Genomic DNA, 51,970 nt, shown 5'->3' on the forward strand with positions numbered 1-51,970 from the left:
GCCGAGCGTCTGGTCACCAAGGCGAAGAAGGGCGACCTTCACAACCGCCGTCAGGTGCTCCAGGTGATCACGGACAAGAGCATCGTCCACACGCTCTTCACCGAGATCGGCCCGCGGTACGAGAACCGTCCCGGTGGCTACACCCGCATCACCAAGATCGGTAACCGCCGTGGCGACAACGCGCCCATGGCCGTCATCGAGCTGGTCGAGGCGCTGACCGTGGCGCAGGAGGCGACCGGCGAGGCCGAGGCCGCGACGAAGCGCGCCGCCAAGGACGCCGAGGGCGCCGAGGCCACCGAGGCCAAGGCCGACCTGACCAAGGACGAGGCCGCCGAGGCCCCGGCCGAGGAGTCGAAGGACGCGTAAGCGTTTGGCCGGGGACTGTGCGGGGGCGGCTGCGGCACCGTAGTGGCTCGTCGCGCAGTTCCCCGCGCCCCTTCGAGGCGCCGGCGGGTCCGTTCCTTTCGAGGAGCGGGCCCGCTTTCGTGTTGCTGAGAGGATCTTTGTGTGAGTGACGAAGTACAGCCCGGGTTCGTGCGGGTGCGGCTGGACCTTTCCTACGACGGGACCGAGTTCTCGGGCTGGGCCAAGCAGGCCGGCGGGCGGCGGACCGTGCAGGGGGAGATCGAGGACGCGCTGCGCACGGTCACGCGGTCCGGGCAGACGTACGAGCTGACCGTGGCCGGGCGGACCGACGCCGGTGTGCACGCCCGGGGCCAGGTCGCTCACGTCGATCTGCCGCGGGAGGTATGGGCCGAGCACCACACGAAGCTGCTCAAGCGGCTCGCCGGACGGCTGCCGAGGGACGTACGGGTGTGGGCGCTCAGGGAGGCGCCCGGCGGTTTCAACGCCCGGTTCTCCGCGATCTGGCGGCGGTACGCCTACCGCGTCACCGACAACCCCGGCGGGGTGGACCCGCTGCTGCGCGGGCACGTGCTGTGGCACGACTGGCCGCTCGACGTCGACGCCATGAACGAGGCCGCCCGGCGGCTGCTCGGGGAGCACGACTTCGCCGCGTACTGCAAGCGGCGGGAGGGCGCGACGACGATCCGCACGCTTCAGGAGCTGAGCCTGGTGCGGGGCGGGGACGGGATCATCACCGCGACGGTCCGGGCGGACGCCTTCTGCCACAACATGGTGCGCTCGCTGATCGGCGCGCTGCTGTTCGTCGGCGACGGCCACCGCCCGCCGGACTGGCCCGGCACGGTCCTCGCGGCCGGCGTACGGGATTCGGCGGTGCATGTCGTACGCCCGCACGGGCTGACGCTGGAGGAGGTCGGCTACCCGGCGGACGACCTGCTCGCGGCCCGCAGCAAGGAGGCCCGCAACAAGCGGTCCCTGCCGGCGGCCGGCTGCTGCTGAACCGGGCGGCTGCCGCCGGACTGAGCCGGGCGGGCCCGCTCAGTCCTGCGCCCAGTCGGTGAGCAGGCCGGCCACGGCGGTCGCGGCCTCGTCGGCGTCGCGGCCGTCGCCCCGGGCGTCGGGGGCGAGTTCCAGGTGGACGAAGGTCGCGTGCTGCCGCTGGGCCGCCCGGCCCTGGACGTTGGTCGTTCCTTCCAGCGGGCAGCGCGCCGACCAGCCCCGGCAGACCCGCAGCCCGGCCGCCTCCATGCGGTCGGCCAGGGCGGACACCTCGCCGGGAGCGCTCTCCGCCGCACCGGTCGACAGGACGGCGTCGTAGCGGTCCGTGGTGGACTCGGCGAAGCCGTGCAGCTGGACGCCGGGCACGCCGCGCTTCTGCAGCGTCAGGACGATGGTGTGGAAGGCGCTGTCCTCGCGGTGGGCGACATCGGCGGCGTCCCCCCGCCCTGCCCGGCGGTGGGCTCCGGCCAGGACCAGGGCCCCGCCGGGGGTGTCCTCCAGCAGGCGTACGCCGAGCGCCTCGGTCTCCCGGTCGGCCACGGGGTGCGGCACCTGCGCGTTCCAGCGGAGCCGGGAATCCGCGTTCACGTACAGCCGGCCCCATCGTGCGCTCTCGCCCGGGCCGGTCGCCGCGACCTCGTCGTAGCGCCGGCCGGACTCGGTGTCGGTGAGCCGGGTGACGCCGAGTCCGATCGGGGCGAGCAGCCGTTCGGCCTCGCGCGCGTCGCCGTCCAGCAGGCGTCCGACGCCGCGGGCCAGTTGTGTGCGCTGTTCCTCGTCGGGGGGCGCGTAGGGGCCCTCGGGGGTCAGTTCCTCCGTGTACGACAGGACTCGGCTGCGCAGATCGACCAGTTCCCGGGCCGTCGGGTCGGAGTCCCTCGCCGACGGCTCGGAGGCCGACTGACAGCCCGTCAGTGCCAGGATTACACCGATCAGACCCAGAACGTACACGAAGTGTGACTGTCTTGTGATGGTAATGCGGGAGTTGCCTGTGTCGTGCATGTGAACATAACTCGGTGACATTCCGTAAGTCTCTCCGTATGGGTCGTACCGTGACGATCCTGGCGGCCGTGTCCCTCACCGCCGCGTGCGGCTCCGAGGTCGCGGAGCCGCAGGCGAAGCCGGGTGGACGCTCGTTCACCGTGGCCGCCGCTGGTGACATCCTCATCCATCCCGAGCTGGTCGAGCAGGCGGCCAAGGACGCCGAGAGGACCGGCAAGGGCGAGGCGGGACTGGACTTCGGGCCGCTGCTCGCCGGGGTGAAGCCCGTGATCAGCAAGGCCGACCTGGCGATCTGCCACATGGAGACCCCCGTCGGAAAGCCCGAGGGTCCCTTCGAGGGGTACCCGGAATTCCTCGTGCCCCCGCAGATCCTGACGGCGGTCAAGGATGTGGGATACGACACCTGCTCCACGGCCTCCAACCACACCTACGACCACGGCATGAAGGGCGTGCGCAACACGCTCGAGGCCATGGACGAGGTGGGCCTCGGGCACACCGGCTCGGCGCGGACGCCCGAGGAAGCGAAGAAGATCAACATCCGTGACGTCAACGGCGTCAAGGTCGCGCATCTCTCCTACTCGTGGGAGTCCTTCCTCAACCCGACGCCGGAGAACCGGAGCTGGGCCTTCAACCGCAGCAGCACCGAGGAGATCAAGGCGGCCGAGAGCCGGGCCCGTCAACAAGGGGCCGACGTGGTGATCCTCTCGGTCCACTGGGGGCTGGAGCACTACAACGAGCCGAGCGTGCCGCAGCTGGAGATGGCCCAGCGGATCACCGAGGAGACCGGCGTCGACCTGGTGATCGGACACCACGCCCACGTGGTCCAGCCGATCCAGAAGGTCAACGGCACCTGGATCGCCTACAGCCTCGGCAACCAGGTGGCCCGGCACTCCTCCCCGACCGGGCTGACCGAGGAGGGGGCGATCGGCTGGTTCGAGTTCCGGGAGGCGGCCGAGGGCTGGGACGTCACCGCGCGCTACCGCACCACCCTGGTGGACATCCCGCCGGAGACCGAGGCCGGTGAGGAACTGCCCGACGGCGCCGTCGAGGACCACCGGCTGGTGGATGTGCAGGACCGGCTCGACCACCCGGACGGCCTCTCCGACGAGCGGCTCGCCCGCTACCGGCTGGCCGCCGACCGCACCCGCGGCTTCCTCTACAACCGCGGCGCTCCCGGTGGTGACGGCCTTGAACCCCTGACCCTGGGGGAGTGACCAGCAACACAGTCTGTTGGCCGTCAAGGGCACAACCTTGACGGCATTTATCTGTCTATTCAGTGACAGCGCCGCGCGACCGCGGCAGCGGTGCGTCCAGCGGGTGCTGGACACCGCGCAGCGACCAAGGAAGAAGACCGGTGACATCGAGTCGTGCCGCGTACTCCGGGCGGAAGGGGCGGCGACGCAGCCGCAGGCGTGCGGACATGCCGCTCCTGGGCGGCATCCGTCCCCCGATCGCAGTGCTGTGCCTGCTGATCGTCGCGCTGGCCGGTCTGACCGCGAAGGTGCTGGGCCCCGGCGGTGACGTCGTGGTGCCCAAGGCGGTGCTCTCCTCGCAGCAGCACTTCGCCGAGGACGGCGCCATCGCGCTGCGCGCCTCCATCGACGAGCGGGTCACGGACCTGCGGCGCACCGCCGCCGCGCTGCACGCGGGCGAGCCGGAGGAGCCGGAGCGCGTCCTGTCCGACCTGGGCACGACCTACCAGAAGTGGACCGGCACCACGGTGGTCGACCTGGAGAGCGGAAAGGTGCTCGCAGCCCGAGGCGAATCGATTCCTCTGGCCTGGCTTGACCGCGACGTGCTCACCGGCGAGCACGCCCTCACCCCGCGCATGGTGCGCCTGGAGACGGGTGACGTCCGGCTGATGACGATGGCCGTCCTCGACTGGAAGGACAGGCCGCAGCAACTGCTGATCGCCTCCAACAGCCTGTCCGTGCCGGCCATCAACCTGGGCCCCTTCCGCAGCATGGCGGTCGTGGCCCGGGACGGAGAGGTCCTCGCCACCGAGGGTTTCCAGCAGTCCGAGGCCCTCAACTCCGACCAGGAACGCAAAGAGCTGACGTTCCTGCAGAAGCAGATGTCCCGCCTCTCCGACCAGGCCGCCACCCGGACCGAAGAGCACCCGGTCAGCGCCCGGGAGCCCGGCTCCCGGGGGTACCCCGGCGTCAGCGGGACCCTGCTGGGTGACGACTACAGCGGCCGGGTCACCACCGCCGGATACGCCTCGCTCGCCTCCTCCGACCCGGAGGAGAAGGACAGCGTCGCCGCGGGCCTCGGGCTCACCGTGGTGGCCATGCTCCCCGTGGTCCAGCAGCAGGGCGCCGCGGAGACCGGCCGGGAACTGTACGGGCTGGTCGCGGCGGGGGCGCTGGTCGCGCTCGGCCTGCTGGCCGCGGCCGTGCTGTGGGCGGCCGTGCAGCGACCGCTGCTGCGGCTGTTCCTGGAGTCCCGCCGGCTCGCCCGGGGCGACCTGACCCGGCCCGTCGCGGTACCCCGCTGGGGCGAGGCCGCCCGGATCGGCGCCGCCCTGGAACGCCTGCGGGCCCAGCTCGACGGCTCCGGTGAGGGACCCGGCGCCGCCGGCGGCAGGGCCCGCGTCGGTGTCCGCGTACCGCTCGCGGTGACCGCCGTCCTGCTGCTGCTGTGGTGCGTGCCCGTCGGCCTGCTGCTGAACCGCACCGACGGCTCGGTCAGCGTGCCCGCCACCATGGTCAACGACCAGCGCGACCGCACCGACCTGGTCGCCGACCGCGTCCGCCGGGCCCTGAACGAGGCCCAGGCCGACCTCGTCTCCACCTCCCGTCTGATCGACGCCGACGACCCCGGCACCACCGGCGAGCTGCTGACGGACGCCCTGCGCGAGCACACCCGCTACCAGGCGCTGTACGTCGTGGACGACACCGGCGAGGTCGTCGCCCGGGCCGGGGGAGACCCGCACGACTGGAGCGACGCCAAGGACCTGCCCCTGATCCGCGTGTCCGGCAAGGGCGAGCGGAAGCCCGTGATCCAGGCCGGCGCGCCGGTGCCCGGACACCAGGGCACCACCCTCGTCGGCGAGGTACGCGTGGAGTTCCTGAACTCGCTGCTGAAGCGGCCCGGCCTCGGCGAGGTCCGGGTCGTGAACGCCGACGCCGACACCCTCGCCGCCGGCGACGGCTTCCTCGCCTTCGAGGACCTGCCGAACGACGCCCTGCCCGACCTGGTGCGCGCGGGCAATGTGCCGGTGGGCGCCGGGCCGGTCGAGAACGGCCTGCTCATCCGCGACGGCGGCAGCGTCACCGTCGCCGCCGCGGCCCCCTTCTCCGGCGGTGGCGTCGCCTCCGACCTCGGCTGGACCGTCGTCAGCTGGCAGAACGCCAAGGACTTCCAGATCGCCGCCTACGAGCGCGAGGACCGCAGCGTGCTCGCCGGCCTGCTCGGCCTCGCCGCGATCGTCGTCTGCCTCGGCTGGGTGTACCTGGTCGTCGCACGGCCGCTGCGGGCGCTGGCCGCCGGCGCCGAGAAGCTCGCCGACGGAGACCTCAAGACCGTGCACTTCCCCCGCTACCAGGACGAGGTCGGGGCCGTGGTCCGCAGCCTCGAACTGATCCGCCAGCAGTTGCAGGCCCGCCGCCAGAACCAGGCACGCCGGTCCACCGAGCCCCGGCTCGGCGCCGGAGAAAGGTGACCCGCCGTGCTCTACCTGTACTTCGTCCTGCTGGCCGGCAGCCTGTTCCTGCTCGTCGCGGGCATCGTGGAGCAGCGCAGGCACTACGCAGCGCTGCACTCCATCCCGTCCCGCGTGCTCGTCAACGGCATCCGCGGCAAGTCCTCCATCACCCGGCTCTGCGCCGGTGCCCTGCGCGGCGGTGATCTGGTCACCGTGGCCAAGACGACCGGCACGGCCGCACGCTTCATCCACCCCGACGCCACCGAGGAGCCGGTCTACCGCAAGTTCGGCATCGCCAACGTCGTCGAGCAGATCGGCATCGTCCGCCGGGCGGCCACCTACCGTCCCGACGCCCTCGTCATCGAGTGCATGGCGGTCATGCCGGCCCTCCAGGAGGTCAACCAGAGCAAGCTGATCCGCTCCACGATCGGCGTGCTGTGCAACGTCCGCGAGGACCACCTCGCCGAGATGGGCCCCACCCTGGACGACGTGGCCCGCTCGCTGTGCCGGTCGATGCCCGAGGACGGCATCTGCGTCACCGCGGAGAAGGAGCGCTTCCACATCCTCCAGGAGGAGGCGGACGCCCGGAACTGCCGGCTGGTCTACGCCGACCCCGAGATGGTCACCGACGAGGAGCTGCGCGGCTTCAGCTGGTTCACCTTCAAGGAGAACGTGGCGATCGCCCTGGTCGTCGCCGAGCTGCTCGGAGTGGAGCGGAAGGTCGCCCTTCAGGGCATGTACGACGCCCCGCCGGACCCGGGCGTGCTCTCCGTGGAGCGCTACGCCACCCCCGAGGGCAAGCGGCTCGCCTTCGCCAACGTGTTCGCGGCCAACGACCCCGAGTCGACGCTGATGAACATCAACCAGCTGCTCGACCTCGGCGCCATCCGCCGGCCGCTCAACGTCGTGATCAACTGCCGTCCGGACCGCGTGGAGCGCAACGGGCAGATGGGCGAGATCATCCCCGACCTGGAGCCGGACAACGTCTTCGTCATCGGGCACCCGTCCAAGAGCGCCATCGACGCCATTCCCGCCGAGTGGCGCGACCGGGCGGTCGACCTGGGCGGTGAGCGGCGGTCCGCCGACGAGTTCATGCCCACCCTGCTCGATCGCATGTCCGACGGCTCCTCCCTCGTCGCCATCGGCAACATCCACGGCCAGGGCGAGGAACTCCTGGAGTACCTGGCCGAACTCCCGGCGGACGACAGCGACACCGGTGAGGACGCGCCGAGCCCGGCCGACGCGGCCCCGGCGCAGGCCCAGGCGCCGCGCCTGGACCCGTTCGCGTCCTACCCGACGGCGTACGAGGAGCGCTACCAGGCGTCGCAGACCCAGGAGATCCCGGTACTCCGCATCCCCGCCCAGTCGACCGGACCGTACGGACAGCACCGGCAGCAGGAGCAGCACCAGCACGGGCAGCAGCCGTACGGACAGCACGAGCAGGGCCCGTCGTACGGCCCTGCCCACGAGCCCTATCCGTACTACGACGACCCGTTCTTCGCAGACCCCCACGACGTGTCCCACGACGTGCCCCACGACGGAACCCGGTATCCGACCGCAGAGGGCGGCGGACCGACCCCGCGCCGCTGACCCCCCCCGCGGGCCGCCCGCCTCGCCCACCCCGTTCACCCGCCCGGAGACCCCGTTGACCACCGCCGCACTGACCCCCGAGATGGCCGCCCTGGGCATCGCCATAGGCCTGTTCTTCTCGCTGCTGTGCTACCTCACCACCAATCTGTCCCCCGGTGGAATGATCACGCCGGGCTGGATCGCGCTGACCCTCATCGAGGACCTTCAGCGCGCGGCCATGATGGTGGGCGTCACCGCGCTGACCTACGCGGGCACCAAGATCATGCAGCGGCTGGTGATCCTCTACGGCAAGCGGCTGTTCGCCGCGGTGGTGCTGCTGGGCGTGCTGCTCCAGGCCACGGTGATGATCGTGCTCTCGATCGAGTTCCCGCTGCTGTACGGCAACCAGACCCTCGGGTTCATCGTGCCCGGCCTGGTCGCCTACCAGATGGTGCGCCAGCCCAAGGGCGCCACCCTGCTGGCCACGGGCACCGTCTCCCTCATGGCCTACATCGTCGTCGCCGCCGGCCTGCTGCTCGGCGTCATGCCCACCGTCTGAACCGCTTCAGACCACTTGAGACCACTCAGACCCACCGTCTGGGAACCGCTCAGACCCACCGTCTGGGAACCGCTCAGACCACTGAGAACCGAATGACAACCGAGGAGTAAACGGTGGCAGGGAAAGCGAAGAAGAAGTCGCGACCGGTCGTCTCGGGCCTCGTGGTGCTGGCGCTCGTCGCGACCTCCGGCTACCTCACCCTGGAACTGCGCAAGCAGGAGGAGCCCGGGATCGCGGAGGTCAGGAACGTCGGCGTCCTGGACGGGGCCAAGGGCTCCGGCGGCGGCACCGCCGAGGACCGGGGCGAGGAGCGCTGGACCCGGCTGGAGAACCCCGCGCGCTCCGTGCTGCGCGACGGTGACGGCCGGATCCAGGCCGTCTTCACCGACGGGGCGCGCAGCGCCACGCTGACCGGGCCGGCGCGCACCTTCGAGGAGCCGACCTCGACCTCCTCCAAGGTCTCCACCACGGACTGGGTCCGGCTCATGCCCGAATCCTGGAAGAAGGGCGCCGAGAAGGAGAAGTGGTTCAAGGAGTGGTACGCCGAGTACAAGGGCAGCAAGGAGGACGACCTGTTCGCCTTCGCCTTCCAGTACGTGGCGGGCGCCCCGCAGAAGAAGGACGAGCAGGGCACCGTCTACGCCGGTGACGCGAACTTCGGTCCGCTGAACACCTCCGGCGCCGAGGGCGGCGACCTGCGTCTGGAGCAGTCCGACTTCTACGACTACCTCGGCGTCCCGTACCCGTTCCGGGACGGTGCGGTCGGCACCCCGGAGGCGATGCGCGCCAAGGCGCTGGACTGCTCCGGCTTCATCCGCATGGTGCTCGGCTACCGCGCCCGCTACCCGCTGATGTCCGCGGACAGCGGCTCCGGCGACGGTCTCCCGCGCACCGCCAACGGCATGGCCCGCTCCGACGAGGGCGTCGACGTGCTCCCGCTGGCCGGGGTGTCGCCGGAGGACCGGCCGTCCGCCATCGACCAGCTCCAGCCCGGCGACCTCGTCTTCTTCAAGCTCGACACCCGCACCAAGGAGCGGCTCGACCACGTGGGCATGGTGCTCGGCTACGACACCGAGGGCCACCTGATCTTCGTCTCCAGCCGGGAAGAGGTCAACGGGCCGACCATCGGCGACATCGGCGGCGTCTCCCGCCTGGACGGCAACGGCTACTACGCCAAGACGCTGCGCAGCGCCAAGCGCCTGTGACCGGCTGATCCCGCCCCGGCGGCGGCGCTACTCGTTCGCCGCCGCCGAGGCCTGGGCCTCGCCCCTGCGGCGGATCTGACGGAACGTGAACTCCTGGAGGTCGTCGCCGGTGGAGAAGACGGCCGTGTCCTTGGGCGTCACGTCCTCGCCATTCGTGAAGCCAGCGAGGGTGAAGTAGGCGTAGCGCCCGTAGGAGTTGGTGGTCGAGCGGCAGACCGCGCCGACGCAGAAGTCCTTGACGCCGCCGCCCGAGAGCGACTTGACGATGCTCTTCGTGTCGGCCTGCTGCTTGGCCCCGATCGCCTGGGCCTCGGTGCCGAAGACGGCCACGCCGACCGTCACCGCCACGCCGTCCTTGGTGTACGTGACGCGGATCAGGCGGGTGCAGTCGTTGTCCGTGAGCACCTTGGGGAGCGTGGCCTTCGCGGCCGAGGCGCAGTTCTCGGTGTCGGCCGTCGGGCCCTTCTTGTACACCGTCTCGCCCATGGTCAGCTGGGTGCCCGGGAAGAGGATGTCGGGGCTCAGCGGCGCCTTGTCCTTCCGCGCGCTGGCGATGAAGTCCTTCGGGTCCAGCGGGGGCGGGGCGCTCGTCGGGGCGAAGGACGGGACCGTGCCCGTGGCGCTCGGTAGGTCGGCGGCCCCGGGCAGCTGGGAGGAGGTGCCCGGAGAGGTCTGGTCACCGCCACCGTTCGCGGAGACGACGGCGACCGCGACGGCCGCGCCTATCGCGACGGTGGCGAGTGCGCCACCGCCGATGAACAGCAGCCTGCGCCGCTTGGCGCGTGCCTCGGACGCGTCGGCGAGCGCGGCCCAGTCGGGCGACTGGTCGGCGCCGCCGCTGTTCCAGGGCTGCTGGTTATTCGGTTTCCAGGGATCCCACTGCTGCTGAGGTCCCCCCTGCCCAAAGCTCATGGGGCCCACTTTAGACGGGGCAAGGGGTGTGCTGGTCCGCCTCAACGCTGCTCCCAGGCCCTAGCGTTGCCCCCATGGCGACGGGCAAAAGCGACATCTCCGGGTGGTTGGTGCGACCTGCGAGCGGGCACCTGTGGACCGGACTCGCGGCGCTGCTGGGGGCGCTGACGATCCATACGGTGCTGGTGACCTCGGACGGAGGCATGGACAACGCGATCGTCGTCGACGCCGCGCGGACCTGGCTGGCCGGCCGTTCGCCGTATGACGATCCGCACTTCCTCTATTTCCCGAGCGCGGTCGTGGCCGCCGTGCCGCAGGCGCTGCTGCCGCGCCCCGTGGTCGACGTCCTGGTGCCGTCGGCGGTGACCGTCGCTCTCGCGCTCGGCTGGGCCTGTGCCCTGCGCCTGTACCGCGTACCGCTGCGCAGCAGGCTCGCCGCCCTCGGGCTGCTGGGCCTGGCGGCCGGTTTCGCGCCGTTCGGGCAGCTGGTGCGGCTGGGCAACTGGACGGTGACGGCCGCGCTGGCGCTGCCGCTGTGCCTGCTGCTGGCGAGCCGGGGCCGGTGGGTGGCGGCGGGCGCGGTCATCGGCGTGGCCGTGGCGCTGAAGCCGCTGCTCGCGCCGATGGCGCTGCTCTTCCTCTTCGCGCGCCGGTGGCGGGCGCTGGCCGTCCTGGTGCTGGTGCCCTCGGTCGCCTCCGTCTCGGCGGCGCTGCTGCTGCCCGACCCGACGGGCTTCCTCACCCGCACCCTGCCCTTCCTGCTGCGCGGCGACGACACGTTCGTACGGCTCTACGAGGCCTCGCCGGCGGCGGTGCTGCCCCGGCTCGGCGTGCCCGAGGCCCCGGCCGCCCTGCTCGGCCTGCTCGTGGCGGCCGTCGGCGTGGTGTGCGCGTACCGGCGCTGGCGCGGGCCCGGCCCGGTGCCGCTGCGGCTGGCGGAGACGTCCGCGGGGCTGATGCTCTCGGCGTTCCTGGTCTCGCGGCCCTCCTACAACCACTACCTCCTGGTCGTCCTGCCGCTGCTGCTCGCCGGTCTGCCGTACGCCGGCGCGGTGGCCCGGCGGCCCTGGTTCTGGCTCGCCCTGGTGCCGCAGCTGCCGGGGGTGACGTGGCCGTGGCTGGAGTCGGAGCGGCGCCGGTCCTTCCGGGACGCGTTCACGCTGTGTGTGCTGGCGGTGACGGTCGCGCGCCACTGCGTGCGGGGGACGCGGGGGGTCGACGAGCCGGACGCGTCGCCCGGGAGGGAGCGTTCCGCCGTAGAATCGGCGTAGCCCACCGACGGCGGTCTCGTTTTGACCCGTCCGGCCGAGCGTGGGTATCCTGCATGTTCGTTGTGTGTAGTGGCTTACTCATTCTCACGTGAGGGGCCCTTACACCGGTCCACCGGGCCGATGACCAGCGACCAGCACGCGGTTTGCGTCACCGCTGTGCGGTCAGGGCTGTCGTGATCGTCTTCGGTGACCTTGTCAGGACCATTCACTGAAGAAGCGAAGGCTACGAACCGTGCGTACGTACAGCCCCAAGCCCGGCGATGTGACGCGCCAGTGGCACGTCATCGACGCCCAGGACATCGTCCTGGGCCGTCTGGCCTCCACTGCGGCCTCCATCCTGCGCGGCAAGCACAAGCCGATCTACGCGCCCCACGTCGACACCGGTGACTTCGTCATCATCATCAACGCGGACAAGGTGCACCTCTCCGGCAACAAGCGGACTCAGAAGATGGCGTACCGCCACTCGGGCTACCCGGGTGGTCTGCGCTCCGTCCGTTACGACGAGCTGCTGGCGAAGAACCCCGAGAAGGCCATCGAGAAGGCCGTCAAGGGCATGCTCCCCAAGAACACCCTGGGCCGTCAGATGCTCACGAAGCTGAAGGTCTACTCGGGCGACCAGCACCCGCACGCTGCCCAGCAGCCGGTGCCGTTCGAGATCACCCAGGTCGCGCAGTAAGTCCGGCCACCCCTAAGACTGAACAGAATCTGAGGAGAATCGTGGCCGAGACCACTGCCGAGCAGCCGCTCGAAGAGCTTGACATCGACAGCTACACCACCGAGTCCGAGGTCCCCGTCGAGGGTGAGTACACCTCGGAGTCCATGGCCTCCCGCTTCGGCGAGCCCCAGCCGGCCGCCGGCCTGGGCCGTCGCAAGAACGCCATCGCCCGCGTCCGGATCGTCCCGGGCTCCGGCAAGTGGAAGATCAACGGTCGCACCCTCGAGGACTACTTCCCGAACAAGGTGCACCAGCAGGAAGTCAACGAGCCCTTCAAGGTGCTCGAGCTCGAGGGCCGTTACGACGTCATCGCCCGCATCGCGGGTGGCGGTGTCTCCGGTCAGGCCGGTGCGCTCCGTCTCGGTGTCGCCCGCGCGCTGAACGAGGCCGACGTCGACAACAACCGCGGCCCGCTGAAGAAGGCCGGCTTCCTCAAGCGCGACGACCGTGCGGTCGAGCGCAAGAAGGCCGGTCTGAAGAAGGCCCGCAAGGCCCCGCAGTACAGCAAGCGCTAATCACGGGACGCTCGCGCGTACTCCGAACGCCCCGGCGGCACGCCACAGTGCTGCCGGGGCGTTCGTTTATTCAGGGCTGTGGGCGTATAACGGCACAAGGCGCTCAAAGGCTAATGTGATCGGATGGTCGGGCATTGGGTGCCCGGAGATGCGGAGCCGCACACGCATCGCGACCGTCGCACACGGCACACACTCCGTCAGCGGCGCAACCGTAAGCCGCCCGGGCGGGTCCAACGCCTCGGTACGACCGTGGCAGGGCCTCGGTACGGCTTCCATACTGACGCTTCCTCAGGAGGACAAGTGGGACGACTCTTCGGCACGGACGGCGTGCGCGGTGTCGCCAACGCGGACCTGACGGCGGAGATGGCGCTCGGCCTGTCCGTCGCCGCCGCGCACGTACTGGCCGAGGCGGGCACGTTCGAAGGCCACCGGCCCACCGCCGTGGTCGGACGTGACCCGCGTGCGTCCGGGGAGTTCCTGGAGGCCGCCGTGGTGGCGGGCCTCGCGAGCGCGGGCGTGGACGTCCTGCGGGTCGGCGTGCTGCCGACGCCCGCGGTGGCGCATCTGACCGGGGCGCTCGGCGCCGACCTCGGTGTGATGCTCTCCGCGAGCCACAACGCCATGCCGGACAACGGCATCAAGTTCTTCGCCCGCGGCGGCCACAAGCTCGCCGACGAGCTGGAGGACCGGATCGAGTCCGTGTACGAGGAGCACCGCACCGGCGCCCCCTGGGACCGCCCGACCGGCGCCGGTGTCGGCCGCGTGCGCGACTACGACGAGGGCGTGGACACGTACGTCGCCCACCTCCTCGGCGCCCTCCCGAACCGGTTGGACGGTCTGCGGATCGTCCTCGACGAGGCGCACGGCGCCGCCGCCAAGGTCTCGCCGGAGGCGTTCACCCGCGCCGGCGCCGAGGTCGTCACCCTCGGTGCCGACCCGGACGGGCTCAACATCAACGACGGCTGCGGCTCGACCCACCTGGACCTGCTGAAGGCCGCGGTCGTCGAGCACGGGGCCGACCTGGGCATCGCGCACGACGGCGACGCGGACCGCTGCCTGGCCGTGGACCACACCGGTGCGGAGGTCGACGGCGACCAGATCCTCGCCGTGCTCGCGCTGGCGATGCGGGAGCGTTCCGCACTGCGCTCCGACACCGTCGTCGCGACCGTGATGTCCAACCTCGGCTTCAAGCTCGCCATGGAGCGCGAGGGCATCCGGCTCGTGCAGACCGCGGTCGGCGACCGGTACGTCCTGGAGGAGATGAAGGAGAAGGACTACGCCCTCGGCGGCGAGCAGTCCGGCCACGTCATCGTCCTCGACCACGCGACGACCGGCGACGGCACGCTCACCGGGCTGCTGCTCGCGGCGCGGGTCGCCCAGACCGGGCGTCCGCTGCGGGAGCTGGCGTCGGTGATGGAGCGCCTCCCGCAGGTCCTCATCAACGTCCCCGACGTGGACAGGTCCCGCGTGAAGACCTCCGGGGAACTCGCGGCGGCCGTCACCGAGGCCGAGCGCGAACTGGGCGAGACCGGCCGCGTCCTCCTCCGCCCCTCCGGCACCGAACCGCTGGTCCGCGTCATGGTCGAGGCCGCCGACATCGACCAGGCCCGCTCGGTGGCGGGCCGGCTGGCGGACGCGGTGAAGTCGGCGCTGGGGTAGTACCGGCGCGCTCCCGAAACGGCGGACGGCGGGGACACCATCAGGTGCCCCCGCCGTCCGCCGTGTCGGATCAGTGCCGGTGGTTGAGGTTGTCCTCCACCAGGTACTCCGGATAGCCGAACCGCTGCCCGAGAGCGACGAAAACGTCGTGGCTCGACGTGTCGATCTCCACGAAGTACGCCTTCAGGGCACGCAGGAACAGCCGGTAGCCCAGGTCGGCACAGGCCTCGGTGACGACCTGCCGCAGTGCGGGGACGAGGCCGCGCACAGGGAGCCCGTAGCCGGGGTCCGAGGCCGCACGGTCCAGGTCCCCCGCGACCGGGCGGATCACCCCGAGGACGGCCTGCCGCGCCCCCTCGTCCAGCACCGGCTGGGCCGGCGGAGGCGTGAAGGCGGGATCCTCCTCACGGACCCGGATGAGCCAGGCGTCCTCCAGCGCTCGCAGCCAGGCGCGGGCGCCGAAGCCGTACGCCTCCGGGTCGGAGGTGCCGTGCGTGGCGCCGAGCCACACCGTGCGGATGGTTCCGTCCGGCAGCGGCGACTCGACCAGAGTGCGGATGTCCTGCCCCAGTCGTACGGCTCTGGACCGGTCGAAGTTCTCCACCGCGGATGCGGGGAGCGTGAGCCACCACGCCGACGGCCCGCCGTCGGGCAGGAAGCGCTCGGCGTCCTCCGGGGAGAGCTCGTCGGGGACGTTCCACTTGGAGGTCACCCAGCTGAGTCCGATGTCCTCCACGAAGGCGTCTTCCAGGTACTCGCTCAGGGCGCCCGGTCCTTTCCCGGTTCCGTCGGTCATGGGTCAGCCTTCCAGGTAGGCGGTGTAGACCACGTACTTGGACGGTTTGTGCTGCTTGCCCACGTACTTCAGGCTGATCGACACCGTGTTGCCGGCGGCGGACTTGGCCGCGTCGTCGCCGCTCCTCACCCACTTGAAGCCCAAGGATCCCTCATCACCGAGCGTCCAGGTGAACGTGAGCAGATCCTTCCGCGGGTCGAAACCGATTCCCTTCCCGATGTGCTGGGCCTGCTTGTTCCTCCAGGTCTCCAGTTTGGCGGCGTTGCGCGGCTGTGCGATCCACTCCCTCATGGCCTTGTCGACGGCGCGTGCGGCGGTGGCCTCGTCGAGCCACCGCGTCGCGATGCCCCGGGTCGAGGCCAGCGCCTTCTCCCTCATCTGCGCGTCGGTCCTGTTCACGTGGTCCCTCAGGGTGTGGGCGCCCTCGATGCCCTCGTCACCGACGATGTCGGTGCAGTTGTGGACGAGGACGTCCTGCGGCCGGGTGCCTTCGGTGGTGACGTAGAAGGTGTGCAGCGCGTCGACCGTCAGGTCGAAGACCTCGCGTGACGCCAGCCCGCTGCGGTCCCTGAGGCCCGTCACCGCGTGAAGGGTGTCGTCCGGGGTGCGGAGCCGGTCGCCCGTCCGGAGGTCGGAGACCAGGGTCCAGCCCTTGCCCTCCACCCAGAACCGGTGGCCGGCGGTGCTGGTGAGGGCCCCGTCCGTGAGGGCGATGTCGATCAGACGCGTCGTCGGATGCCGGAAGGTGTCGGTCACCGGCTGTACGTCCGACCGCCCGGTCAGCGGGTCGCCGGCGAGCAGCAGGTCACCCACCCGTACGTCCCGGATCGCCTTGCGGGAGCCGTCCGCCATCAGCACCCGGGTGGCGCCCGGGAAACTGTTGACCCGGCAGGCGGTGATCACATCCTCGTAGGCGTTGACCGCCCCCTCGATCTTGGCGACGGTCGCGGGGTCGATGCCGTCCAAGGCCTTCAGCGCCTTGAGGGCGTCGGTGACGCCGACGCCCGTGTGCATTGCGGCGTTGAGCGCGTGGAGCGCGTCGCCGATCTTCGCGAACGCCTTGCCCGGGATGAAGTTGCTCGCCGCCCAGGCGCAGCCGCCGACGCTGCCGTGCCAGCAGTCCACGAAGTCCTGGACCAGGGCGGCCTTCAGGATCTGGTAGACGACGGTCTGCTTGATCAGGTCGAGCTTGCTGAAGTACTGGGTGACGTCCTTCTTCAGCCCGTCGAACGGCTGGGTGCCGAGGTACAGCGTGTCCCCGGCCGGGCAGCCGGTGGCCGTGGCGGGCACGTCCGGGTTGGTGCAGAGGTAGAAGTCGACCTTCACCTCGAAGGTCACCGCGAACGTGACCGTGCAGCCCTCGAAGCCGATCTCGATGACGCAGTCGTTCTTCTGCTGGGCGTCGGTGACCTTGACGGTGTCCTCGTCGGCCACGTAGAAGACGCCGCCGATGCCCGTGCCGGCGCCCGACGAGACCTGCTGGTTGGCCTGCTTGCGTTCGGCGGACTCCGCCGCCTCCTGGGCTTCCTCCGCGTACTTCAGGGCGTCCTTCGCGGCCTCCTCCGCCTCGGTGGCGGCCACGTCCGCGCGGTTGGCCGCCGCCCTGGCGTCCCTGGCGGCCTCCTCGGCCTCCGAGGCGGCCGTGCGGGCGGCTTCCGCGTCGAGGGCGGCCTCGTCGGCGGAGTCGCGGGCGTCGGCGGCGTGGCTCTCGGCGCGGCCCGCCGCCTTGTCGGCGGCCTCCGCGTCCTCGGTGGCCTGGCGGTCGTACTCGACCGTGCGGGCCAGTGACGCGGCGGCCTTGGACGCGGCGGTGGCGGCGTCGGCGGCGTAGCCGAGGGCCTCCTTGGCGTAGGTGCGGGCGTCGGCGGCGTGACCTGCGGCGTTCGCGGCGTGGACGTAGGCCTGCTTCGCGTCGCCCTTCGCCTGGTCGGCGAGGTTCTTCGCGGCGGAGGCCTCGGCCTGCGCGTTCTTGGCGTGGGCCTCGGCGACGGCCTTCTGCTGCTCGGCGATCGACTTCGACGCCTGCCCGGTCAGCACGACGAGGCCGGCGGCCGAGTCGGTGTCGACGTAGGGGGAGCCGAGCTGGATCGCGTCGTTGGCGGGCTTGGCGACCTGGGCGGCGGCGTTGCCGGCGTCGGCCGCGGCCTGGGCGGTGACGTGGGCGAAACCCGCCGCCTTCGCCGACGCGACGAGGGCCTTGGCGGCCTCCTTGCTCGCCTCGTTCGCGTGGGTCCTGGCGGTCTTGGCCTCCTTCTCCGCCTCGTCGGCCAGTTCGACGGCGGCCTTCGCCTCGGACGCGGCGTGCTTCGCCGCCTGGATGGCGTCCGCCGCGGCACTGGTCGAGGTCCTCACCGCGGCGTCGGCCTTCAGCTTCGCTGCCTGGGCGCCGTCCGCGTGCGCGCGGGCCCTCTTGGCGGCGGCCTCGGCGCGGGTCGCGGCGGCGTCCGCGTCGGCGGCCGCCTGCGTCGCGGCGTCGGCCGCGGTGCGGGCCTTCGTCGCGGCGGCCTCGGCGTCGTCGGCGTGCCCGGCGGCCGCGTCGGCCGCGGCCCTCGCCTCCCGGGCGTTGCTGTCGGACTCGTGCGCCTGGGCGTACGCCTCCTTCGCGTCGGCCTTGGCGCGTGCGGCGTCGGCCTTCTGCTCGGCGTCCCAGGCGTCGTCCCGCAGGTCGCGGGCCTTGTCCCGGGCCTTGACCGCAGCATCGCGCTTGTCGGACGCCGTACCCTCGGCCGCTTCGGCCTTGTCCTTGGCGTCCTTGGCCTTCGTCGCCTCGGTCTCGGCGGTCTTCCGGTGCTCGGCCGCCTCGGCCTGCTTGGCGGCGGCCTTCTTCTTCTCCGCCTCGGCCGTCTTCTCCTCGGCCTCGGCGGCCAGGCGCTCGGCGCGGGCCTCGGCGGCGGCCGTCTTGGCCTCGCCCTCGGCCTTCAGGGCCTCGGTGAGCTTGGCCTCGGCGGTCTCCTTGTCCTTCTTGGCGTTGTCCCGGTGCAGCTTGGCCGCGTCGGCGGAGGCCTTCGCCTGCAGTTCGGCGGCGTGGGCGGCCTCCCTGCGGAACTCCGCCTTGGACTGGGCGGCCTGCGCCAGCGCCCGCTGGGCGATGGTCGCGCTGTCGCCGGCGGACGCGCGGGTGGCGGCCTCGGCCGTCTCGCCGGCCTTCACCATCGCCTGCAGCGCCGCCGCGGCGCCCTTGGTGACCTGTGCCTTCTGCTGACCGACCAGCAGCCCGCGGCCACGCGGCGCGCCGCGCTCGTCGGCGATGGCGTAGGCGGCCTTCTCGGCGGCGTCGGTGGTGGCCACGGCCTTCTGGACCGCGGCGGCCCGAGCCTTGAGGAGGGCGAGTTCACTCGTCGCCTTCGCCTGCGCGGCGGCGACGCCCTTCTTCGCCTTGTCGAACTGCGCCTTGTCCGGGTAGGACAGACTGTCGGTGCCCTGGTGGCCGGACGGCTTGATCAGGAACTTCTGCGAACCGGCGTCCTTGCAGTCCCACAGCCGCGCGTCCGTGCTCTTGGTGAACGCGCTCAGGTCCAGGCACTTGCCGGTGGTCACGCTCTTCAGGGGCGCGGTGGCACGGACGTCGCCCTTCCACGACTGGCCCTTGGACTTGTAGCAGTCCGAGATCTGGATCTTCGTGCCGTTCGCCGAGGCGTTCCCGGCCACGTCCAGGCATTTCTGCGAGCCGACGTTGCGGAGGTGGAGGTCGTTCTCGCTGCCTTCGAGCGTCCACTGCTGGGACGCGCCGTCATTGCAGGTGTAGATCTGCACGGGCGTGCCGTTGGTCTTGCCGCCGCCCGCGACGTCCAGGCAGCTGCCCTTCGCGCCCGGCACCTCGATCGTCACGTGGCTGTCACCGATCCAGCCCACCCCGCCGGCGGACCAGTAGTCCTGCCACTGGACGAGGTGGTCGGCGACCCACGAGTTGCCGAGCATCTCCCCGAGCGACTTCGCGCCGGCGGCGAGCGCCTTGGTGGCGTTCTCGTTGGCGTCGAGGATCAGGTCGCGCTGTCCGGCCTGGGCGGCGACCTCCTCCTGCCACTCGGTGGCGGCGGTGCCGGCGATCCCGCCCAGCACCTCGCTGGGGTCGATCGGGTCCCGCCAGGCGCAGGACGCGAACCGGGCCTTCAGGTCCTCCACCGCGATGCGGTACTCCGCCGTGCCCGGCTGGGGAGCGGTACGGGGAAAACCACCGTAGGACAGGAAGAGACGGGCGTCGTCCGCGCTCGCGGGAGGGAATCCGTCCGTCAGGTCCTCGAACGCCCGCTCTTCGTAGTACTGCCGTTCCCGCTCGTCAGTGGGCAGGGACGGGTCGTAGGGCTTCTCGCTGTAAAGCGGAGTACCGAGGTCGGTGACGGCCTTGACGGTCTGTTCGTCGGCCAGGGGGGTGGGGTCCTCGTAGAAGTCGCCCTCGCTCTTCCAGAACCGGTCGGCGACCCACTGGGTCAGGCCGGTCTGGGAGTAGAAGTCCTCCTCGTCGTCACCGGGCGATCCGGGCGGCCAGTGGAACCCGGTGACGGTGAAGCCGCCGGGCGTCTCCAGCCCGTCGAGGGGCACTGCCCAGGCGTCCCGGCGGCTGTTGAGCGCGTCCAGCTCCTGGGAAGCGGCGTCCCGGTCCTTGGTGTACGCGGTGGCGAGAGGCGTGTCCTCCCAGTAGTCGCGGTTGGCCAGCTCGCGCAGCTTGTCCGGCGGCTGGTTGAGGCCGTCCTGCGCGACGGCGGTCATGGCCGGCCCGCCCAGCCGCAGCACGTCCGACATCAGGCACTGGTCCTCCCGCAGCTGCTCGGCGGCCGTGACCGCGTTCCAGTCGGGAGAGCTGCTCGCGGGAACGGCGTCGTCCGCGGAGATCGGGTCGGTCGCCTGTGGATGGGCGGCGAGACCCGCGACGACCGCGAGGCCGAGGGAGAGAGGAAGGACTCCGGCAAGGAATCCGGGTCGACGTGGTCCGGGCCCGACGGACCACGGTGGTCTGGAACGCAAGCGTGCATCCCCTTCTGCACTGGAGGGAGACGACCGGGAGGGCGCCGGTGAGCGCGAGGAGTCGGTGCGGACGCCTCGGCTCCCACGGCGTCAGGAACGGCGAAGTCCGTCCAGTACGAGATGCACGGATGGCAGATGGTGTGGCATGCGACGCGCCCCTTCCCATGGCGGCGCTGTTCCCCCGGTCGCTGATGGATGTGCGCGGGACGGACTGGTCAGGTCCGGCTGCGCGGGACGTAACACTAGGCAGAAGCCCGGATACGGGGAAGAGGAGACCGTTCCGTTGCCGGACGACGGTTGGCGAGATCTCCACTACCGGCCGGTAGCTGTTCTCGTTCTCCGTTTCTCCGCGCCACATGGGGCACTTGTGGATGTCCGGTGTTCACATGATGATCGAAGTGGTCAGGTGTCGATCGAAGTTGGCTGGTACTGGGCAACGGCCGTTCGGGGTTCGTCAGGCCTGCGCCCGCCTGCGCAGCCGCCGGTGCTGCCCGGCCCAGAAGTACTTCTGCGCCAGCAGGGTGAGGGTGCCCGCCAGGGTGATGCCGAGGAGGTTGAGCAGGAGCTGCTCGGTGGAGCCCCAGGTCTGGACCGTGTCGCCGTAGCTCAGCGCGACGGCGGCGTTGGCGGCGGCCGGGATCGTGGTCACCGAGATGGCGACACCGACCAGGGCGCCGGACTTGGCGGACGTCAGCGAGAGCGTGCCGGCCGCGCCGGCCAGGACCGCCACCACGAAGGAGAACCAGTCGGGGGCGTAGACGAAGCCGGTCTGCGGCCGCTCGGCCTCCAACTGCTCCTTGGTGAACAGCCCGACGGAGTCCATGAAGAGGCTGAACCCCACCGTCACCGCCATCGCCACCGCGAAGCCCACCAGCAGGGCGGTCACCGAGCGCAGCGCGAGGCGCGGCCGGCGCTGCACCACCGCCGTGCAGAAACCGGCCAGCGGGCCGAACTCCGGGCCCACCGCCATCGCGCCCACGATCAGGATCGCGTTGTCCAGCACCACACCGCAGGCCGCGATCATGGTGGCCAGCGTGATGAACGCGAGATAGGTGACCGAGAGGGTCGACTCCTCGTGGGTGGCCCCGGTCAGGTGCTCCCACAGCACCGCGTCCGCGCTCTCGCCCGGCGCCTCGTGCTCCGCCTCCTCGGCCCGCTTCGACAGCGACAGGTCGATGTTCTCCACCGCGATGGAGCCGCTCGTGTCCAGCCCCAGCCGCTGCAACCCGCTGAGCAGCTCGTCCCCCGCCTCCCGGGCCACGTCGCACATCACGACGTCCCCGGCGGGGTTGCGGGCGGCGCCCGGCAGCACGCACAGGTGCGTGGTGCCGACCGTCCCGTCGATCAGCCGGACCACGTCGTCGGTCTTCTCGGGCGGCGTGATCAGACGCAGATGCAGCATGGCGGCAGCGTAGCGGTCAGAGTTTGCGGAGGCTGAGCCGCTGGACCTTGTGGTCCGGGCCCTTGCGCACGACCAGCGTGGCCCGGCCCCGGGTCGGGGCGATGTTCTCCACCAGATTGGGCTTGTTGATGGTGCGCCACATCGTGCGGGCGTAGTCGAGGGCCTCCTCCTCGGAGACCTGCGTGTACTTGCGGAAGTACGACGACGGGTCCTGGAACGCGGTCTCCCGCAGCCGCTTGAAGCGGTTGAGGTACCAGTGCTCGATGTCCTCGGTGCGGGCGTCCACGTACACGCTGAAGTCGAAGTAGTCGGCGAGTCCGACGCGGGTGCGGCCGTCCTTGCCGGGGAGGGCGGGCTGGAGGACGTTGAGCCCCTCGACGATCAGGATGTCCGGGCGGCGCACGGTGAGCTGCTCGCCGGGAACGATGTCGTAGATGAGGTGGGAGTAGACCGGGGCGGAGACCTCGCCCTTCCCCGCCTTGATGTCGGCGACGAAACGGGTCAGCGCACGGCGGTCGTACGACTCGGGGAAGCCTTTCCGCGACATCAGGCCGCGCGCCTGGAGTTCCCGGGTCGGCAGCAGGAAGCCGTCCGTCGTCACCAGCTCCACGCGCGGGTGCTCGGGCCAGCGCGACAGCAGGGCCCGCAGCAGACGGGCCACCGTGGACTTGCCGACCGCCACGGAGCCGGCGACCCCTATGACGAACGGCGTGCCGGACTGGGAGCCCTGTTCACCGAGGAAGGTGTTCAGCGCTCCCCGGAGCCCGTCGGTGGCGCCGACGTAGAGATTGAGCAGCCGGGACAGCGGGAGGTAGATGTCGCGCACCTCGTCGAGGTCGATGACATCGCCGAGACCGCGCAGCTGCTCGACCTCCGCCGCCGAGAGCGGCAGCGGCGTCTTGTCGCGCAGCGCGCTCCACTCGGCACGGGTGAGGTCGACGTAGGGAGTCGCCTCCGGCCGCTGCCGGTGGGCGCTCCGGGGCATCGAGGAGACCGGAGAGATCACAGTCCATTGTTAACGGAGTTCGAACGGAGCGGCAGGTGGGCTGTGTCACGCTCGGCGGCCGCTGCGGTCCGTGCCCCGCGCGCATCACGCGCCGCCCCGGTCGGTGTCCCCGGCGCAGATCACATCGGTGTCACGGTCGCATACCGGGTGATCGCTCGATGATCGTTTGTGAGTCTGCTGTGTCTTAAAGTGCGCGCTATGTGTTGCGGAGTCCTCCGCACCTTCGAAGAAAGAGTTCCCTACGTGAGAACCAGCGCCGTCCGCCGCACCGCCCTCGCCGCCTCCGCCGCCGCGCTCGCCCTGCTCGCCACCGCCTGCGGCGGCTCCGGCGACGAGGACAAGGCCGGCGACAGCAAGGGCGAGGCCGACTCGACCGCCTCCGCCTCCGCCGCGCCGGCCGGCAAGGCGCTCACCGCCGCCGAGCTGGAGAAGGTCGCGCTCGCCCAGGCGGACGTCAAGAGCGGCAAGGTCGCCACCAAGGTCGCCGCGACGGACGACATCGCCAAGGACCAGGTCAAGACGGACGACGCGGCCTGCCTGCCGCTGGCCCACGCCCAGGCCGGCGTGGCCCAGGCCGAGCCGGCCGCGACCGTGAAGCGGTCCTGGACGGGTGAGCCCGTGAAGCCCGCCGAGGGCACCAGCCCCGAAGAGGCGCTCCTGGCCGGCCTCGACGTGGACAAGATGCTGATCAACCTCGCCTCCTACGAGGGCGGGGGCGCCGAAGAGGCGATGAAGGGCCTGACCGCCGCCGCCGAGAAGTGCGCGGGCGGCTTCACCGCCACCGTGTCCGGCGAGAAGGCCGAGGTCGTCGAGGTCGCCACGACCGCCGCGCCCGAGGGCGGGGACGAGGCGTCCGCCATCACCCTGACCGTCGCCGCCGACGAGAACGTCAAGGCCCCGAGCAAGATCGTCGTCGTCCGCAAGGGCGCCACCCTGGCCTCCTTCAGCGCCGTCAACCTGGCGGCCGTGGCCACCGGTGAGGACTTCGAGGTCCCGGCCGAGGTCGTTGACGCCCAGGTTGGCAAGCTCGCCTGACGCACTCCGCGTTCTCCGTTCCCACCGGTGCCCCGACACGGTCGCGCACCGGTGGGAATTTCCGATTCCGGGCACGCGGCGGGCGTTTTCGGCCACTGACGGATCGTAGGCTGCCGGTCATGTGCGGAATCGTGGGATATGTGGGGCCGCAGTCGGCGCTGGACGTCGTGACGGCCGGACTGAAGCGACTGGAGTACCGGGGCTACGACTCGGCGGGCGTCGCCGTGCCGGCCGACGGCGGCCTGGCCACGGCGAAGAAGGCCGGGAAGCTGGTCAACCTGGAGAAGGAACTGGCGGACCGGCCGCTGCCGGCGGGCACCACCGGCATCGGCCACACCCGCTGGGCCACCCACGGCGGTCCGACCGACGCCAACGCCCATCCGCACATCGACAACGCGGGCCGGGTCGCCGTCGTCCACAACGGCATCATCGAGAACTTCGCCGCCCTGCGCGCCGAGTTGGCCGAGCGCGGCCACGACCTGGTGTCCGAGACCGACACCGAGGTCGTCGCCCATCTGCTCGCCGAGGAGTACTCCGCCTGCGCGGACCTCGCCGAGGCGATGCGGCTGGTGTGCCGGCGCCTGGAGGGCGCGTTCACCCTGGTCGCCGTGCACGCGGACGAGCCGGACGTGGTGGTCGGCGCGCGCCGCAACTCCCCGCTGGTGGTGGGCGTCGGGGACGGCGAGACCTTCCTCGCCTCGGACGTCGCCGCGTTCATCGCACACACCCGCGACGCCATTGAACTGGGCCAGGACCAGGTGGTCGAACTGCGCCGGGACGCGGTGACGGTCACCGACTTCGACGGCAGCCCGGCCGACGTCCGCGAGTACCACGTCGACTGGGACGCCTCCGCCGCCGAGAAGGGCGGCTACGCCTCCTTCATGCTCAAGGAGATCGCCGAGCAGCCGAAGGCGGTCGCCGACACGCTGCTCGGACGCATCGACGGGGCGGGCTCCCTCACCCTGGACGAGGTCCGCATCCCGGCGGGGGTGCTGCGCGAGGTCGACAAGGTCGTCATCGTCGCCTGCGGTACGGCCTTCCACGCCGGGCTGATCGCCAAGTACGCCATCGAGCACTGGACGCGCATCCCGTGCGAGGTGGAACTGGCCAGCGAGTTCCGCTACCGGGACCCCATCCTCGACCAGCAGACCCTCGTCATCGCCATCTCCCAGTCCGGCGAGACCATGGACACCCTGATGGCCCTGCGGCACGCCCGCGAGCAGGGCGCGCACGTCCTGGCGATCTGCAACACCAACGGCTCCACGATCCCGCGCGAGTCGGACGCGGTGCTCTACACGCACGCCGGGCCGGAGGTCGCCGTCGCCTCGACGAAGGCGTTCCTGACCCAGCTGGTCGCCTGCTACCTGGTCGCGCTGTACCTGGGCCAGGTGCGGGGCACCAAGTGGGCCGACGAGATCCGCGCGGTGGTCCGCGACCTGTCGTCGATCGGCGGTGCGGTGGAGCGGGTCCTCGGCACGATGGAGCCGGTACGGGAGCTGGCGCGGTCGCTGGCCGGGAAGAACACGGTGCTGTTCCTGGGGCGGCACGTCGGCTACCCGGTCGCGCTGGAGGGCGCGCTGAAGCTGAAGGAGCTGGCCTACATGCACGCGGAGGGCTTCGCGGCGGGCGAGCTGAAGCACGGGCCGATCGCGCTGGTCGAGGACGACCTGCCGGTGGTCGTGGTCGTCCCGTCGCCGCGCGGGCGGTCCGTCCTCCACGACAAGATCGTCTCCAACATCCAGGAGATCCGGGCGCGGGGTGCGCGGACGATTGTCATCGCGGAGGAGGGGGACGAGGTGGTCGCCGAGTACGCCGACCACCTGATCCGCATCCCGGCAACCCCGACGCTGCTCCAGCCGCTGGTGGCGACGGTGCCGCTCCAGGTCTTCGCCTGCGAGCTGGCGACGGCGCGGGGGAACGAGGTGGATCAGCCCCGGAACCTGGCGAAGTCGGTGACGGTGGAGTAGGTCTTCACGCCGTCCAGGAAGATGGCGAAGGCTCCGGCCGGGAAGGTGAGGGTGGCTTTGGCCGGGGCCTTTGAGTCGCGGACGCCCACGTGGGTGGGAGTGTTCGCGATCTCGACGCAGTCGTTGCCGTCGTCGGGGCCTGAGTAGGACGACTTGCGCCAGTTGTTCATCGAGTGCCTCACAGCTCTTTGGTCAGACGGTTGATGAAGTCACGCGAGCGTTCCGGTTCCAGTGACGCGGCTTCAATTTTACGGAAACGCATTCGATAGGCGCCGAGCTGTGCCTCGGCGTCGACAAAGGCCGAGCCATGCGGTGCGTCGCGTACGACGGTGTCCAGTCTGGCAACCGGACCGCCCATGTAGGGCATGGTGCCTGCGGCCAGGCCGAAGTTATCCAGGTCGAAGGGGATGACGCGCACGGTGATGTCGTCCGCTTCAGACGAGTTCAGAAGCGCGATGAGCTGAGCGCGGGACGTCGCGCGGTCGCCGACCCTGATGCGTAGGGCCGCTTCGTGGATCACCAGTGTGTACGGGAAGTCGGTCCGCTTGCGTGCCATCCGGTGTCGTACGCGCATTTCCAGCTCGTCAGCGGTCAGTTCCGGCACTCTGGCGGAGAAGACGGCTCGAGCGTAGTCCTCGGTCTGCAGCGGGCCCGGCACGTACAGGATCGCGACCTCGTGCCGGAACGTGGCGTGGTGGTCGAGTTCGGCGAGGTCGAGGAACGAGGTGGGCAGTTGCCACCGGTACTCCTCCCACCAGCCGCGCGTTCGGTCAGTGGCCATCGCCACCAGCGCGTCGATGAACTCCCGGTCCGTGCAGGCGTAGTGGGAGGCGAGTCGGCGCAGGCGCTCCTCGCTCACTCCTGCGATGCCCGACTCGATCTGGCTGATCTGCACGGAGTTCACGCCGAGCAGCGCCGCTGCTTCGCGTGCGCTGAATCCCGCCGTCTCGCGAAGTCTGCGCAGCTCGACTCCCAGTCGCCTTTGCCGCGCCGTTGGCTCGCGCCTGGTTCCCATCCGGTTGCCCCTCGGTTCAACGCGCCTGTCGCGGCAACTCTTTCAGGTTCAGATTAAGGGAATGACTTGCTCGGTCTTAAAACCAAGGTCTACCGTCAGTGACATCAAGTAAGCGCAGCGGAAGCGCACCGCTCCGTCCTGTCATGACGGTTGCGGCAGAGCCACCGCCCGCGAGCCGAAACTTTTCTTCATCTCAACGGAGTTCACGCATGTCCGGAAGCGAGTCCTGGGAGTACTCCCTCTCCATCCCCAACGACCCCCGTGCGGTCACGGTGAGCCGCCGCACCCTCCGTCTCATCCTCACGATGCACGGGCTGATCGGGCTGGTCGACGTCGCCGAGTTGCTCGCGGCGGAGTTGGTCGCCAATGCCGTACGGCACACCAAGGGGCCGGCGGCCCTGCGGGTGCACTGGGCGGCCGACGTGCTGCGGATCGGGGCGTGGGACACCGACCCCGCGCCGCCCGACGCGCCGCTGCCCTTCGAGCGGTCCGCGGACCTGGGGCTGGAGGACGGGCGCGGACTGGCGCTGGTGCGGGCGTGCTCCGATCTGTGGGGGTGGCAGCCGCTGTCCCGGGACGGCAACAAGGGGAAGTTCGTGTGGTGCGAGCTGGGTGCGGCCTGACGGGGTTTGTCAGTGGCCGTTGGGCCACTCGCTTCTTTGTCAGTGTCGTGCTTCCGCGAGCCGCGTCAGAACGGGGGAGAAGCGAGCGAGCGGCCCGGAGAGAGGCGGGGGCCAGGCACGCTTGCGGTCATGGGTGGGTTGCGGGGTGGGCCGGGGAGGACGGGCGCGGTCGCGTCTCGCCCGCACGCCGGGCCGGTTCAGCGGCCGGCTGCCGGTGGGCCAGTGCACCGATTGCGGAAGTGTGAGCACGTTGACGGCCACTGCCTTTGCTCTGCTCATTTGAGCCTTCTGGTGACAGGTGCCCGTTGATTGCTCACACCTTTCAGTTCTCGCGGATGCGGTGGACCTTGGCCATGAGTCTTCGAGGCCGCTTGGGTCCTGCGCAGGCGTAGTCGATCAGCGAGTTCCGGTAGGTGGCGTTCGGGCACTGACAAAGAAGCGGGCGGCCCGACGGCCACGTGGAAGCAGGTGCTCACTCCACCCGCCCCACCGCAATAAGGTGCCCGCATGAGCATCATCGGAGTCGGGATCGACGTCGCCGAGATCGAGCGGTTCGCCGCGTCCCTGGAGCGGACGCCCGGGCTGGCGCAGCGGCTGTTCCTGGAGAGCGAGCTGCTGCTGTCCAGCGGGGAGCGCAGGGGCGTCGCCTCGCTCGCCGCGCGGTTCGCCGCCAAGGAGGCGCTGGCCAAGGCGCTCGGGGCGCCGGCGGGGCTGTACTGGACCGACGCCGAGGTGTGGTGCGAGGACAGCGGGCAGCCGCGGCTGCGGGTGAAGGGGACGGTGGCGGCCCGGGCGGCGGAGCTGGGCGTGCGGTCCTGGCACGTGTCGCTCAGCCATGACGCCGGGGTGGCCTCGGCGGTCGTGATCGCGGAGGGGTGAGGGCGGTGCCGTCGCTGGCCTTCCCCGGGGCCGGGGTCGACCTGCCCCTCTGGGGTGACGCCTTCCTCGTCGTCGCCGCCGTGCTCACCGTCGTCTTCGCTCTCGTGCGGCTGCTGCGGCGCCGCCGTCGATGAATGTGTGAAAAGAGGGTGCGTGTATCGCGTAGACCGGGGTAGACGCGTGGAACCGGTGCCCGTAGCCGGGCCGATCGAACAGGGAGGGCGAACAGTGACGTCGACGATGGCACGGACCGACCGGGCTCAGGGTGTGACCGAGCTGCCGGAGGTCGCCGAACCCGGCCAGGTCGCGCCGCAGGACGCCCGCGAGTTGTCCAAGCAGTTCTTCCGGCGCCTGACGGAGCTGGAGGAGGGCACGCACGAGTACCAGTACGCGCGCAACACGCTGATCGAGATGAACATGTCCCTGGTCCGCTACGCGGCCGGCCGGTTCCGCAGCCGCGGGCCGGAGGAGATGGAGGACATCGTCCAGGTCGGCATGATCGGTCTGATCAAGGCCATCGACCGATTCGAGCTGTCCCGCGAGGTGGAGTTCACCTCCTTCGCGATCCCCTACATCGTCGGCGAGATCAAGCGGTTCTTCCGGGACACCTCCTGGTCCGTGCACGTCCCGCGCCGGCTCCAGGAGGCCCGGGTGCAGCTCGCCCGCGCCACCGAGGAACTGCGCAGCCGACTGGGCCGTACGCCCACGACCGCCGAGCTGGCGCAGCTGATGAGCCTGACCGAGGAGGAGGTCAACGAGGCGCGGATCGCCTCCAACGGCTACAACTCCGCCTCGCTGGACGCCGCCATCGGCAGTGAGCCGGACGGCGAGAGCGTGCTCGCGGACTTCATCGGGACCGAGGACGCCGCGCTCGAACTGGTCGAGGACTTCCACGCGTTGGCGCCGATGATCGCTGACCTCGACGAGCGCGAGCGCAAGATCGTGCACTGGCGGTTCGTCGAGGAGCTGACGCAGGCGGAGATCGGCGAGCGGCTCGGCTGCTCCCAGATGCATGTCTCCCGGCTGCTCTCCCGCACGCTGAAGCGGCTGCGCGAGGGCATGCTCACCACGAGCTGAGCTCACGGGCGTACGGGCGTACGGTGCGCGGGGTGCGGTCTCCATGCCGCACCCCGCGTGCCGCGTCCGCGGCGGATCGGCTGGTGCCGCATCAGGCAACGTCCGCCCTGTTGACCACGGCGCGTAGGCGTTTCGAGAACGGCAGGGCGTGCTCGGCCGGTTCGGGCTTGGCGATCTTCACCACGGCCATGCCCTGCGCGGACAACAGCACCATCTGTGCCCGCCGCCAGGTCACCACCGACCCGGCGCCCCGCACCCGCACAGCGTTACGGAGACCGGCCGTCCGGCACAGCGCACACTTCACGTCCCGACACTGCCATCAGCCGGTCGCCTACCGGTCGGTCGTGGCCTTCTCGAGAAGCGAAGTGAGGATCGACTCGGAATGCGTCCACAGCAGTGCGCCGCCGATTCCCGGTACGACACGGTGACGCGCACCGGGGATACGGGTAGCAAGCAGCCAGCCGTTATCGGGTGAGTGGCTGGTGTCCCGTTCGCCGTACCAGATCTCGACCGGGACAGTGATCTCGTCGAGGGCGAACGGCCACCGCCCCATGGCCAGGACCGTGTCGCGGGCGTAACCAGCAGCACCCTGAACAAAACCCTCGTCCAAGGCCCTGCGGTAAACATCCGCGAAATCAGGATCCTGGTACACGGCGAGGTCGCACCCTGGACTGCTGTCCATGACCATGTCCCACATCGCATCCGCAGTGAGGCCCGCGAAAAACTCCTCGGCGCCGACCGGGTCGCACGCGGTCCGCTCGACCAGGCCACGCAGATCCGCCGCAAGAGCGGAAGCGAACTCCGGCGCGGCGACCTCATCCGCGCCGGAGACGACAGCCAGTGCCGAGGCGACCCCCTCCGCAGCGCAGGCGAGAGCGAACGGCGCGCCCTGTGAGTTCCCGACCACAGCCGGGTGCCCCAGCCCTCGCAGCACGCACAGTTGCCGAATATCACCAGCGAAGTCGGAGAAGGTCCGGCCGGGCGCAGGTGCTGAGGCACCGAGCCCGGGGCGGTCCACAGAGACAAGACGCACTCCACGCGCCTCAACAACCCCTGCACCGAAGCCGAGCCACCGGCTCGTAGCCGCACCCGGACACAGCAGAACGGGCACCCCGTCCGATGGCCCCCACTCGGCCCAGCCGAGCAACCGTCCATCAGGCAGACGACTCTCACCGAGCCGGGCAGGATGGTCGACGTACACAGTCATGATCCACATCATGGTCATGGGCAGGACGTCTCGCACCCGACTTTCACCGCAGCCCAGCACAGGGCGGACGTTGCCCGATGCGGCACTAGCAGATCGACTGGCTGCTGTTCACCAGCCGGTTGTTGCGGAACGTCGTGTTCTCGCCGCAGGGGCTCTCCCGGATCGAGGAGTCCGTCACCGTGAGGTTCTGGATGGTGATGTCCCTGTTGTTCGGGAACTCCGAGCGGGCCGCCAGGCGGATCTCGCCGCCGCCCGTGACCGTGCCGCTCTGGGCGGCGAGGTTCACGTTGTAGCAGTTCTCGATCAGGATCGCGTTGTTGCCGGTCTGGGAGAGCGTGACCCGGTCGATCGTCGCGCCGCCGCTCTCGGAGACGCAGAACACGCCGCGACCGCCGCCGCGGGCGACGACCTCGCCCACGCGGATGTTGGTGGCGTAGGAACTGCCGATACGGCCGTTGCGGTTGGCCATGCGGAAGGCGGCGTAACCGGTGCCGGTGCCCGCGTTCTCGGCGTCCACCTTGGAGACCGTGGCGTTGATGGTCTGGTTCAGCAGCAGGCCCGACTCGCCGACGTTGCGGGCGGTCACCGTGCCGACCGTGAGGCCGTCGACGCCGTACGTCTCGACGGCGTGGCTGGACGCCCCGGAGACGTAGACGGTGTCGATGCGGACGTTGCGCGTCCACTGGCTGGTGTCGCCGCGGTTGTCGATGCGCACGCCGAGGCCGCGCGACAGGCGCATGTCGATCTGGCCGAGGACCACGTTCTGCACGTTGCGCAGGAAGATGCCGTACAGCGGGGCGCCGGTGACGTTGAGGTGCTGCACCTCGATGTCCCGGGTGCCGCGGGAGTAGACCGGGGCCTGGTCGCCGGAGCCGCTGCCGGTGACGTTGATGGTGCCGCAGACGTCGAGGACCGTGTAGCTCGGCAGGGAGATGCGGGAACCGGCGGAGATGGAGCCCGAGCCGCGGACCACGACCCGTTCCTTGCTGGTGCGGCCGGAGGACAGGCTGCTGATCGCCGCCTGCACGGCCGCGCGCATGTCGCTGCCGGTGTAGACGGTGCCGCTGCCGCGCCGGGCGGTCCAGGTGCTGCCGTTCTGCACGGCCTCGGCCTGGTAGGAGCCGTCTCCGCAGGCGGCGGCCCGGGCGGGGGCCGGGGCGGTGGCGGCCGTCGTGGCGGCAGGGGCGGCGGTGGCGGGGGCCGTCATGATGCCGGCGGTGGTGAGGAGTGCGGTGGCGCCGGCTGCGGCGAGGAGTGCGGCTCTGCGTCCCATGGGTCCTCTGCTTCCGTCGTCGAATCGATTTCGACTGAATCGATTCATCCTGTGGGGGGCGCCGAGTTTGGCAAGGGCATGGCAATGCGTCAAGCGGATGGGCGTCACCCTTACGGGAGTTGACGGGCCGTCTGCGGGAGACTCGGACGCATGCGTACTGCGTACAGCGTGGAGACGGTCAGGACGGCGGAGCGGGAACTGATGGCACGGCTGCCGGAGGGGGCGCTGATGCAGCGCGCCGCCGCCGGACTCGCCGCGGCCTGCGCGGACCTGCTGGGGCGGGTGTACGGCAGCAGGGTCGTTCTGCTGGTCGGCAGCGGGGACAACGGTGGTGACGCCCTGTACGCCGGTGCCCGGCTGGCCCGGCGCGGCGCGGGCGTGAGCGCGGTGCTGCTCGCGCCGGAGCGCGCCCACGCCGGAGGGCTCGCGGCGCTGCGCCGGGCGGGCGGCCGGGCCGTGGGCACGGACGGGGCCGAGGAACTGATCGGGCGGGCCGACCTCGTCCTCGACGGCATCGTCGGGATCGGCGGCAAGGGCGGGCTGCGGCCGGAGGCGGTACCGCTGGCCGACGCCGCGCAGCGGGCGCGGGCCGCGGTGGTCGCCGTCGACCTGCCGAGCGGCGTCGACGCCGACACCGGGGAGGTGCGGGGGGCGGCGGTCCGGGCGGATCTCACCGTCACGTTCGGCACGCACAAACCGGGGCTGCTGATCGATCCGGCGCGGGAGTACGCGGGGTCGGTACGGCTGGTCGACATCGGCCTCGCCCTGCCGGCGGAGCCCGGGCTGCAGGCGTTGCAGCACGCGGACGTGGCCCGGCTGCTGCCGGTGCCGGCCGCCGAGAGCGACAAGTACCGGCGGGGCGTGGTCGGGATCGCGGCCGGGTCCGCCCGCTACCCCGGGGCCGCGGTGCTCGCGGTGGCGGGCGCGCTGCGGGGCGGCGCCGGGGCCGTCCGGTACGTCGGGCCGGCCGGGCAGGCCGTGATCGCCCGCTACCCCGAGACGCTGGTGTCGGACCGGGGGCCGAAGCACGCGGGGCGGGTGCAGGCGTGGGTGGTCGGACCGGGGGCCGGGGACGACGCGGCGATGGTCGCGGAGGTGCTGGCGGCGGACGTACCGGTGCTGATCGACGCGGACGGACTGCGGCTGGCGGAGGCGTCGGCGGTACGGGCGCGCCGGGCGCCGACCGTGATGACCCCGCACGCCGGGGAGGCCGCCGCCCTCCTCGGCGTCGCGCGTCAGGAGGTCGAGGGCGGCCGTCTGACCGCCGTACGGGAGCTGGCGCGCAGGTACGGGGCGACCGTGCTGCTCAAGGGCTCCACGACGCTGGTCGCCGACGCGGCCGGCGGGCCCGTACGGGCCAACCCGACCGGCACGTCCTGGCTGGCCACGGCCGGCAGCGGTGACGTCCTGTCGGGCCTCGCGGGCTCACTGCTGGCGGCGGGCCTCGCCCCGATGGACGCGGCGAGCGCGGCGGCCTACCTGCACGGCTTGGCGGGCCGTTTCGCGGCGGACGGTGCGCCGATGGGGGCCCACGACGTGGCGGAGCAGATCGCGGGGGCCTGGCGGAGTGTCACGCGGGGGTGAGGCACGCCGCACTCCATGGAGAGCGTTGCCCCGGCCTCCCGGGGAGGGCGGGGCCCGCGACGGCGGGCACCGCTCGCGCGGGAGGCCGGTGATCGCGCGAGTACCGCCCCGGTCGGGCGGGGGCCCAGGGGTGCTCTGAGACACTGGGCGGGATGAACGAGACAGTTGCCCCGGGGGGCGCGGAGCTGCGGGCCCGTGCCGAGATCGACCTGGCCGCCGTGCGGGCCAATGTGCGGGCCCTGCGCGAGCGGGCGCCCGGCGCCGCCCTCATGGCCGTCGTCAAGGCCGACGGGTACGGGCACGGCGCCGTCGCGTGCGCCCGGGCGGCCGTCGAGGCCGGGGCGACCTGGCTGGGCACCGCCACGCCGCAGGAGGCGCTCGCGCTGCGCGCGCCCGGCGCCGGGGTGCCGGACGACGTACGGATCATGTGCTGGCTGTGGACGCCGGGCGGGCCCTGGCGGGAGGCGGTCGAGGCCGGCCTCGACGTGTCCCTGAGCGGCATGTGGGCGTTGCGCGAGGTCATCGGGGCCGCTCGCCTCGCCGGGCGGCCCGCGCGGGTGCAGCTCAAGGCCGACACCGGGCTCGGGCGGGGCGGCTGCCAGCCCGGCGACGACTGGGCGGAGCTGGTCGCGGAGGCGCTGCGCGCCGAGGCCGAGGGGCTGCTGCGGGTCACCGGTCTGTGGTCCCACTTCGCCTGCGCCGACGAGCCCGGACATCCCTCCGTCGCCGCCCAGCTGACCCGGTTCCGGGAGATGGTGGCGTACGCGGAGCGGCAGGGCGTCGACCCCGAGGTGCGGCACATCGCCAACTCGCCCGCCACCCTCACGCTTCCCGAGAGCCACTTCGACCTCGTCCGCCCCGGCATCGCGATGTACGGCGTCTCACCCAGCCCCGAGATCGGCACCCCCGCCGACTTCGGACTGCGCCCGGTGATGACCCTGTCCGCCGCGCTGGCCCTGGTGAAGCACGTCCCGGGCGGCCACGGCGTCAGCTACGGCCACCACTACGTCACCCCGGGCGAGACCACCCTCGGCCTCGTCCCGCTCGGTTACGCGGACGGCATCCCGCGCCACGCCTCCTCCTCCGGACCCGTGCTGGTCGAGGGCAAGTGGCGCACGGTCGCGGGGCGGATCGCGATGGACCAGTTCGTCGTCGACCTGGGCGGGGACGAGCCGGGGCCGGGTGCCGAGGCGGTCCTCTTCGGCCCGGGTGACCGGGGCGAGCCCACCGCCGAGGACTGGGCGCAGGCGGCCGGAACCATCGCATACGAGATCGTGACCCGGATCGGAAGCCGCGTGCCGCGCGTCTACGTGAACGAGGAACAGGGCGGGTAACACCCGGTGGAGAAAGCCCTGAAAGCCCTGGGGGAGACCCGCGGGAACACAGCCCCGATCAGCGGCCCGGCGAAGAGGAGCGGTACGTGACCGAGAGCAGCGCGGGGGCCGTCACGGCCGCCGCCACGGCGGCCGTCGCCTCCGCCGCCGGGGCGCCGGGTGCGCCCGGCGGGCCCGGCGGCTGGCGCCGCGCCACCGGTGTCGCGGGCCTCGCGATAGGCGTGCTCGCCACCGGAGCCGCCGCGGGCGTCGCCATAGAGCGGATGACGGTCGGCCGGGGCATACGCAGGAAGGCCCGGCTCGCCCTCGACTCCGCGGGACCGTACGGCGCCCTGCGCGGCACACCCGGCAAGGCGTACGCCGATGACGGCACCGAGCTGTACTACGAGGTCGACGACGTCGACCCCGACCCGGACGCGACCCCCGCGCGGCGCCGCCGGCTGTTCGGCCGCAGGTCGCCGGCCCCGGTCACCGTCGTCTTCAGCCACGGCTACTGCCTCAACCAGGACTCCTGGCACTTCCAGCGGGCCGCGCTCAGGGGCGTCGTACGGACCGTGCACTGGGACCAGCGCAGTCACGGCCGTTCGGCGCGGGGCGCGGCGCAGGTGGAGCGGGGCGAGCCGGTCACCATCGAGCAGCTGGGGCGCGATCTGAAGGCCGTCATCGACGCGGCGGCACCCGAGGGGCCGATCGTGCTGGTCGGTCACTCCATGGGCGGGATGACGGTGATGGCCCTCGCCGACCTGTACCCGGAGCTGATCCGGGAGCGGGTCGTCGCGGTGGCCCTGGTCGGGACGTCGTCGGGGCGTCTCGGCGAGGTCAACTTCGGGCTGCCGGTGGCCGGTGTCAACGCGGTGCGGCGGGTGCTGCCGGGGGTGCTGAAGGCGCTCGGGCAGCGGGCCGACCTGGTGGAGAAGGGGCGCCGGGCCACCGCGGATCTGTTCGCCGGGGTCATCAAGCGGTACTCCTTCGCGTCCCGGGACGTGGACCCGGCCGTCACCCGGTTCGCCGAGCGGATGATCGAGGGCACGCCGATCGACGTGGTCGCCGAGTACTACCCGGCGTTCAACGACCACGACAAGACCGAGGCCCTCGCCCACTTCGTCGGCCTGCCGGTGCTGGTGCTGGCCGGGGTGCAGGACCTGGTCACACCGAGCGAGCACAGCGAGGCCGTCGCCGACCTGCTGCCGGAGGCGGAACTGGTGCTGGTCCCGGACGCCGGGCACCTGGTGATGCTGGAGCACCCGGAGGTGGTCACCGACCGCCTCGCCGACCTGCTCACCCGCGCGGGCGCGGTGCCCGCAGGGGCTACCGTGGATGGCTATGGAAGCAGCAGCACCGCACAACCCGGCTGAACAGCGGCCACCCGCCCACTGTGTCGAGCTGACCGTCACCTCCCCCGAGCAGATGCGCGAACTGGGGCGCAGGCTCGCCAAACTGTTGCGCGCGGGGGACCTGGTCCTGCTCTCGGGCGAGCTCGGCGCGGGCAAGACGACGCTGACCCGGGGGCTCGGCGAGGGCATGGGCGTACGGGGCGCGGTCACCTCCCCGACCTTCGTGATCGCCCGGGTGCACCCGTCCCTGGATGACGGTCCGCCGCTGGTCCACGTCGACGCCTACCGGCTCTCGGGCGGGCTGGACGAGATGGAGGACCTCGATCTCGATGTCTCGCTGCCGGAGTCGGTGATCGTCGTGGAGTGGGGCGAGGGCAAGGTCGAGGAGCTGACCGAGGACCGCCTTCACCTCGTCATCCACCGGGCGGTCGGCGACACCACGGACGAGGTGCGGCACGTGACCGTGACCGGCCTGGGCGAGCGCTGGGCGGGGACCGACCTGAGCGTGCTGTCGGCCTGAGCGGTCCCGCGGTACGGCCTACGCGGCCTCGCGGTGGTCCTTCGCTGCCTCGCGGTGGTCCTCGGCGGGCCGCGGCTCGGGAGCGCGGGGCGGGGTGGAGACCGCGGCGGCCGCGGCACAGGCGGCCAGCAGATCGCGCATCGGCACCCCCGCGAGCGGCTGCGGCTGCTGCGGCTGCGCCGTGGTCCGGCGGGCGCTCGGGGTGGCCGGCATGGACGCCTCCTGAAGGGCGGGGGCGGGTGTGGTTAGGTAGACCTAACTACAGGCTGGATACCATGTGACCACGCCCGCGAGGCCGAACGCAACCTCTTGCCGACGTCTTGTCGGAAACGTACGGGGCCGCCTCGATCCCACCATGCACGGGCCCGCCCTTGGTCCGCCACGCACGGGCCCGCCCTTGATCCGTCCCGTACGGGTCCTGCCCTCGATCCGCCACGCACCGCCCCGCCCTCGGTCCGTCCCGTACGGGCCCCGAGCCGCCGGGCGTCACGGAATGACGACGACCTTCCGGCCGACCGTCGCGAACCTCCACATCGCCGCGCCGTCCGCGCGGGTCTCGCGGATGCCGCCCGTCCGCTCCCCGGGGTCGAGTTCCGGCGCCGAGCCGTCGACCGCCGCGCTGAACCCGATCACCGTGCCGTCGACGGAGGTGAAGCGCACGACGTGCTCGACCGGGACGCCGTCCGACCCGGTGACCGCCGCCGAGCGGGACGTGACCCGGTAGGTGCCCGGCGCCGGGTCCACCGTGCTGGGGCTGACCCCGAAGGTGCGTTTCACCTTCCCCCCGTCCTCCACCAGCCACACCCGGTCGTCGTCCAGGGAGTACACGACCCGGCTGCCCCGCCCCGACCGTGCGGGCAGGGCGGTGGGGTGGTCCTTGTCGCGGGGAGCCTTGTGGACGGCCGCCGCGGCGTCGGCACCCGGACGGCGCAGCTCGGCCGGGACGTTCACCGCCGCCTGGTGGCCGAGGAAGCCGACCGTCGCGAGGGCCGCCGCGGTCAGCCCCGCCACGATCACCGCGCTGATGCCTGGCACTGCCGTCACCTCTGTCCCGTACTGGACCGATCCGACCTGTTGTGTACGTACGTCGACGCGACCGTAGCAGTACGTGACCGCCCGACCCGTGCGGCCGTGGCCGGGGCGCGGGAGCCGTAGGCTGTTTGCGTGCTCTTGCTCGCTCTGGATACCGCCACCCCCGCCGTCACCGTCGCGCTGCACGACGGCGACGACGTCATCGCCTCGTCGAGCCAGGTGGACGCCCGCCGGCACGGCGAACTGCTGCTCCCGGCGATCGACCGGGTGCTCACCGAGGCAGGCTTGCGGCTGGACGCCGTCACCGGGATCGTGGCCGGCACCGGTCCCGGCCCGTACACCGGGCTGCGCGTCGGCCTGATGACCGCGGACACCTTCGGGCTCGCGCTCGGCGTCCCCGTGCACGGTGTGTGCACGCTGGACGGCCTCGCCTACGCGGCCGACCTGCGGGGCCCCTTCGTCGTGGCGACCGACGCCCGCCGCAAGGAGGTCTACTGGGCGCGCTACGCCGATTCCCGCACCCGCCTCACCGAGCCCGCCGTGGACCGGCCCGCCGACATCGCCGAGCAGGTCGAGGGCCTGCCCGCGGTCGGCGCCGGCGCCCTGCTGTACCCGGACACCTTCCCCAGGGCGCACGAGCCCGAGTACGTGTCCGCCGCCGCCCTGGCCCGGCTGGCCGCGGAGCGGCTGGCGGCCGGCGAGGAACTGCCCGCGCCCCGGCCGCTGTACCTGCGCCGGCCCGATGCCCAGGTCCCCAAGAACTACAAGGTGGTCACCCCGAAGTGACGGGAACCGACACTGCCGTGCTGCGCGAGATGCGCTGGTGGGACATCGACTCCGTGCTGGAGCTGGAGCGGGATCTGTTCCCCGAGGACGCCTGGTCGCGGGGGATGTTCTGGTCCGAGCTGGCCCACTCGCGCGGGCCCGGGGCGACCCGGCGCTACGTCGTCGCCGAGGAGGGCGACCGGATCGTCGGCTACGCGGGCCTGTCCGCCACCGGCGCGGAGTCCGACGACGGCGCAGCCCCGGTCGCCGACGTCCAGACCATCGCCGTCACCCGGGACTACTGGGGCACCGGCCTCGGCTCGCGGCTGCTGACCGAGCTGCTGCGGGCGGCGACCGCCTTCGAGTGCGCCGAAGTGCTGCTGGAGTGCCGGGTCGACAACGTCCGCGCCCAGAAGCTCTACGAGCGCTACGGCTTCGAGACCATCGGCGTCCGGCGCGGCTACTACCAGCCGGGCAACGTGGACGCCCTGGTGATGCGACTGACCGATCCGTCCACCACTGTGAACCCCGCGAATCCCGTCACCGGGAACGGGAACGGCGTACAAGGAACCGAGATCCATGGCTGACGAACCCCTGGTACTGGGGATCGAGACCTCCTGCGACGAGACCGGCGTCGGCGTCGTGCGCGGGACCACCCTGCTGGCGGACGCCGTCGCCTCCAGCGTCGACGAGCACGCCCGCTTCGGCGGCGTCGTCCCGGAGGTTGCCTCCCGGGCGCACCTGGAGGCGATGGTGCCGACCATCGACCGCGCGCTGAAGGAGGCGGGCGTGAGCGCCCGGGACCTGGACGGCATCGCCGTCACCGCCGGTCCCGGACTCGCGGGCGCGCTCCTGGTCGGCGTGTCGGCGGCGAAGGCGTACGCCTACGCGCTCGGCAAGCCGCTGTACGGCGTCAACCACCTCGCCTCGCACATCTGCGTCGACCAGCTGGAGCACGGCGCGCTGCCCGAGCCGACGATGGCGCTGCTGGTGTCCGGCGGGCACTCCTCGCTGCTGCTGTCGAGCGACATCACCTCCGACGTCCGCCCGATGGGCGCCACCATCGACGACGCGGCCGGCGAGGCCTTCGACAAGATCGCCCGTGTGCTGAACCTCGGCTTCCCCGGCGGCCCGGTGATCGACCGGTACGCGCGCGAGGGCGACCCCGGCGCGATCGCGTTCCCGCGCGGGCTGACCGGTCCGCGCGACCCGGCGTACGACTTCTCCTTCTCCGGGCTGAAGACGGCCGTGGCCCGCTGGATCGAGGCCAGGCGGGCGGCGGGGGAGGAGGTGCCGGTGCGTGACGTGGCGGCCTCCTTCCAGGAGGCGGTCGTCGACGTGCTCACCCGCAAGGCCGTACGGGCCTGCAAGGACGAGGGCGTCGACCATCTGATGATCGGCGGTGGCGTGGCCGCCAACTCCCGGCTGCGGGCGCTCGCCCAGGAGCGCTGCGAGGCGGCCGGCATCCGGCTGCGCGTACCGCGTCCCAAGCTGTGCACGGACAACGGCGCGATGGTGGCCGCGCTGGGCGCGGAGATGGTCGCCCGGAACCGCCCGGCCTCCGACTGGGACCTGTCGGCGGACTCCTCGCTCCCGGTGACGGACCCGCACGTCCCGGGCACCGCCCACACGCACGACCACGACCACGTGCACGAGACCGCCGGGGAGAACCTGTACTCATGACGGTCGCCCTGATGTGGGAGGCCCGGGCGCTGCCCGGCCGGGGCGCGGACCTGCTGGCCTGGGCGCGGGAACGGGCACGGGAGCTTCCCGGGCGCCCCCTGCGGCGCGAGACCTTCCGCGCCCCCGAGGACAGGGTCCTGGTCATCACCTGGTGGGACGCCCCGTACGACGCGGACCTGCCCGAACTGCCGGAGCCGGACGGGGACCTGGTCACGCGCGCGGCGCACCGGTGGCGGTTCGAGTCGCTCGGGAGCGTCTGACTCCGCGCAGTGGGCCGGTGGATGAGCCGGACGGTGTGCCGGACATCCGCGCTGGATGCCGCCAACCGACGCTCCCGGGTCTCCCGGGTGGACCAACCCGCCGGCCTGAACGGTCGGTGAACGCCAAAGATCCGCGTGCCGGCGGAAGGCCGCCTTCGGCGCCGCTCCGGGCGTCGGTTCCACCCGCCGGCAGTCGATCCGCGGTGTCCCGGTCGGAGGTGGCGCGATCCGCCGCGAAGGACGGGGGCTGTACCGGAAGAGGGAGCGACCGGATCACCACGCGTTCTGCGGAGCCTCGGTGAGAAGGGCGGCGTGGACTTCTTCAGCGACCAGGTGGAGAGGCAGGCGACCGCGCGGTCCGTTCGTCTGGCGGGGCCCTGTCCTGCCCGCTGCATGCCGAGCTTGTAGGACCCACCGTCGAATCTTTCGGCTTGCGCATCGAATGTTGTGATGGTGTCGGGCGGGCGCGGGGGTCCCCTCGGCGGGGGTACGGAGATACGATCGCCGGCATGACTCCCGCCGAGACCGCAAAGACTCCGACGGCAGGGCGGACCGCGCAGACCGCCACCCTCGCCGAGATCGCCCGCGAGGCCGGCGTCTCCGCACCGACTGTTTCGAAGGTGCTGAACGGTCGTGCCGACGTCGCGCCCGCCACCCGCAGCCGGGTGGAGGAGCTGCTGCGCTCCCACGGCTACCGGCGCCGGCGTGCCGAGGCCACCCGCTCCCCCCTGATCGACCTGGTCTTCCACGAGTTGGAGAGCGCCTGGGCGATGGAGGTCATCCGGGGCGTGGAGAACGTGGCCCGGGACGCGGGCCTGAGCGTCGTCCTCTCCGAGAGCGCGGGCCGGCTCACGCCCGGACGCACCTGGGCCGACCAGGTCGCCGCCCGCCGCCCGCACGGCGTGATCCTCGTCCTGTCCGGCCTCGACGAGTCCGGGCGGGCCCTGCTGACCAGCCGTTCCATCCCGTTCGTGGTGATGGACCCGGCCGGTGACCCGGGCACCGACGTGCCCTCCATCGGCGCGACCAACTGGCAGGGCGGACTTGCCGCGACCCGGCACCTGGTCGAGCTGGGGCACACCAGGATCGGCGCGATCAGCGGTCCCACGCAGATGATGTGCAGTCGCGCCCGCGTCGACGGCTACCGGGCCGCCCTGGAGACCGCCGGGCTGCCGGTCGACCCCGGGCTGATCATGACCGGCGACTTCCACCACGAGGCCGGCTACCGGCAGGGCCTCGCCCTGCTGCGCCGCGAGGACCGGCCCACCGCGGTCTTCGCCGGCAACGACCTGCAGGCCCTCGGGCTGTACGAGGCCGCGCGCGAACTCGGGCTGCGGATCCCGGAGGACCTGAGCGTGGTCGGGTTCGACGATCTGCCGGTGGCCCGCTGGGTGGGGCCGCCGCTGACGACCGTACGGCAGCCGCTGACGGAGATGGCGGAGGCGGCGGCCAAGCTGGTCCTCGACCTCGGCAAGGACGAGGACTCGCAGGCGGCGACCCGGGTGGAGCTGGCGACGAGTCTGGTGGTGCGCAGCAGTACGGCGGCGCCCGCCGGGGGGTGAGCCACTCCGAAAGTTTCGGACCGGCGGAAATCTGAGAATTCCCCAAGAAAGCTGCCCGGGAGTCGTTGCTCGTCATAATTCGGACTTACGTTCCTGCCTGTGACGGGACACAAGGGGAGCGGCGGGACCGGGGACGGCGGGGACGAGGCGGGGGACGCGGGCACAGACGCGGACATACCGACGGACATACCGACGAACACGCCGACGGACACACGCAGGGGCCGGCGGGCGCGGGTACTGAAGATCACCGGAATCTCGCTGGCGGGCCTGCTGGTGCTGGGCGCCGGAGCGGCCGGCTGGGCGTACTGGCAGCTCAACGACAACATCACCGGCGTCGACATCAACAGCGCCCTGGGCGACGACCGTCCCGCCAGAGCCGTGGCCGCTCCGTCCCCGGACGCGTCCGCCATCGCCCCGCCCCCGCCGACCGAGTCCCTGAACATCCTGGTGCTCGGCTCGGACTCGCGCAGCGGCGAGGAGAATCAGGCGCTCGGCGGCGGCGACAGCGGCGGCGCCCGCTCCGACACCGCCATGGTCGTCCACCTCGACGCCGGCCGGACCGCCGCGACGGTGGTCAGCATCCCGCGCGACACCCTCGTCGACCGGCCCTCCTGCCCGCTGCCCGACGGGGGTTCGACGCGGCCGGTGTCCGGGGCGATGTTCAACAGCGCGTACGAGGTGGGCGGGCCGGTGTGCGCGGTGAAGACCGTCGAGTCGCTCACGGACGTCCGGATGGACCACTACGTCGAGATCGACTTCGCCGGCTTCGCCCGCCTGGTCGACGCGCTCGGCGGGGTCACCGTCACCACGGACGAGGACATCGACGACGACCGGAGCCACCTCACCCTGGAGGCGGGGACCCACCACCTCGACGGCACGGACGCCCTCGCACTGGCCCGCACCCGGTACGCCATCGGCGACGGCGGCGATCTCGGCCGCATAGGGCTCCAGCACCGGCTGGTGAAGGCGCTGCTGGAGCGGATCGCGGACCAGGACCTGCTGACCAGCCCCACCGAGCTGTACGAGGTCGCCGACGCCGTCACCGACAGCCTGACGACCGACACCGGCCTGGACTCGCTCGGCGAGCTGATGAGCCTCGGCCAGAGCCTGGAGGGGCTGTCGTCCGACGGCGTCACGACGCTGACCATGCCGGTGCTGCCCGCGCCCTGGGACCGCAACCGCGTCGTGGCGGACGAGCCGGACGCGGGGGAGTTGTGGGCTTCCCTGAGGTGAGCGCCGTGAGCGGGAGCGCGCGGCGGAGGAGATGACGCGAAAAAATTGGGCGCGGGTGTCGATCCCGGTGTCTCCCGTTCGACGCAGGGGTGAGAGGCCGGGAAGGACCCGGTCCGCACGACCCGAGGAGTCACCGTGCCGCGCTTTCTCTCCATGATCCGGATCGACGAGAACAACGCCCCCGCCGAGGGGCCGAGCCCCGAGCTGATGCAGCGCATGGGCGAGCTGCTCGAGGAGATGACGAAGGCCGGGGTCCTGCTGGACACCGCCGGCCTGGCGCCCACCTCCCAGGGCACCCGGGTGCACTACGAGGGCGGCCACCTGTCCGTGACCGACGGCCCGTTCACCGAGTCGAAGGAGGTCATCGGCGGCTACGCGATGCTGCAGGCCAAGGACCAGGCCGAGGCGATCGAGTGGACCAAGCGGTTCCTGAAGGTGCACGAGCCGCACTGGACGGTGACCTGCGAGGTCCGGGAGGTCCAGGAGGCCTGACCGGGCGGTCGCTCCGTCGAGATCCTCCTTGGCTCAGCCGCCGTACGGGTGTCTGATGGTGGGCTGTGACACCGCAGCCCACCGCCGGCCCCCGCGGCCCGGCCCAGACCGCCGAGACCACGCAGACCGCACAGACCGCCGAGACCGCAGACACCGCGCAGGCCGTCCAGACCGCGCGGACCGTCGAGACCGTCTTCCGCATGGAGTCCCCGCGGGTGATCGCCGGCGTGACCCGTATCGTCCGGGACGTCGGTATCGCCGAGGAACTCGCGCAGGACGCGCTGGTCGCCGCGCTGGAGCAGTGGCCCAGGGACGGGGTGCCCGACAATCCGGGCGCCTGGCTCATGGCCACCGCCCGCAACCGTGCCGTCGACCTGATCCGCCGCCGTGAGAACCACGCCCGCAAGCTGGCCGAGATCGGCCGGGACCAGCCCGCCGCGACGGCCCCGCCGGAGGAGCCCGCGGACCCGGACGACATCGACGACGACCTGCTCCGCCTCGTCTTCACCGCCTGCCACCCGGTCCTGTCCGCCGAGGCCCGGACCGCCCTCACCCTGCGGCTGCTCGGCGGCCTGACCACGACCGAGATCGCCCGCGCCTTCCTCGTCCCGGAACCGACGGTGGCCCAGCGCATCGTGCGCGCGAAGCGCACCCTGGCGGCGAAGAACGTCGCCTTCGAGGTGCCCTACGGACCCGACCGCGAGGCCCGTCTCGGCTCGGTCCTGGACGTCATCTACCTGATCTTCAACGAGGGGTATGCCGCGACGGCCGGTGACGACTGGCTGCGCCCGGGCCTGTGCGAGGACGCGCTGCGGCTGGCCCGCGTGCTGTCCGGGCTGCTGCCGAAGGAGCCCGAAGTGCACGGCCTGACCGCGCTGCTGGAGTTCCAGGCCTCCCGCGCCGCCGCCCGCACCGGTCCGAACGGCGAACCGGTCCTCCTCAAGGACCAGAACCGCGCCCGCTGGAACCGCATGCTCATCGCGCGCGGCGTCACCGCCCTCACCCGCGCCGACGCCGGCGCCGTCGGCGCCCCGGGCCCGTACGCCCTCCAGGCGGCCATCGCCGCCTGCCACGCGCACGTGTACCGCTACGAGGAGACCGACTGGCACCGCATCGCCACCCTGTACGCCCTCCTCGCCGCCCGCGCCCCCTCCCCGGTCGTCGAACTCAACCGCGCGGTCGCCGTCTCCATGGCCGAGGGGCCCGCCGCCGCGCTGCCCCTCGTCGACGCCCTGACGGACGTACCGGCGCTGCGGGACTACCACCTGCTGCCGAGCGTCCGCGGCGACCTGCTGGCCCGCCTCGGCCGTACGGGGGAGGCGCGGGCGGAGTTCGCGCGGGCGGCGTCGCTGACGCGCAACGAACGCGAACGGGAGCTGCTGCTGCGCCGGGCGGCGGAGGCCGGCGGGTGATCACCGCGCCGGGTGGCCGAGCAGCATGGTCGGGGCGCCCTCGACGCGGGTCAGGAACACCGTGACCGACGCGGAGCCGTGCGGCTTGGGCAGGACCTTGCGGCGCAGTTCCTCCGGTTCGACCGCCGAGCCGCGCTTCTTGACGGTCAGCGTGCCGATCCCCCGCTCGCGCAGCAGCGCCTTCAGCTTCTTGACGTTGAAGGGGAGCCGGTCGGTGAGCTCGTAGGCGGTGGCGTACGGCGTCGGGCGGTGCTCGTCCGCGGTGACGTAGGCGATCGTCGCGTCGATGAGCCCGCCGTCGAGCTGTTCGGCGACCTCCGCGACGAGGTGCGCCCGGATGACGGCACCGTCGGGCTCGTACAGGTACCGGCCGGGCGGGCGGACCGCGGGGTCGGGCAGGCCGCGGGAGACCAGGGTGCGCGGGCCGGGGAGGAGGGTCGCCCGGACCGCCGCCGAACCGGTCCCCTCACCTGTGCCGAACCACAGCACGGCCTCCTTCACGTCCCCGCCGTCCGAGATCCACTCGGCCTGCGCGTCACCGGGGACCGCCTCGTGCGGGATGCCCGGCGCGACCTTCAGCGCGGCGGCACGGGAGGCGGTGCGGGCCGCCTCGACCGCCCAGGACAGCGGGGGTGAGTACGCCTCGGGGTCGAAGATGCGGCCCCGGCCGCCGCGCCGGGCCGGGTCGACGAAGACGGCGTCGTAAGCGGCCGTGTCCACCTCCGTCACGTCCGCCTCCCGCACCTCGATGAGGTCCGCGAGCCCGAGCGCCTCGGCGTTGGCCCGGGCCGCCGCGGCGGTGAGCGGGTCGCGGTCCACCGCCAGTACCCGGACACCGGCGCGGGCCAGGGCGATGGCGTCCCCGCCGATCCCGCAGCACAGGTCGGCCACGGAGGTCACGCCCAGCTCCCGGAACCGCCGTGCCCGGTAGGCCGCCACGCTCGCCCGGGTCGACTGCTCCACCCCGTTGGCCGTGAAGAACATCCGCCGGGCGTCCTGCGCCCCGAACTTCGCCACCGCCCGCTGCCGCAGCCGGGCCTGACCCAGCGCCGCCGACACCAGAGCGGCGGGGTGCTCGCGGCGCAGCCGGGTCGCGACGGCGAGTTCGTGCGCCGGGTCGGTGTCGCGCACCTCGTCGAGGAGGGCGCGGCCTTCGGGGGTGAGGAGGGGGGCGAGGTCGGTCACCGGCTCATTGTGGGCCAGTCGGTGGACCGTACGCCTCCGGCCGCGGTGTCGGACCGGGTTCCCGGCGGCGGACTGCGAGGATCCGGCCCCATGAGAGCAGTAGGACAAAATGACAAATTGTGGGGCAGGTGGCAGTCGCCGGGCGGCGTGCGGATCGGCCTGGCGGTACTCGCTCTCGCCGCCCTCGCCCCGGGCTGCGGGCAGGGCGGCACCGAGGTGGAACCGGCGGGCGGCCAGCAGCCCCTCGAGGCGCCCCCGGCCCGCGCACTCGACGCCTACGCCACCACACTGCGCGCCGCGCACGCCGCGAGGGTCGCCGCCGCCCGACGCTGGGGCCTGGAACGGGTGCCCCTGACCGCCCCGCCGCCCCCGGCGAAGAAGCCGAGGATCACCACCCGCGACGGCTTCGAGGTCGACGGCCACCGGCGACTGGGCCTCCCCCCGGTCTTCACCACCGTCCCCACCAAGGAGAAGGTCGTCTTCCTCACCATCGACGACGGCGCCGAGAAGGACCCGGCGTTCCTGCGGATGATGAGCGAGCTGAGGATCCCGTACACCGCCTTCCTCAGTGACTACCTCGTCAAGCAGGACTACGGCTACTTCGAGAAGATGCGGGACGGGGGCGTCGGCCTGCACAACCACACCCTCCACCACCCCTACCTGCCCGCCCTGTCCCACGCCCGCCAGAAGCGCGAGATCTGCGGCATGCAGGAGGTGATCGAGAAGCGCTACGGCAAGCGCCCCGTCCTCTTCCGCCCGCCCTACGGCAACTACAACAAGGCCACCCTGCGCGCTGCCAAGGCCTGCGGCATCAGGTACGCCCCGCTCTGGAACGCGGAGGTCTTCGCCGACCGCTGGGAGTACCGCGAGTGGGACCGCGCACTGCATCCCGGCGACATCGTCCTCACCCACTTCCGTGGGCGCGAGGAATGGAAGGGCACGATGCGGGACATGGTCCGCCGCTTCCTGAACAAGGTCACGGCCGAGGGCTACGCGGTGGGGCGGCTGGAGGACTACCTGTGAGGCGCCGGGCGGCCCCGCGAGCCGCTCTCCTCACGGCTGCCGCCCTACTGACGGCGCTGGGGCCTGTCCGACCGGTCGCTGACGAGCACCGCGCACCTTCCGGCCCGTCCGGCGGTCACTGACGAACACCCGTCACCTTCCGTCACGTCCGGCGGTCACTGACGAGCACCGCGCACCTTCAGCCCGTCCGGCGTTTGAGGACGAGGCCCGTTCAGGGCCGAAGCGGGGGCCCGGGGGCGGCAGCCCCCGAAGACGGTCACAGCGACACCACCAGCCGCACAACCACGTGCGAAAAACCGCCCCCACCCCGCGACGCGCCGCAGGCAATTGGCACTCCGCTTGACCGAGTGCTAATCCCGGTCATAGTCTCAGGTCTGGCACTCCCCCCTGGAGAGTGCCAACACACGCGACGGGCAGGTCCGGCACCCGCGACGACGGATCCACCTGGTCGCCACCTCAGACAGTTAACCCCGTGAGATCTCCGAAGGGGGAGGTCGGATCGTGACGACCGCCAGCTCCAAGGTTGCCATCAAGCCGCTCGAGGACCGCATTGTGGTCCAGCCGCTCGACGCCGAGCAGACCACGGCTTCGGGCCTGGTCATTCCGGACACCGCCAAGGAGAAGCCCCAGGAGGGCGTCGTCCTGGCCATCGGTCCGGGCCGTATCGAGGACGGCAAGCGCGTCGAACTCGACGTGAAGGTCGGCGACGTCGTTCTGTACAGCAAGTACGGCGGCACCGAAGTGAAGTACAACGGCGAGGAGTACCTCGTCCTCTCGGCCCGCGACGTGCTCGCGATCGTCGAGAAGTAAGTCACTTCGAATCACTCGAAGCGCTTGAAGCACTCGAAGCATTCGATGTGCTTTTGCTCAAACTGCGCCCCTGGCCCCAGCATCCGATAAGAAGCCGGGCGCCCGGGGCGCAGTGATTTCACCCAGATTTCCGAGAGGGCTCCCGCTGCCATGGCGAAGATCCTGAAGTTCGACGAGGACGCCCGTCGCGCCCTCGAGCGCGGCGTCAACAAGCTCGCCGACACGGTGAAGGTGACGATCGGCCCCAAGGGCCGCAACGTCGTCATCGACAAGAAGTTCGGCGCCCCCACCATCACCAACGACGGTGTCACGATCGCCCGCGAGGTCGAGATCGAGGACCCGTACGAGAACCTCGGTGCCCAGCTGGTGAAGGAGGTGGCGACCAAGACCAACGACATCGCTGGTGACGGCACCACCACCGCCACCGTCCTGGCCCAGGCGCTGGTCCGCGAGGGCCTGAAGAACGTCGCCGCCGGTGCTTCCCCGGCTGCCCTGAAGAAGGGCATCGACGCCGCCGTCGCCGCGGTCTCCGAGGACCTGCTCGCCTCGGCCCGCCCGATCGACGAGAAGTCCGACATCGCCGCCGTCGCCGCGCTGTCCGCCCAGGACCAGCAGGTCGGCGAGCTCATCGCCGAGGCGATGGACAAGGTCGGCAAGGACGGTGTCATCACCGTCGAGGAGTCCAACACCTTCGGTCTGGAGCTGGACTTCACCGAGGGCATGGCCTTCGACAAGGGCTACCTGTCGCCGTACTTCGTGACGGACCAGGAGCGCATGGAGGCCGTCCTGGACGACCCCTACATCCTGATCACCCAGGGCAAGATCGGCGCCATCGCCGACCTGCTGCCGCTGCTGGAGAAGGTCATCCAGGCCAACTCCTCGAAGCCGCTGCTGATCATCGCCGAGGACGTCGAGGGCGAGGCCCTGTCGACCCTCGTCGTGAACAAGATCCGCGGCACCTTCAACGCGGTCGCCGTCAAGGCCCCCGGCTTCGGTGACCGCCGCAAGGCGATGCTGCAGGACATGGCCGTCCTCACCGGCGCCACGGTCGTCTCCGAGGAGGTCGGCCTCAAGCTCGACCAGGTCGGCCTGGACGTGCTCGGCTCCGCCCGCCGCGTCACCGTCACCAAGGACGACACCACGATCGTCGACGGCGGCGGCAACAAGGAAGACGTCACCGGTCGCGTCGGCCAGATCAAGGCCGAGATCGAGACCACCGACTCCGACTGGGACCGCGAGAAGCTCCAGGAGCGCCTCGCGAAGCTGGCCGGCGGCGTGTGCGTCATCAAGGTCGGCGCCGCCACCGAGGTGGAGCTGAAGGAGAAGAAGCACCGTCTGGAGGACGCCATCTCCGCGACCCGCGCCGCGGTCGAGGAGGGCATCGTCTCCGGTGGTGGCTCCGCGCTGGTCCACGCCGTCAAGGTCCTCGAGGACAACCTCGGCAAGACCGGCGACGAGGCCACCGGTGTCGCCGTCGTCCGCAAGGCCGCGGTCGAGCCGCTGCGCTGGATCGCCGAGAACGCCGGCCTCGAGGGTTACGTCATCACCTCCAAGGTCGCCGAGCTCGACAAGGGCCAGGGCTTCAACGCCGCCACCGGCGAGTACGGCGACCTGGTCAAGGCCGGCGTCATCGACCCGGTCAAGGTGACCCGCTCCGCCCTGGAGAACGCCGCCTCCATCGCCTCCCTCCTCCTGACGACCGAGACCCTGGTCGTCGAGAAGAAGGAAGAGGAAGAGCCGGCCGCCGCGGGCCACGGCCACGGCCACGCCCACTGACGACGTAACGTCGACAGCGCCTGAGTAAGGCCCGGCACCCCGAGCGCGCGAGCGGGGTGCCGGGCCTTCGCCGTTCCCCCGGCACCCCGCGACGGACCCTTCCGCGAAGGACGTCGGCCGATCACGGAACCACCGGAACGGACAGCGGCGACCTATCCACCGGACGAGCCGGAGCAAGCCGAAGCTGGAGGGGGACGGCGATGAGCCAGGTGCTCTACGGGGAACAGTCCCGCAATCCGTTGGCGCGGACCGTGGAACTCACCGAGGACCGGCTGCGCAGAGGCGTCAGGACGACACCGCTGGAGGAGCTGAACCTCGGCGCCATGGCCGAAGCGTTCCTGCGGGGGTGCTGGCTCGGTGGCCGTGGCACCGAACGCCCCCTGGAGTCGCTGACGCAGGGCCCCGGTGTCGTCCCGGTCACCCGCGTGACCGGCACCACCACGCCCCTGAAGGTGCGTAGGACCGCCGACTTCGCCCGCGCGCTGGGCGATCTGGCGGTGCGCGGGTGCGGCGGGCCGCACCAGGTGGCCGCTCTCGCCGCACGGGCGCAGGCGGAGGGCGTACCGCTGTGGATCGCGCGGCGGTACGCGCCGGGCCCCGCCGGACCGGTGGCCGTCGCCGTGGACCGGCGCCTGGTACGCGTGGACGTCTGGGGCCCGCACGCTCCCGCCGTACGGCTCAGGGCACCGTACGGCTTCCGCGGCGACTCCACCGACCCGGGCAGCGGCCTGCTCATGACCGTCGGTGACGTCACCGCGCGGCTCGACCTGCGCAAGAGGCTCCGCAAGTCCAAGAGCAGCGTGGAGATAGGCCTGCCCGACCGGCACTGGACGCTGCGGCGCGAGAACGCGGTGAGCTCGTGGCTGCTGCGCGACGACCGGCGCATCGCGTTGCTCACCCGCCCGTCACGAGGGTCGGCCCCCATACCGGGCACCGTGCTGCTGCCGCTGGCCGCCGTGCACCACGAGAGCCCCGACCCCCTGGACGCGGTCATGGCCCACGCGGTCGCCGTGTCCTTCGGTCTCGGGGACACGACGGGCCTGGCCAGGTTCCGATCCGCGCGCCGCCAGGAGTTGGAGACCGAGACCTGGGAGCGCCCCTGGTACAGCAACCTCGGCACCGGCCGCGACGACAACGAGTCCGGCGGCGGTGACGGCTGGGGCAGCGACGGCGGCGACGCGGGCGACGGCGGCGGAGGAGGCGGCGGTGACGGGGGCGGTGACGGGGGCGGCGGAGGCGGCGGCGATTAGCCGGGCGGGCACCGGAGGCGACCGGGCGGGCGGCGTACGCACGCCGTCCGCGCCGGTCCCGTCAGCCGTCCTGCCACAGCAGGAACCGGACCGGTTCCGCCAGTGCCGCCCGTGCTCCTTCGAAGTCCCCCAGCCGCGCGGCACGGTGACACCCGGGCCGGTCACCACTCCTCCTTGTCCCGCCAGCCGGGACGGAAATCCCGGCCGGGGAAGCACGAGGCCATGCGACTCGTACCGGATCCTTGTACCATACCGATGGGTACGGCCTGTACCAGTTCACGGAGGAGGGATTGTGTCCATCACCGCCAGCGAGGCCCGGGCCAGGCTTTTCCCGCTGATCCAGCAGGTCAACGACGATCATGAGCCGGTGGAGATCACCTCCAGAGGCGGCAACGCCATACTGATGTCGGCCGACGACTTCCGTTCCTGGCAGGAGACCGTCTACCTGCTGCGTTCGCCGGCCAATGCCGCCCACCTCATGGCGGCCGTCGCCGCGGACAAGGCCGCCGACACCCCGGTGATCACCAGGAGCATGGCGGAGCTGGAGGCCATGGCGGAGGACGGCGAGTGAGGGACGTCCGGTTCCGTCCCACCGGGTGGGAGGACCTGCTGTACTGGCAGGCCGCCGAAAAGAAGCTGTTCCGCAAGCTCATCCGCCTGATCGGGGAGATTCAGCGTGACCCCTTCACCGGCATCGGCAAACCGGAGCCGCTGAAGGGCGACCTGTCGGGCTACTGGTCACGCCGGATCGACGACGAGCACCGCCTCGTCTACCGGGCCACCGAGAAGGAAGTCGTGATCATCAAGGCCCGGTACCACTACTGACGGACCAGGTCCTTCCGCGGCTCACCCGCGGACCGGTACGGCGGGTGCCACGGCCCACACCGTCTTGCCGGGGGCGCCGGGGCGTGGGGCCGTTCCCCACTCCTCGGCCAGGGCGGCGACGAGGAGGAGCCCCCGGCCGCCGTCCCCGTTATGTTTTCCGCGGTCCTGCAACGGGGCCGCTGGCCTCCGGGCCCGGCATGACTGTGTCCCCCTGTCGAAGGCATGACCTGGGG

General features: G+C 71.7%; 48 protein-coding genes and 1 pseudogene (1 of these 49 cut by a window edge). 35 read left to right on the forward strand and 14 right to left on the reverse strand.

Going from position 1 to position 51,970, the window contains the following annotated elements:
* Both rplQ and truA read left to right on the forward strand, forming a co-directional pair.
* Positions 1-366 carry the 3' portion of a 50S ribosomal protein L17 gene (gene rplQ, locus IE178_RS30345; RefSeq protein ID WP_184761002.1) on the forward strand. It extends 141 nt beyond the left edge of the window, so only the last 366 of its 507 coding nucleotides appear in the window; the start codon falls outside the window, past its left edge; the stop codon is at positions 364-366.
* 141 nt (positions 367-507) lie between these two features.
* Positions 508-1,362: a tRNA pseudouridine(38-40) synthase TruA gene (gene truA / locus IE178_RS30350; protein WP_184761003.1), complete on the forward strand. Its 855-nt coding sequence runs from the start codon at positions 508-510 to the stop codon at positions 1,360-1,362.
* A 39-nt stretch (positions 1,363-1,401) separates the two neighbouring features.
* Here the strand turns inward: truA and IE178_RS30355 are convergent, their stop codons facing one another.
* Entirely contained in the window at positions 1,402-2,385 is a 984-nt protein-coding gene (locus IE178_RS30355) for a hypothetical protein (RefSeq protein ID WP_318280323.1), read from the reverse strand.
* 17 nt (positions 2,386-2,402) lie between these two features.
* On the opposite strand from IE178_RS30355, the gene IE178_RS30360 reads away from it, so the two are divergent.
* From IE178_RS30360 to IE178_RS30380, 5 genes are all read left to right on the forward strand, one after another.
* Positions 2,403-3,578 (forward strand): CapA family protein, encoded by a 1,176-nt coding sequence (locus IE178_RS30360; protein WP_184761004.1) that lies wholly within the window; start codon positions 2,403-2,405, stop codon positions 3,576-3,578.
* Between the two features lie 206 nt (positions 3,579-3,784).
* A complete protein-coding gene (locus IE178_RS30365; RefSeq protein ID WP_193514504.1) occupies positions 3,785-6,028 on the forward strand; it encodes a HAMP domain-containing protein in 2,244 nt (747 codons plus the stop codon).
* Between the two features lie 6 nt (positions 6,029-6,034).
* Positions 6,035-7,600: a poly-gamma-glutamate synthase PgsB gene (gene pgsB, locus IE178_RS30370; RefSeq protein WP_193514483.1), complete on the forward strand. Its 1,566-nt coding sequence runs from the start codon at positions 6,035-6,037 to the stop codon at positions 7,598-7,600.
* A 55-nt stretch (positions 7,601-7,655) separates the two neighbouring features.
* The gene (locus IE178_RS30375) at positions 7,656-8,138 is read left to right on the forward strand and encodes a poly-gamma-glutamate biosynthesis protein PgsC/CapC (RefSeq protein WP_184761006.1); all 483 of its coding nucleotides are present in this window, start codon (positions 7,656-7,658) and stop codon (positions 8,136-8,138) included.
* 113 nt (positions 8,139-8,251) lie between these two features.
* Positions 8,252-9,343: a C40 family peptidase gene (locus IE178_RS30380; protein WP_184761007.1), complete on the forward strand. Its 1,092-nt coding sequence runs from the start codon at positions 8,252-8,254 to the stop codon at positions 9,341-9,343.
* 27 nt (positions 9,344-9,370) lie between these two features.
* On the opposite strand, the gene IE178_RS30385 is transcribed toward IE178_RS30380, so the two are convergent.
* Complete coding sequence (locus tag IE178_RS30385; RefSeq protein WP_193514484.1) at positions 9,371-10,255, reverse strand: hypothetical protein; 885 nt, start codon at positions 10,253-10,255, stop codon at positions 9,371-9,373.
* 74 nt (positions 10,256-10,329) lie between these two features.
* Here IE178_RS30385 and IE178_RS30390 point away from each other — a divergent pair, with 74 nt between their 5' ends.
* From IE178_RS30390 to glmM, 4 genes are all read left to right on the forward strand, one after another.
* Positions 10,330-11,526 (forward strand): glycosyltransferase family 87 protein, encoded by a 1,197-nt coding sequence (locus IE178_RS30390; protein ID WP_193514485.1) that lies wholly within the window; start codon positions 10,330-10,332, stop codon positions 11,524-11,526.
* Between the two features lie 232 nt (positions 11,527-11,758).
* Positions 11,759-12,202 carry a 50S ribosomal protein L13 gene (gene rplM, locus IE178_RS30395; protein WP_184761010.1) on the forward strand — a complete coding sequence of 148 codons (444 nt, stop codon included), beginning with the start codon at positions 11,759-11,761 and terminating at the stop codon, positions 12,200-12,202.
* A 41-nt stretch (positions 12,203-12,243) separates the two neighbouring features.
* Complete coding sequence (rpsI, locus tag IE178_RS30400; RefSeq protein WP_030831638.1) at positions 12,244-12,756, forward strand: 30S ribosomal protein S9; 513 nt, start codon at positions 12,244-12,246, stop codon at positions 12,754-12,756.
* A 300-nt stretch (positions 12,757-13,056) separates the two neighbouring features.
* Complete coding sequence (gene glmM / locus IE178_RS30405) at positions 13,057-14,415, forward strand: phosphoglucosamine mutase (RefSeq protein ID WP_193514486.1); 1,359 nt, start codon at positions 13,057-13,059, stop codon at positions 14,413-14,415.
* Positions 14,416-14,485: 70 nt separating this feature from the next.
* Here glmM and IE178_RS30410 read toward each other — a convergent pair whose 3' ends face one another.
* The 4 genes from IE178_RS30410 to coaA form a co-directional block, all read right to left on the reverse strand.
* Positions 14,486-15,211, reverse strand: coding sequence for a hypothetical protein (locus IE178_RS30410; protein ID WP_193514487.1), 726 nt, complete (start codon positions 15,209-15,211; stop codon positions 14,486-14,488).
* Between the two features lie 3 nt (positions 15,212-15,214).
* Complete coding sequence (locus IE178_RS30415) at positions 15,215-19,951, reverse strand: ricin-type beta-trefoil lectin domain protein (RefSeq protein WP_193514505.1); 4,737 nt, start codon at positions 19,949-19,951, stop codon at positions 15,215-15,217.
* A 676-nt stretch (positions 19,952-20,627) separates the two neighbouring features.
* Positions 20,628-21,575, reverse strand: a complete 948-nt coding sequence (locus IE178_RS30420) for a DUF389 domain-containing protein (RefSeq protein ID WP_145867727.1) — start codon at positions 21,573-21,575, stop codon at positions 20,628-20,630.
* Positions 21,576-21,591: 16 nt separating this feature from the next.
* Positions 21,592-22,560, reverse strand: coding sequence for a type I pantothenate kinase (gene coaA, locus IE178_RS30425; RefSeq protein ID WP_167531970.1), 969 nt, complete (start codon positions 22,558-22,560; stop codon positions 21,592-21,594).
* Positions 22,561-22,824: 264 nt separating this feature from the next.
* On the opposite strand from coaA, the gene IE178_RS30430 reads away from it, so the two are divergent.
* Together IE178_RS30430 and glmS are read left to right on the forward strand one after the other, a co-directional pair.
* Positions 22,825-23,616 (forward strand): hypothetical protein, encoded by a 792-nt coding sequence (locus IE178_RS30430; protein WP_193514488.1) that lies wholly within the window; start codon positions 22,825-22,827, stop codon positions 23,614-23,616.
* A 119-nt stretch (positions 23,617-23,735) separates the two neighbouring features.
* Entirely contained in the window at positions 23,736-25,583 is a 1,848-nt protein-coding gene (glmS, locus tag IE178_RS30435; protein ID WP_145867724.1) for a glutamine--fructose-6-phosphate transaminase (isomerizing), read from the forward strand.
* Here glmS and IE178_RS30440 read toward each other — a convergent pair.
* Together IE178_RS30440 and IE178_RS30445 are read right to left on the reverse strand one after the other, a co-directional pair.
* Positions 25,544-25,753, reverse strand: coding sequence for a DUF397 domain-containing protein (locus IE178_RS30440; protein ID WP_145871932.1), 210 nt, complete (start codon positions 25,751-25,753; stop codon positions 25,544-25,546). The two genes, glmS and IE178_RS30440, sit on opposite strands and share 40 nt — an antisense overlap.
* An 8-nt stretch (positions 25,754-25,761) precedes the next feature.
* Positions 25,762-26,598, reverse strand: coding sequence for a helix-turn-helix domain-containing protein (locus tag IE178_RS30445; protein ID WP_193514489.1), 837 nt, complete (start codon positions 26,596-26,598; stop codon positions 25,762-25,764).
* A 209-nt stretch (positions 26,599-26,807) separates the two neighbouring features.
* Between IE178_RS30445 and IE178_RS30450 the strand changes: the two genes are divergently transcribed.
* From IE178_RS30450 to IE178_RS30460, 4 genes are all read left to right on the forward strand, one after another.
* The gene (locus IE178_RS30450; RefSeq protein WP_193514490.1) at positions 26,808-27,221 is read left to right on the forward strand and encodes an ATP-binding protein; all 414 of its coding nucleotides are present in this window, start codon (positions 26,808-26,810) and stop codon (positions 27,219-27,221) included.
* A 507-nt stretch (positions 27,222-27,728) separates the two neighbouring features.
* Positions 27,729-28,100 (forward strand): holo-ACP synthase, encoded by a 372-nt coding sequence (locus IE178_RS30455; RefSeq protein WP_193514491.1) that lies wholly within the window; start codon positions 27,729-27,731, stop codon positions 28,098-28,100.
* A 5-nt stretch (positions 28,101-28,105) separates the two neighbouring features.
* A complete protein-coding gene (locus IE178_RS36345) occupies positions 28,106-28,234 on the forward strand; it encodes a hypothetical protein (protein WP_268257176.1) in 129 nt (42 codons plus the stop codon).
* A gap of 106 nt (positions 28,235-28,340) precedes the next feature.
* On the forward strand, positions 28,341-29,177 hold the full coding sequence (locus IE178_RS30460; protein WP_193514506.1) for an RNA polymerase sigma factor SigF: 837 nt from the start codon (positions 28,341-28,343) through the stop codon (positions 29,175-29,177).
* A 166-nt stretch (positions 29,178-29,343) separates the two neighbouring features.
* On the opposite strand, the pseudogene IE178_RS37005 reads toward IE178_RS30460, so the two are convergent.
* The 3 genes and pseudogenes from IE178_RS37005 to IE178_RS30475 form a co-directional block, all read right to left on the reverse strand.
* A pseudogene (locus IE178_RS37005) lies at positions 29,344-29,430 on the reverse strand (helix-turn-helix domain-containing protein); the annotation flags it as partial.
* A 78-nt stretch (positions 29,431-29,508) separates the two neighbouring features.
* Entirely contained in the window at positions 29,509-30,384 is an 876-nt protein-coding gene (locus IE178_RS30470) for an alpha/beta fold hydrolase (protein ID WP_318280325.1), read from the reverse strand.
* Between the two features lie 85 nt (positions 30,385-30,469).
* Entirely contained in the window at positions 30,470-31,657 is a 1,188-nt protein-coding gene (locus IE178_RS30475; protein WP_193514492.1) for a hypothetical protein, read from the reverse strand.
* Between the two features lie 150 nt (positions 31,658-31,807).
* On the opposite strand from IE178_RS30475, the gene IE178_RS30480 reads away from it, so the two are divergent.
* From IE178_RS30480 to tsaE, 4 genes are all read left to right on the forward strand, one after another.
* Entirely contained in the window at positions 31,808-33,241 is a 1,434-nt protein-coding gene (locus IE178_RS30480) for an NAD(P)H-hydrate dehydratase (protein ID WP_193514493.1), read from the forward strand.
* A gap of 152 nt (positions 33,242-33,393) precedes the next feature.
* Positions 33,394-34,575: an alanine racemase gene (alr, locus tag IE178_RS30485; RefSeq protein WP_193514494.1), complete on the forward strand. Its 1,182-nt coding sequence runs from the start codon at positions 33,394-33,396 to the stop codon at positions 34,573-34,575.
* An 86-nt stretch (positions 34,576-34,661) separates the two neighbouring features.
* The gene (locus tag IE178_RS30490) at positions 34,662-35,930 is read left to right on the forward strand and encodes an alpha/beta fold hydrolase (protein ID WP_184761023.1); all 1,269 of its coding nucleotides are present in this window, start codon (positions 34,662-34,664) and stop codon (positions 35,928-35,930) included.
* Positions 35,899-36,429 (forward strand): tRNA (adenosine(37)-N6)-threonylcarbamoyltransferase complex ATPase subunit type 1 TsaE, encoded by a 531-nt coding sequence (tsaE, locus tag IE178_RS30495; protein ID WP_184761024.1) that lies wholly within the window; start codon positions 35,899-35,901, stop codon positions 36,427-36,429. The genes IE178_RS30490 and tsaE overlap by 32 nt, the downstream gene beginning before the upstream one ends.
* Before the next feature lie 18 nt (positions 36,430-36,447).
* Here tsaE and IE178_RS30500 read toward each other — a convergent pair whose 3' ends face one another.
* The gene (locus tag IE178_RS30500) at positions 36,448-36,642 is read right to left on the reverse strand and encodes a hypothetical protein (RefSeq protein ID WP_184761025.1); all 195 of its coding nucleotides are present in this window, start codon (positions 36,640-36,642) and stop codon (positions 36,448-36,450) included.
* 273 nt (positions 36,643-36,915) lie between these two features.
* Positions 36,916-37,464 (reverse strand): hypothetical protein, encoded by a 549-nt coding sequence (locus IE178_RS30505; RefSeq protein ID WP_184761026.1) that lies wholly within the window; start codon positions 37,462-37,464, stop codon positions 36,916-36,918.
* 129 nt (positions 37,465-37,593) lie between these two features.
* Here IE178_RS30505 and tsaB point away from each other — a divergent pair, with 129 nt between their 5' ends.
* From tsaB to IE178_RS30545, 8 genes are all read left to right on the forward strand, one after another.
* The gene (tsaB, locus tag IE178_RS30510) at positions 37,594-38,247 is read left to right on the forward strand and encodes a tRNA (adenosine(37)-N6)-threonylcarbamoyltransferase complex dimerization subunit type 1 TsaB (protein WP_193514495.1); all 654 of its coding nucleotides are present in this window, start codon (positions 37,594-37,596) and stop codon (positions 38,245-38,247) included.
* Positions 38,244-38,813 (forward strand): ribosomal protein S18-alanine N-acetyltransferase, encoded by a 570-nt coding sequence (rimI, locus tag IE178_RS30515; protein ID WP_184761028.1) that lies wholly within the window; start codon positions 38,244-38,246, stop codon positions 38,811-38,813. Before tsaB ends, rimI begins: the two co-directional genes overlap by 4 nt.
* Positions 38,806-39,909 carry a tRNA (adenosine(37)-N6)-threonylcarbamoyltransferase complex transferase subunit TsaD gene (gene tsaD / locus IE178_RS30520; RefSeq protein WP_184761029.1) on the forward strand — a complete coding sequence of 368 codons (1,104 nt, stop codon included), beginning with the start codon at positions 38,806-38,808 and terminating at the stop codon, positions 39,907-39,909. The genes rimI and tsaD overlap by 8 nt, the downstream gene beginning before the upstream one ends.
* Entirely contained in the window at positions 39,906-40,169 is a 264-nt protein-coding gene (locus IE178_RS30525) for a hypothetical protein (RefSeq protein WP_184761030.1), read from the forward strand. Before tsaD ends, IE178_RS30525 begins: the two co-directional genes overlap by 4 nt.
* A 509-nt stretch (positions 40,170-40,678) precedes the next feature.
* Positions 40,679-41,731 (forward strand): LacI family DNA-binding transcriptional regulator, encoded by a 1,053-nt coding sequence (locus tag IE178_RS30530; RefSeq protein WP_184761031.1) that lies wholly within the window; start codon positions 40,679-40,681, stop codon positions 41,729-41,731.
* 93 nt (positions 41,732-41,824) lie between these two features.
* Positions 41,825-42,964: an LCP family protein gene (locus IE178_RS30535; RefSeq protein ID WP_438874423.1), complete on the forward strand. Its 1,140-nt coding sequence runs from the start codon at positions 41,825-41,827 to the stop codon at positions 42,962-42,964.
* A 135-nt stretch (positions 42,965-43,099) separates the two neighbouring features.
* A complete protein-coding gene (locus tag IE178_RS30540; protein WP_184761032.1) occupies positions 43,100-43,456 on the forward strand; it encodes a YciI family protein in 357 nt (118 codons plus the stop codon).
* A gap of 65 nt (positions 43,457-43,521) precedes the next feature.
* Complete coding sequence (locus IE178_RS30545; protein WP_438874422.1) at positions 43,522-44,868, forward strand: RNA polymerase sigma factor; 1,347 nt, start codon at positions 43,522-43,524, stop codon at positions 44,866-44,868.
* On the opposite strand, the gene IE178_RS30550 is transcribed toward IE178_RS30545, so the two are convergent.
* Positions 44,869-46,053, reverse strand: coding sequence for a class I SAM-dependent methyltransferase (locus tag IE178_RS30550; RefSeq protein WP_193514497.1), 1,185 nt, complete (start codon positions 46,051-46,053; stop codon positions 44,869-44,871).
* A gap of 90 nt (positions 46,054-46,143) precedes the next feature.
* Here IE178_RS30550 and IE178_RS30555 point away from each other — a divergent pair, with 90 nt between their 5' ends.
* The 6 genes from IE178_RS30555 to IE178_RS30580 all read left to right on the forward strand — a co-directional run bounded on the left by IE178_RS30555 (position 46,144) and on the right by IE178_RS30580 (position 51,737).
* The gene (locus IE178_RS30555; RefSeq protein WP_184761034.1) at positions 46,144-47,076 is read left to right on the forward strand and encodes a polysaccharide deacetylase family protein; all 933 of its coding nucleotides are present in this window, start codon (positions 46,144-46,146) and stop codon (positions 47,074-47,076) included.
* A gap of 501 nt (positions 47,077-47,577) precedes the next feature.
* Positions 47,578-47,886 carry a co-chaperone GroES gene (gene groES / locus IE178_RS30560; RefSeq protein ID WP_073932713.1) on the forward strand — a complete coding sequence of 103 codons (309 nt, stop codon included), beginning with the start codon at positions 47,578-47,580 and terminating at the stop codon, positions 47,884-47,886.
* 150 nt (positions 47,887-48,036) lie between these two features.
* Positions 48,037-49,662, forward strand: a complete 1,626-nt coding sequence (gene groL, locus IE178_RS30565) for a chaperonin GroEL (RefSeq protein WP_184761035.1) — start codon at positions 48,037-48,039, stop codon at positions 49,660-49,662.
* A gap of 200 nt (positions 49,663-49,862) precedes the next feature.
* Positions 49,863-50,912, forward strand: a complete 1,050-nt coding sequence (locus IE178_RS30570) for a hypothetical protein (RefSeq protein WP_193514498.1) — start codon at positions 49,863-49,865, stop codon at positions 50,910-50,912.
* A 292-nt stretch (positions 50,913-51,204) separates the two neighbouring features.
* A complete protein-coding gene (locus IE178_RS30575) occupies positions 51,205-51,483 on the forward strand; it encodes a type II toxin-antitoxin system Phd/YefM family antitoxin (protein ID WP_184761037.1) in 279 nt (92 codons plus the stop codon).
* Positions 51,480-51,737 (forward strand): Txe/YoeB family addiction module toxin, encoded by a 258-nt coding sequence (locus IE178_RS30580; RefSeq protein ID WP_184761038.1) that lies wholly within the window; start codon positions 51,480-51,482, stop codon positions 51,735-51,737. The genes IE178_RS30575 and IE178_RS30580 overlap by 4 nt, the downstream gene beginning before the upstream one ends.
* The last annotated feature ends 233 nt before the right edge of the window (positions 51,738-51,970 follow it).

The organism is Streptomyces griseoloalbus (genome assembly GCA_014650015.1).
Taxonomy (GTDB): Bacteria; Actinomycetota; Actinomycetes; order Streptomycetales; family Streptomycetaceae; genus Streptomyces; species Streptomyces griseoloalbus.

Bases quoted from the DNA above. Each gene is read 5' to 3' on its own strand.
- IE178_RS30355 (WP_318280323.1), bottom strand. From the start codon at position 2,385: ATGTCACCGAGTTATGTTCACATGCACGACACAGGCAACTCCCGCATT.
- IE178_RS30360 (WP_184761004.1), top strand. From the start codon at position 2,403: ATGGGTCGTACCGTGACGATCCTGGCGGCCGTGTCCCTCACCGCCGCG.
- IE178_RS30365 (WP_193514504.1), top strand. From the start codon at position 3,785: ATGCCGCTCCTGGGCGGCATCCGTCCCCCGATCGCAGTGCTGTGCCTG.
- IE178_RS30385 (WP_193514484.1), bottom strand. From the start codon at position 10,255: ATGAGCTTTGGGCAGGGGGGACCTCAGCAGCAGTGGGATCCCTGGAAA.
- IE178_RS30390 (WP_193514485.1), top strand. From the start codon at position 10,330: ATGGCGACGGGCAAAAGCGACATCTCCGGGTGGTTGGTGCGACCTGCG.
- IE178_RS30410 (WP_193514487.1), bottom strand. From the start codon at position 15,211: ATGACCGACGGAACCGGGAAAGGACCGGGCGCCCTGAGCGAGTACCTG.
- IE178_RS30415 (WP_193514505.1), bottom strand. From the start codon at position 19,951: ATGTCGGACGTGCTGCGGCTGGGCGGGCCGGCCATGACCGCCGTCGCG.
- IE178_RS30420 (WP_145867727.1), bottom strand. From the start codon at position 21,575: ATGCTGCATCTGCGTCTGATCACGCCGCCCGAGAAGACCGACGACGTG.
- coaA (WP_167531970.1), bottom strand. From the start codon at position 22,560: ATGCCCCGGAGCGCCCACCGGCAGCGGCCGGAGGCGACTCCCTACGTC.
- glmS (WP_145867724.1), top strand. From the start codon at position 23,736: ATGTGCGGAATCGTGGGATATGTGGGGCCGCAGTCGGCGCTGGACGTC.
- IE178_RS30440 (WP_145871932.1), bottom strand. From the start codon at position 25,753: ATGAACAACTGGCGCAAGTCGTCCTACTCAGGCCCCGACGACGGCAAC.
- IE178_RS30445 (WP_193514489.1), bottom strand. From the start codon at position 26,598: ATGGGAACCAGGCGCGAGCCAACGGCGCGGCAAAGGCGACTGGGAGTC.
- IE178_RS30450 (WP_193514490.1), top strand. From the start codon at position 26,808: ATGTCCGGAAGCGAGTCCTGGGAGTACTCCCTCTCCATCCCCAACGAC.
- IE178_RS30455 (WP_193514491.1), top strand. From the start codon at position 27,729: ATGAGCATCATCGGAGTCGGGATCGACGTCGCCGAGATCGAGCGGTTC.
- IE178_RS30460 (WP_193514506.1), top strand. From the start codon at position 28,341: ATGGCACGGACCGACCGGGCTCAGGGTGTGACCGAGCTGCCGGAGGTC.
- IE178_RS30470 (WP_318280325.1), bottom strand. From the start codon at position 30,384: ATGACTGTGTACGTCGACCATCCTGCCCGGCTCGGTGAGAGTCGTCTG.
- IE178_RS30475 (WP_193514492.1), bottom strand. From the start codon at position 31,657: ATGGGACGCAGAGCCGCACTCCTCGCCGCAGCCGGCGCCACCGCACTC.
- IE178_RS30480 (WP_193514493.1), top strand. From the start codon at position 31,808: ATGCGTACTGCGTACAGCGTGGAGACGGTCAGGACGGCGGAGCGGGAA.
- alr (WP_193514494.1), top strand. From the start codon at position 33,394: ATGAACGAGACAGTTGCCCCGGGGGGCGCGGAGCTGCGGGCCCGTGCC.
- tsaE (WP_184761024.1), top strand. From the start codon at position 35,899: ATGGAAGCAGCAGCACCGCACAACCCGGCTGAACAGCGGCCACCCGCC.
- IE178_RS30500 (WP_184761025.1), bottom strand. From the start codon at position 36,642: ATGCCGGCCACCCCGAGCGCCCGCCGGACCACGGCGCAGCCGCAGCAG.
- tsaD (WP_184761029.1), top strand. From the start codon at position 38,806: ATGGCTGACGAACCCCTGGTACTGGGGATCGAGACCTCCTGCGACGAG.
- IE178_RS30525 (WP_184761030.1), top strand. From the start codon at position 39,906: ATGACGGTCGCCCTGATGTGGGAGGCCCGGGCGCTGCCCGGCCGGGGC.
- IE178_RS30530 (WP_184761031.1), top strand. From the start codon at position 40,679: ATGACTCCCGCCGAGACCGCAAAGACTCCGACGGCAGGGCGGACCGCG.
- IE178_RS30555 (WP_184761034.1), top strand. From the start codon at position 46,144: ATGAGAGCAGTAGGACAAAATGACAAATTGTGGGGCAGGTGGCAGTCG.
- groL (WP_184761035.1), top strand. From the start codon at position 48,037: ATGGCGAAGATCCTGAAGTTCGACGAGGACGCCCGTCGCGCCCTCGAG.
- IE178_RS30570 (WP_193514498.1), top strand. From the start codon at position 49,863: ATGAGCCAGGTGCTCTACGGGGAACAGTCCCGCAATCCGTTGGCGCGG.